This window comes from Pelodictyon clathratiforme (genome assembly GCF_982375515.1).
The window spans coordinates 2897630-2954557 of sequence record NZ_OZ455102.1; the positions used below are offsets into that span (position 1 = coordinate 2897630).

A 56928-nucleotide genomic window follows, 5' to 3' on the forward strand; every position below is an offset into this window, starting at 1 on the left:
GCAGGCACCAGCGCCCTGAGAGACGCAAAAAACCGCACGGAGGTGATCGACTCCATCGAGCGTGCCGCAGGAATAACCATCCAATGCATCTCAGGCAAAGAGGAAGCAGATCTCACCTTTGGTGGCGCTGTGGCTGGCATGAGCGACGTTCCTGAACTTTTCACCGTCATCGATATCGGCGGCGGCAGCACCGAAATCTCCATGGGGTCATCCGGCTTGGTCACGGAAAGTGTCAGCCTCGATATCGGTTCGGTAAGGCTCACTGAACGCTTTTTCACCACACTCCCCCCGCCACAGAGTGAGTTTGATGCGGCCAAATCCTGCATCGACCAGCTCCTCACCGCAAACATCATCCCCTTTTTTGCTGCACGGGAGCACGTCTACGGCGTAGCCGGAACCCTCACCACCATCGCTCAGGTGAGCCAGGGACTGAAACACTTTGACGCCGAGAAGGTGCACAACTACCCTCTGAAATACGAAGAGGTGCACGCCTTTCTCAGCCAACTCAAAACAAGCACCCTTGAGCAGATCATTGAGCTTGGCATCCCCGAAGGGAGGGCTGACGTCATCACTATGGGAACGCTCATCCTGCACCAATTCATGCGCCTGCTTGGCGCCCCGGAAATCCGTGTCAGCATCCAGGGGCTCCGCTTCGGCCTTGCACAGCGGGAGCTGCTGCGTCTCCGGGGAAACATCTGAGCGCGTAGATGCAGAGCGGATGGCCTGTAGCGTCTTTGGTAAAAAAGAGAAAGGCCCTCTCACTCTCAAGAAGCCGGTATTTTTTCCTAAGCTCTTCCGCCGAGAGGGGAAAATCGCGCCGCTGGATGCTTGCCCCTGTAATGGCATGTCGCTCCAGAAAAGCCCTGAAGCTTTTCGGCTTGTAAGGAACGCAATCAACCACGCGGAACGTTCTGCCGGGAAAGTCCTCAATTTTGCGATCAGCGGTGAGATAGTCAACGCTCCTGTTCACAAACTGGAGGCCAGAATCCCTCGCAAGCACCGCCGAAAGCCTCGCCTTGATAATGGCCGGATCAGGCTCATAGAGGTACTCCTTCACCGCCATTCCAACCACTCTCGGCGCCTCACCATTCCCTCCGAAAACTTCCGTTATCTCCTCCGAATCACGGTTCAGGCAGACCGCTTTTACCTGCACGGGCCCATCCGCAGGGTGCGCGCGCTCAAGCAGCAGCAGAATCTCCTTGCATTCACGATCAACCGACACCACAACAATCGTCTGCAAGGCGGGCAACAGCTTTTTCAGCCCGCTGATTTCGAGTGCCGGAGAGGCCTTGATGCAGACCCGCTGCGCATGACGAAGCAGCAGATCATGAGAGGCCACAACATCCGGACTCGCCGCATCCAGCGCTATGGAGCGACGCCCCTCCTCACGGCGAGCAGGGTCAACAAAAATCCAGTCAAAAGAGTTGTCCGGGTACTCCGCAAGCAGGCTGATGCTTTCGCCGTTCCTTACCTGAACATTGGCAATTCCGCTCACCTTCAGGTTATGCTCAACCACCGCACAAAGCTGCGAATCACGCTCGCAGTAAACCACATCCTGAAACGTCCGGGCCAGAAACATCGCATCAACGCCAAGTCCGCCACTCAAATCAATTGCCCTTTTGCCCGACATAAGCGAAGCCTTGTATGCAGCCGTGCGCTCCCCGGAAGATTGCTCAAGCGCCAACGGTGTATAAAGCAGTTTATGCTTTGAAAGTATGGGTAGTTTTTTAACCGCCTTCTGCTGGCAGGCAAGCTGTTCCGCCATTGCCCGTACCGGCAAATCACTGCGACCATGAAACTGCATGGCAAAAGCTGCCGGATCACCGGAATGGTGCAACGCAAGCAGGGCTTGAATATCCGGATGAAGGAGGTTTTGAAGTTCTGCGATAGTCATTCAGCTCTCTTCAAAATAATCCAAATCCAAGCCATGCGGTTTTTCTGAAATTAAAATTATTGATCTCCTTATTGATACGGTACTGCTGAACGGCTGACATGTACATACCCAAATCCATTACATCTTAAAAAATCTTCCACCACAGAAATCGGCGAGCGGTGTTTTGGGCCAAGAATAACCTCCTTGATGACAGGAGTGCACTGATCAAACTTTTTTAATTCATATTCCCTGTATGGTCTAAGGCTATTGGACTTTACGTCAAAACCTAACTTTTTTATCTCCCCCCGATTAATTAATGCAAGCAACCGCAGCTCATCCTCTTCTTTAAATGCTTCAGATTTAAGAACAAAAGCAAATGCGAGTGTAGCCATTAACGTAGAGAAACCAAGAGATGCCAGACACGATTTTTTTCTCTGAGTTTCAGTATCGTTACTCCATGAACGAAGGGGCGAATGCTTTTTGGCTTCAAGTAAATCCCCTTCATCAATGGCGTGTTTAATCTGTTGATACAGAGGCCGAACCTGCTTCTCATGATCTTCGGGATCATACATTACCTCTGCAATAGTAAATCCAAGAAACGGATCTCTTTGGCGAAGATATTCTTCTCGAAGCAATTCAAGATAATCACGTGAAAATCCGATGGCAACACCAGTTGCATCGGAAGCATATGCTCTCCACTGGCTGAGTAGCTCTCTCTTTTTGGACAGGCAAAAACCAAATCCATCAACATCTTTGAGATATACTTCAAACTGTGCCTGTAAAAGCGAAATTGTACCTTGATCACACTTATCGCATTCGGCGAGACGGGCGAGTGCTTCTTCTACCATTTTTCCTTCCATCGAGTCATTCGACAACGACATTGATGAAAGGCGAATCGAGTGCGTTGTCACAATGGAATGAAACGCCTCTGTTGAGCAGTAGTGATAAAGAATATCCTTTGGGTTGAACTTTACAGTCGCCATTGTCAAATTCGTTTTTCAATTACTTGCACTTGTCGAGAAACTCGCTGAACACAAAAATCCGGTAACGGGTTCGGCCAAGAATCTCCTTGAAAATGCCTTCGGCTTGAAACAGTTTAACGAGATCACTGGCCGATAGAATCCTTCCTAACTGCGATTATTCTCCAATCCGTTGTAAAATTGCTGTCACAAATCGAGGGCTATACCGGATTCCTCTTTGCATCATCTCATCAAGTAACGGTTTGACCGCAGAGATTTCACCCATCTGTTTTGCCTGAATCAAAATTCCGACAGAACCTGATACGGTCAGATGTAATGACTCTGCCACCTTGCGGCCAGTGAGCTCATCGATCAAAACTAATCCTGCTGCTCGTTCTAACGCTAACGCGATGACTTCGGCTTCACCACGATCAAGAGTCGGTAACAGTAAATGAACTTGAGCTTCAGATTGTAATGTTTGAACTGAAATCCATGGTTCTTGTGCCAAATCAATGAGGCCGTGCTGAATGTCACTATAAACAGAAATCTCTCTGGCCACAGCATTTGGAATGACAAGCGTTCCAACAACTTTTTGAAGCAACGCCAATTGACCAATACGGGCAAAGGCAATTAACGGGGTGGCATTGCAGATAATCATACTGCGCCTTTGGATAACTGCGCGACTCCTCGTAACTCACTGTCAACAATGGACTCGTCATAATCAAAAATGACAATCCCTTTTCGCGCCAGTAGATCCATGAAGTTGAGCCGATTACATCCTGCCAAATCAGCAGCTTTTCCCAGTGAAAGTTTCTTCTCCTGAAAATAGGTTATGGCCGCCATCAGACGAATCTCTTGTGCCAGATCCTGAATCCCAATCTTGAGTGATGCCAGCAAGTCCTGGGATACTTCAAACGTCATTGTTTCTGTCATAATCAAGTTCCTTCATAAAAATCGTTCACGCGACAGTACAATCATCTTGCTTCTTGTTTCAAAGATACTCACTGCTGTGTGCTCCATCAAGAGAAACTCAGAGTGTTTTTTGATGTTACCCATTTGGGGGGCGTTCCGTGAGTAAAAAAATCATCAACCACCTCAGGGACAAGGTGATGTAGGCGTTCAGTATGGCGTGACCACTGTTCTCTCAAGAAAAATGATGAGCAATCGTTGTTTTTATCAAAAGGTGTGGGTATGATAGAAGGTATGAAAACTTTTCAACGAGGTGGGCTGATGGGAAAAACAAAAGTTGCAATAACCATTGATGCTATCGCGATCACAAAAATTGACCGGCTTGTCGAAAAGAGGGTTTTTGCCAATCGAAGTCAGGCAATAGAGGAGGCGTTCCTGGAAAAAATTGAGCGCATTGAGCACCGCAGTCTGGCTGAAGAGTGCGCAAAACTTGATCCTGCAGAAGAGCGCCAACTGGCAGAAGAGGGTATGAACGGCGAGATTGAGACGTGGCCGGAATACTGCCGATCAGTCAGATCCAAACTCTGTCGGCAGAACGGATAGGCAGCAAAATCGGATCGCTTTCTGCCGACAGAGTTGATTCGGGTTATCGAGGGGCTTAATGAGATTGTCGGCAGATAACCGTCTTGCTCAACGACCCGTATTATTGATCAATCAAGTGATCGCCGAGAGTCCTTTCTGCTTCACAAAATAATTTTAAGTTTACTTTTATTGCGAAAAGTAAACTTGGTTTATTCTTAATTTACTTTCCGTAACAACTCGAGCCGCTCACACGAAGGCTTCGGTAGCAATGCGCGTCAACAAGCTAACGCCAAAGCACCTTGCCTGCGGTTGAACCATCCAGCTTCTTGAAAAACTGGTGCAGATTGAGCACGCTCTGGTAACAATCGAACGGCGGTTTTCATCTATCAAAACGGCTGATGATTTTCTTGATAGGGATCAAGGAATGGATATGCTTGATAGAATTGCAATGATAATCTCGACGACCTTCACGATGAAGTGAACAACATGATCAAGAATTTGAGATAATGTACAGTTGCTGTTTTTTCTGAATCAGTGTGTTTCGGCCAACCGCATACGCGTAAACCGATGCGGGAACAAAGGTAAGCTGCACGCCACTCTCCTCCTTTACTCCCTGCTTGTCAATTGTCGTTACCACCGCCTTCTGGAGCTGGTTTGTGGTACAAAAGGAGATGAGTGATTTGAGTTCCGCAGGATACTCAAAGTAGCGGTTGCTCCACTTGATTTCGACCGCCCAGAGGGGCTTGAACTTTTTTTCATCCAGGCAAATCAAGTCAACCTCTCCTTTGCTCCACCGGGCATACCAGGGCTCTATCCAGTCGCGATGCATCCACTGTGAAAAAACTGCGGTTTCAACCATTGCGCCGATGTGGTCATCGGTGGCATGAAGCGGCGAAAAGAGTGCGCTGCGAAGCGAGGGGTTGGTCAAATACATTTTAAACTGTGTTGACCGCCTGAAGTGCTTGACGTTATTATCGGTGCGTTTGACTGTTCTGACAAGAAACGCGGCTTCCAGATATTCGATGTATCGTTTAAGCGTGTTCTTGTCAACGCCCCCTGAAGAGGTACTGAGTGATTCGAGAGAAAATTCCTGACCGGAATTGTAGGCTATGGCCGTAAAGAGTGAGTTCAGCTCCGCAACATCCTTGATGCCGTACAACCCTGGCAGATCGCGCAACAAGACCTTGTCGATGATATCAGAGCGGATATATCGTCCAGGATCGGACTGTACCGCTTCAGAAAAAATAACTTCAGGGTATCCGCCGAAATTGATATAGTTGAGGAAATGCTCGTTCAGCTTTCTGATGTCAACAGCATCATAAAAATCAGTTATCCCGCCATCCCATGTAAAGGTTGATGGTCGAATCAGCGCATTGAGATTGAGCAGGTGAATGTACTCGTTGAAGGTCAGCGGGGGGAGCAGAAACTCGGTAAACCGCCCGGCTCCGCTCTCCCTGCTTTTCAGTTTCAGAGCTGCTGCTGCTGAACCGGAAACCACAAAACGGGTTTCAGGATAGCTGTCAACCAGCGATTTCAAATGAACTTCCCAATCTTTCAGGTATTGTATTTCATCAAAAAAGACAAACCATCCCTTGGCATCAATTTGACCGGTTGTTTTTGTGCATAACCGAAAAAGCTGCTCCAGCGGGATATTGTTGTAAATGGGGGTATCAATGGAGAGAAACGCAACCTTTTGCGGATTGTGCCCCTCCATAAGCAAATGCTGGATGGTATGATAGAGCATGACCGTTTTGCCTACCCGTCTTGGCCCCATGAGTATGACCGCTCTTCTTACCAATACGTTTGCCACCAGCGGCTCAAAGAGATCAAGATAGAGACGGGGTGTCATGTTTCCGTAATACTCTTCGACCTTACCGCTATGCCACCAGGGATTTTCAAAACGAATGCGGTCAGTGACCTGTTCTTCAGCAAAAGATTGAAACGCCATTGTATAGTTATTTCTGCATTTTTCTGTAAATTAAGATAATCGAATGAATCTTATTCATCAATAATGTTAAAAATAATATAAAAATAGCGATTTCATGGCTTTATTTTTCACACTACTCAGGAGCGATATCCGTCATGGCATTGTCTCTGAGCGGGCGCCACAGATCAACATCAAGCCACAGAACTACCGCTATTTCACCTCCAGCGAAGTCATAAAAGCGCGAAGGGTTGTCTTGAGGATGCAAACCACAATGCCAATCCGGAGATTATGCATCGGGCGCTGAAGCTTGTTACCAGTACGGGCAACTTTTTCTTTCCCCTCATTATTTGTATAAAAACAGCATCAATCAAATACTATGCAGTTTGAGTTTGACCATGAAAAGAGCAGACTGAACAGGATCAAGCACAGTATCGACTTTGTTGAAGCTCAGGCACTGTGAGTTGATTACAATCTTGTTGAAATTCCATCAAAAACAGCGGGAGAGCCTCGGTTTATTAAAGAAGATCCCGCTCCGAGGAGGTAAGAGTCTATGAAAACAGAGGAATTTGACAAAGCGTTTGATGACGGTTCAGATATCACCCCTTTCCTTGATCTGAACAAGGCGCGTCGGATAAAACAACAGCATAAAAGGGTGAATGTTGATTTTCCCCTCTGGATGATCGACTCGCTCGATAAAGAGGCGACCCGTCTTGGGGTGTCACGCCAGTCGGTAATAAAAGTCTGGCTTGGAGAGCGCATTCAACAGCATTTTCTGGAAAAAACAATATAATAGAATTTTAAATAACCAATTTCACCCATTTCGCGAGTACCTGCTGGTATATATCGGACCCAAGATTGGATTGAATTAAAGAATAGAAAATGAGAAGTTACGATAAGCTAATCAATACACTCAAACAGTGTTCCTGATTGTTCGGGCTAAACAGCAATATTTCGCGCCCCATCGAAAAACCCGAAACCAGCAGGATTTCTGTCAAAGTGATCAACCATCTTGGGGATGAGGTGATGAAGGTGTTCAAAATATTGTGATCATGCGAAAAAAAATCATAATGTTAAGCAACGTTGCCATGCAAAAATAAAGGAAAACTGCAAGACCATTATGATTACCCGCTTGACGCTGCAAAATTTCAAGAATGTCGGGGAACAGACCTACGATTTCACCCGCTTTGACCTGCTCGTCGGAAGAAACAACAGCGGTAAAAGCACGGTACTTCAGGCACTTGCCATCTGGCAGTACTGCGTGGACGAATTTCATCGCTCAGCCCGGCGTGGCTCGAAAGGAATACAGGTCGTGCTTCCCAACTTCACAGCACTACCGGTACCGGAGTTTAACCTTTTATGGAAGGATAGAACTGACCGTCGGTATCCTCTTGTCGAGGGAAAAAAGAAACAGGAATTTATCCTTATCAAAATAATGGTTAACTGGCAAGTCACACCTGAACAAACAGAAATGTTCGGAATTGACCTGCGCTACCACTCTCCGCAAACCATCTATGCCATTCCTGAAGGCGGATGGACAAAGTTCCGTGAACTGGAACAGCATGATGTGCTGCCAAGAATTGCTTATGTCCCTCCTTTTTCAGGACTTGAACCGACAGAAAAATGGTTGGACATTGCCCCGATTCGTCAACAGGTAGGCAAAGGACAACCCGGTAGTGTGTTACGTAATTTATTATTACGTGTCTGTCCTCCTCCTGAAAAAGGGGTTAATGGCCAAACCAAAAAAGGCTGTAGTCGCTCTGCAGAGTGGCAGGAATTAGCCGCAATTGTTGAACGCTGGTTTTCAGTAAAACTCTTAGAGCCAAAGTATGATTCGCAAAAAGATGTTTATATCAAGGTGGATTATCGCCAGAATGATAAAGAGTTTGATATTATAGCTGGCGGAAGCGGCTTCCATCAGACGCTGACACTGCTGGCGTTTCTTCACGGTTACAACCCTACAACCATCCTGCTTGATGAACCCGATGCACACCTGCACGTTAACCTGCAGCGGGAAATTCTTGATTTTTTCAAACAAAAATCATCGGAGAGAAACACACAGTTTCTGATTGCTACTCATGCTGAAGAGTTTGCCCGAGGTGTTGATGCCTCTCAGATTATATCCCTTATGAGCCAGCAACCAAAGCGGATAGAGTCTACCCCTGAAGTGTTGCAGGCAATGTCGGAAGTATCAAACGAAGAGATTGTCCGATTGCTTGCTTCACCATACATCCTTTACGTCGAGGGTGAAAGTGATGAGCGAATACTTCGGGCATGGGCCGCCAAATGCGGTGCGCAGGAGGCTATGGATAAACTCTGCTTCAAGCCTATGGGTGGTGGAAATAAAATCGCCATGAAAGAGTCTGCCGATGAACATTACTGCGCACTGCAACAAATTATTCCGACAGTTTCGCGACTGATGCTCTTTGATTTTGACAACAGCGAAAACGCATTTCACCCACCGTTGGACAATCCAACCCTTGTTGAGTGGAAACGAAAAAATATCGAAAACTATCTGCTTGTCCCGGATGCCTGGAAACGTGCTGCATTACAACAGATGGAGTGTTCCGAAGATAATCTTTTTGCTCAACCAGTTTTAAACTTGATTGATCAATTTTTTTCAGACGAAAATTTAACCCTGCCTCATGGAAAAAGCTGGCGGGATATTTCGTCAAATATTTTCACTGTTGTTGATGGTAAAAGGCTTTTGTTTGAGAACGATGATTCCCTCTTCCATCAGTTGAGAAAAGGTAATCCATCGTTACAGCTTTTGCGTCAACAGGTGGCGCTCGGTATGACTCCGGATGAAATTCATGATGATGTGCATCGTTTTATGAACAAACTGCTTGTTATGACGTCATAGGAAAACAAAGGAATTTGCAAAACTTGATCCTGTCGAAGAGCGCCAACTGGCGGCAGAGGGGTAGAGAGTAAATCATGCCGCAGCTTCTGCGAGGTGTGCCTCCACAAGTTTGCGACGGAGCACTTTGCCAACGGTTGATTTTGGCAGGGCGATAATAAATTCCACATGCTTCGGCACTTTGTAGGCCGCCAGGTCTTTGCGGCAGTGCTCCCGGAGTTCATCAACGGAAAGGAGATGGCCAGGGCGGAGGACAACCCATGCCTTGACCGCTTCTCCCTGATAGGGGTCTGGCACTCCGGCTACACCGACTTCGAGCACTGCGGGGTGAACCGCTATGGCCTCTTCAACGTCGCGGGGCCAGACCTGGAAGCCGCCGGGTTTGATGACATCTTTTTTGCGGTCAACAATGAAGAGGTAGCCATCCTCATCGAGATAGCCGAGATCGCCGGTATAAAGCCAGCCGTCACGTAAAACGAGCGCGGTTTCCATCGGGTTCTGCCAGTACTCTTTCATGAGCTGGGGAGCACGCATGATAATCTCCCCTATTTCCAGTTCAGGAAGCGTCTCAAAGCCTGTTTCAGGATCAACAATCCGTATCTCGACATCGGGAATGGGAATACCTACCGAACCATGCTTGTAGGTACCGAGGATCGGGGTAAAGACTGATGCAAGCGCTGATTCGGTCAGACTGTAGGCATCGATAATGCGGCCTCCGGTCAGCTCTTCAAAACGTCTTTTGGTTTCGAGCATGAGCGGCGCGGCGCCTGAGACACTGAGTTTGAGCGACTTCAGCATGGAGCTGTCACGCTTGACTTTCGGATGGTTGAGCAGTGCGGTAAAGAGGGTCGGCACTCCGGGAAGTACCGCTGTTTTCAGGCTTTTAATGGTATGGAGCAAGTCGTCTATATCACGGGGATTTGGCACGAGCGCCACAGGATAACGTTCAATCAATGCTGCGGTCAGAATGCCTACCTGGGCGTAGACGTGGAAGAGCGGCATGTTGAGCAGAATGATATCTTTTCCTTTTTCAAGAATGACACTGAACCAGCTTGCGATCTGCATGCCGGTCATCACCATCGCCTGATGGGAGATGACAACGCATTTGGGGTTGCCGGTTGTTCCTCCGGAAAAGAGAAAAATTGCCGGGTCATCAAATTTTATGGCAACCGGTGTAAATTTTACACCAGATTGGGCAGCAAGAAGAGCGGCCAGCCAATGGTCTCCCTTGTGCAGTTTCACCCTGTGCCCATCCTTTTTCTCTTTGACGAGTGTAAACAAAAGTTTGTTGATGGGTGAAAGATACTCCTTGATATTGGTTGCAATCACCCTCTTCAGGCGCGAAACGGTCTGGGCGGCCTTGATTTTTTCATAGAAGGGGGTGAGGACGATGACCGTCTCTGCGCCGCATTCATTCAGGGCATGTTCAAGCTCGTTGACGGTATAGAGTGGATTCATGGGCACCGCAATAGCGCCAGCTTTCCAGACTCCGAACTCGCTGATGAGCAGTTGCGGCGAGTTGGGCATGATAAGCGCCACCCGGTCGCCCTTGCCAATGCCAAGCAAGAGCAGAGCGCCAGCAAGCGCATCGCTTTGCCTTTCCATTTCAACGTATGAGAGCGCTGCCCCCTTGAAGTACAATGCGGGTTGCAGGGGTTGCTCAACTGCACTCCTGTGGAGAACATCGACCAGTGTCTCCTCCGGGTAGGGATGAAGTGTGTGGGGTACCCCCTTGTCGTAATGGCGAATCCAGGGTTTAGCACTCATAGCTGTTTTTGTCATTTAAATCTTGCAAGAATCGAATATAACGGGATGCTGATGCATCCAGAAAGAGTACGAAGCGGAAAGTTACGGCAAAGAGTCCACAATATCGCAAACTGCGGCGGTTAATCTGCCAAGCTCTTCGTCGCGTATGATAAACGGAGGCATCAGATAGACCAGGCGGCCAAAGGGGCGAACCCAAACTCCCCGGTCAACGAACTGTTTCTGGATGATGGCCATATCGACGGGCTTCCGGAGTTCGACCACCCCTATGGCGCCAAGCACACGAACATCCGCTACGCCACGTAAAACCCTGCAGGGTTCCAATCCGTTCCGAAGCCCGGCTTCAAGCCGCAAAACCGATGCCTGCCAGTCATAACTGCAGAGGAGACGGATATTTGCTGATGCGACCGCACAGGCAAGCGGGTTTGCCATAAAGGTGGGGCCATGCATAAAGAGTCCGGGATTGCCTGAGCAAATGGTATCGGCAACCCTCTCTGTGGTCAGGGTTGCAGCAAGGCTCATGTAGCCGCCAGTCAGCGCTTTGCCAATACAGAGAATATCCGGCACAACAGCAGCATGTTCGAGAGCAAACATTTTGCCTGTACGCCCGAAGCCGGTGGCTATTTCGTCGAAAATGAGCAGCACCTTGTAGTGATCACAAAGCTCCCGGAGGCGGCGGAGATAGTCCGGGGAGTAGAAGCGCATTCCTCCCGCGCCCTGCACGACAGGCTCGATGATTACGGCAGCAATTTCAGGATGATGCTGCTCCAGCTTCAGGCGCAGGTCAGCAATATCCTCGTCACTGCACGGCTCACCAAACCGGGGCGCCGGAGCTTCGGCAAAGTACTGCTCCGGAATTACCCCTTTGAAGAGGGAGTGCATACCGGTTACAGGATCGCAGACCGACATGGCGGCAAAGGTGTCGCCGTGGTAGCCGGAGCGAACCGTCAGCAGACGGTTTTTCGAGGTTTCACCCAAAGCGGCCCAATATTGGAATGCCATCTTGATAGCCACTTCAACGGCAACGGAGCCGGAGTCGCTGAAAAAGAGCTTCTGCAGTGGCTGAGGAGTAAGCTCGCTCAACTGTTTGGCAAGCATTACGGCTGGTTCATGGGTAAGACCTCCGAACATGACATGACTCATCCGCTGAAGCTGACTCACCACAGCTTCATTGAGCACGGGATGGTTGTAGCCGTGGATGGCGGCCCACCAGGAGGACATGCCGTCAACAAGCCTGCGCCCATCTTCAAGCTCAAGAAAAACTTCATAGGCACGGGAAACCGCATAGACCGGCAGGGGATTCGTTACCGAAGTGTAGGGATGCCAGATATGGTGGCGGTCAAAATCAAGATCAATGGTAGCGGATTGTATGGCCATATTGATAACCTAATTGGCAAGAACAGATTATGAGAGAGAGAGAAGCGCAACAGCATCCGGGTCAAGCTGCCCCTCACGCAGATCGATGATCGGTACGGTGAATCCCGCTTTGCTGAGATAGTGGCAGATAACCTTGCGGGTATCATCAGCGATCAGGTTGTCGAACCTCCCAAAACAATTGTAGATAACACCCCTGATGACGATCCCCCTGTTCACACAGGCCTCGATCGAGAGAAGGGTATGGTTGATGCTGCCAAGCCGTGGGCTCGTCACCAGAAGAAGGGGGTATCCTGCATTCCGGATATAGTCGGCAAAAAGCAGGTCAGGAGCAAGAGGGACAAGAAGGCCGCCAACCCCTTCAAGAAGCACCAGGTCGTACTGTTGCTGCAGGGCAAGGGTTGTGTTGCCGATATGGTGAAGATCGATCTGGGTGCCCTCCAGGGCGGCTGAGAGGCAGGGCGAAGCAGGATAGCGAAAAACAGAGGGAGAGGTGAGTCCTTCCCGGTCAACATCCTCCACTCCGATGCCCATCAGGCGACGGTGTTCGAGGATATCTTCCGCAATCCCTTCACAGCCGGTCTGAACCAATTTTTGTGTAATGACCTTTATGCCCTGCTGAAGCAGGGCTTTGGCAAGCAGACCGGTCGCATAGGTTTTTCCGATTCCGGTATCGATACCGGAGAGAGCAATAACGGTTCCGCTCATGAGGCTCTTTTTTTCAGACAGCAATAGAGTGGGTGATAGGTCAGGCTGACACCGTTTTCAGAAGAAAAGCGTCGCCGATACTCTTCAATAAAATGGAGGTAGCGACTTTTTGTCCAGGAACGGCGAAGGAGCCCGTTGACCCCGGTCTTGCGTATATGGTGGAGCATCGCCTCCGGTGAACTGAACTCCATCGGGATCTTCTCTTCGCGGCTGACAACCAGATCAAAATAGCGGCTGGCAAGAAGTTCAAGCTCCCGGAGGGTGTGATAGCTGAGACCGACACCCTCGATGCTTGCTATTTCACGCATGTTCGAAGGGCCGAAGGTGCTGAATGCGAGCATCCCTCCCGGCCTGAGATGATCGGAGATTTTTCCGAAAAATCGGTCAAGGTCATCAAGCCATTGCAGGGTAGCATTGGAGGCAACAAGGTCGAGCGAAAAAGGCAACAGCTCCAGTGTCTCGATATCGCCGGCAAGAAAGTGAAACTCCCCAACAGGAAAACGGTCAAGAACCCCCTGGAGAGAGATACGGCTCTCTTCAACAAGATCATTGGCATAATAGGCCTTTACGGAGCGGCGATGCAGCAGTTCTGCCATGAGGGCCCCTGAACCAGCCCCGACCTCAAGCACCCGCTCAAACGAAAAGCCCGGCTCCTGCTTGCAGATAAGTTCAGCAAGCTCTCCGGCCATTGCTTTCTGTACGACGGCATTGCTGCCATAGCTGCCAAGGGTGCGGCAAAATCGTTCACGAACCAGTTCTTTGTCGATTAACGGATACATGCGAGCACCTCCTGCAGGTTCCTGAAATGAAAAAAAGGAAAATGTGGCATATCGGCAATAACCGTTTGGGGAAGACCTTTCCATGCACGGTACTGCTGCTCGGCCGGAAAAACAAGATCGCGTCCGCCAATAATGGCATGATCGTAGCGCCATACTGCGCCACCTCTTGAACCCTGCAGAAGCAGGTGCTCCTGCAACCGCTCCAGCTCTTCCTGCTGATCGGCAGCGCTGCGATCGGGTGAGATGCCGGAAAAAAGGGAGAGAACTTCATCGGTGCCACACATCCTGCGATTGAAGCGGATGCGGCTTTTTTCCGACCAGGTGGCAAGGGTTGCCTGAAAAACCTTTGGGCTGATCCCTCTTTCTGCGTTTACCGGATGCAGGGTGCCGTTGATGGCAATCGCACTCTCTATCGGCGGCAGCGCCATCTGCTGTGCAGCCCAGACTCCGAATGACCAGGCAATAATCGTGATGCGTCTGTACCGGCTTGCCTCCCGCATGTCACCCGCATCATGTTCAAGGGTGCGATAATCGTGGCAAAGCAAAATATCGGCGTCAAAACCTTCGGAAAGCGACTCTGCGAGAAGATAATCAGCGATACGGCGATCCATCCCCCAGCCGTTGAAGAAAAGCAGAAGCTCTTCTGCACCCTCTTTTTTGAGCCATGTTGTTTTCATGCGCCCCATTCCCTCCCGATGAGTTCAGGAATCCTGGCGATATCGTCCCACTCCAGTGTTGAGCGGAGCGAAATGCGGATACGGGCGCTCTTTTCCGGAACAGTAGGTGGACGCACCGCCATACAGAAAAAGCCTGCATCCCGAAGGCGCAGAGAGAGGGCCACGGCAAGAGCGTTACTACCGGTAATCACCGGGACAATATGACTTTCGCCCGGAACATCGAGGGAGTGGCCGATCAGCTCACTGCGGAGCCTGGAGGCAAGCTGCAGAAGCCCTTGTCGCTCCCGGTTCATGGAGGCCTGCCGTTCAAGCGTGAGCAGGCTCCAGCCAAGAATGGCCGGCGGCAGCGCCGTGGTGAAAATGAAGGAGCGCATGGTATTGAGCAGGTACTCCCTGAAGAGTGTGCCCATAACGGCATAGGCTCCGGTTGAGGCGAGCGCCTTGCCGAATGTCCCCGTAATGATATCGATCTGCTGCACCACTCCTGCCTTTTCACAAAGACCGAGACCGCGTTCTCCAAAGACCCCGACACCATGCGCTTCATCGACCACAAGAAAAGCGCCATACTTCTCTTTCAGGGCAACAAGCCGGTTGAGATCGGCAAGGTCTCCGTCCATGCTGAAGACCGATTCGGTGACAATAAATATCTGGCGATAGCGGCCCTGGGCTCCGGCAAGCTGCTCTTCAAGATGATCGTAATCGAGGTGACGGTAACGCTGCCAGGGAGCTTCGGCAATTTTCATCCCGTCAATGATGCTGGCGTGGTTCTTCCTGTCACTGAGGACAAGATCGTGACGACCACTCAGCGCCGGAATGATGCCAATATTGGCATGATAGCCACTGTTGAAAACCAGCGCCGCTTCACGCCCGTAGAGCGTGGCAAGGGCTCCTTCCAACTGGTCGTAGAGCGGATGGTTGCCCGTCAGAAGACGGGAGGAGGAGCTGGTCATGGCATAGCGCTTCTCTCTGAGCGTTTCCACATAATCGGCAAGCATCTCCCGGTCATCTCCAAGGCCAAGATAATCGTTCGAGGAAAGGTTCAGGAGATGCTGGCCTTTCACAGCAATATCCTTGCCATCACGGGCCGTGATATCGGGAAGCACCCGGTAACGATCAAGGCGTCTGAGCTCTTCAAGCTCCAAACTGATCCGTTCCTGAAATTGCATAACTGCCGGCTCCCTCAGTTAAAACTTGCGATCTGACTGGCAAAACGACGATCATCGGCAATATCGCGTCCGCGTGTGGTCAGGTAACCACCGGTAAGAAAGCCATTTGCACCCGAAAGCATCAGCAACCCCTGAAAATCTTTCATAATGGTCTCCCGTCCGGCAGCAAACTTGATGATTTTATGGGGATGGGCCAGCCTGCAGATGGCAAAGGTTTTCACGATCTCAGCAACAGAGAGTGGCTCTTTTCCTGCAAGCGGAGTTCCTTCAATCGGCACCAGCACATTGAGCGGTATGACGGAAACGTCAAGCTCCTGAAGGGCAAAAATCATGGCAATCCGCTCCTGCATGGTTTCACCTACGCCCATAATGCCGCCGCAGCAGACCGATATATTGTTCTTTCTGAGCAGTTTGATGGTCTCAATGCGCTCTTCGACGCTATGCGTATCGGCAATGAGGTCATGGTATCGATCAGGCACTACCTGGATGTTGATATTGTAGTGGGCGATGCCGTGAGCCGCAAGGGCTTCCGCCGGTTCTTCGCCCAACATGCCCAGTGAAGCGCAGACACTCAGCTCCGGCAACTCCTCATGGAGGCGATCAATCATGTCGAGCACCCGTTGAAACTCCGGGTTTATCCTTTTATAGCCGTAACCGCTGGTGACGATTCCGAAATGGGAGACTCCCTCCGCAAAGCAGTTCCGCGCCTCAATAAGCACCGACTCTGCATCGACCAGATCATAGACCTCGATGTCAGCCCGATTGTGCCTCGACTGGGCGCAAAAGCGACAGTTTTCGCCACAGACCCCCGATTTGGCATTCATGATGGAACAGGCGTGCAATAATTCTGAGCCAGCAGAGCCAGTTCCATAACGGTTTTTGACTTTGTTGGCCAGCGAAGCCAAATCAAGCACAAGCTCTCCCGGCAGCTCTGCAAGCAGAAGGGCTTCGGCCTGGCTTATCGGGCTACCGGTTTCAAGAACACGGTATGCCGCTGCAATTTGAGGGTGAAGCGTTCTGTAATCCATAAAAAACAGTTTTTTATCATGTTATGCTGCTTCGCAGATGAGCCTCTCCCGACGAAACAAGGATGGTCTCTCCCTCTGCACTCTCCAGCTTCAGCTCTCCGAAGCGGGATATGCCTCGTACCGTTCCACGCACACTTCGTTTGAGCTGGTCGATGGTCACCTCTTTCGACTGCAGAAGTGCATGTTCTTCGAGATAGGGAAGTATAAAGCCAAGATCATCCTCAAGAAGCCATGCATCATAGAGCGGTTCGAAATGGTTCAGCACTGAGGCCAGAAGCTCCGGCCTCGAAAAGAGCTGCCCGCTCTCCAGAAAAAGGGATGTTGCGCTCTGCTGCAAATCAGGCGGAAACTCTGACTGGTTGACATTGATACCGATGCCAACGACGACAAAGTGTGTACAGTCAGGTTCTGACTGCATTTCACACAATACTCCACACAACTTTTTGCCATCGGCAAGAATATCGTTCGGCCACTTGATCATCGCTACCAGATCGGAAGAGTGGCGGCAGAGTGCCTGGTGAATAGCCGCCGCCACCAGCAACGTCAGTTGCGGCACGCGAACTGAAGGCACAGCGGGCCTCAGAATCAGGGAAAAATAGAGATTGACACCCGGAGGCGACACCCAGCTTCGCCCCATTCTCCCCCGGCCACCACTCTGGCAGTCGGCTGCGACCACGCTCCCTTCCGGTGCGCCTTCGGCAGCAAGAGCTTTAGCCTCGATATTGGTCGATGTGGTAAGCGGATGATAGAGGATGTTTCGTCCAAATCGGCGACAAGTCAGGAAGGGATGCACTTCAGCCTCTACCGGTCGGCCAGTCAGACCCGACAGCCGATATCCCCGGCCTGTTACAGCATCAATCTGATACCCTTCGCTCCGCAGCAGGCAAATATGCTTCCATACTGCGCTTCTGGTGATACCAAATGCACGGCAAAGCGCTTCACCCGACAAAAAATCCGGAACTGCGGTGAGGCGGCTTAAAATCTGTGCAGTAATATCGTTCATAAGCAGATAACCCATCGCGAGCGGTAATTCATAAAAATGTGAACCGGAATGTAGCGTGAGGTTTACAATTTTGCAATAAAAAAAAGCCACAGGCCTCGCTCCTCATCGTTTACGGCACAAAAGTATCAGCGACCCATTGAGGCCATACTCGATGTTTCATAATTTTTACGATAGGCCTGCAGGCCCTGGAAAATGGCATAGGCAATTTTCGTCTGCTCCTGACGATCCCGCAGAATTCGCTCCTCTCCGGGATTGGAAAGGTACCCCACTTCGACAAGAGCGCTCGGCATGGAAGGGGTCCATAACACCATAAAACCAGCCTGGCGCACTCCGTTTCTTTTATCGGGCGCCAGGCGATGACCGGGGTTAAGGATATGCTGTGCGAGGGATGTAGACTGCCGGGCAAAAGCGCTCTGCGCCATACTGCTCATGATGAGATACTCCTCGGAAAAACCCTTGTAGGCCTGGGTATAGTCGGCTTCCTGACGGATAACCGAGTTCTCCAGCATGGCAACATCAAGGCTTGCCCTGGTTTTATGGGCTCCGAGAATATAGACTTCAGAACCGCGGGCGCTGCGGCTTGAACTTGCATTGCAGTGCACGCTGATAAATAGTTTTCCCCCGTTCTGGTTTGCAATTTTTCCTCGTTCATGCAAAGGAATAAATTTGTCCTCTTTTCTCGTATACACCACCTTCACATCAGGCCAATTCAGTCTGATAAAGGTACCGAGATCTCGTACAATATTGAGTGCAACATGTTTCTCAACCGTACCGTTTGCGCCTATTGCTCCGGGATCCTTGCCTCCATGACCTGCGTCGAGCACAATGGTATCAAGCTTCCACTTTTCAATATCGCGGCTGAGAACCTGTGCAATCTGCTGCTCCTTTTCCTTTCTGCGAATCTCCTCTCCATCAGCCTTGCTGCGGACATAGAGCAGATAACGGTTATTTTTTTTATCGCGTTGAAATTCGACCGAACTGATGACAAATGAACGATTATCAAGTACAACAGTAAATTGTAACCCCGACCCGGGCAACTGCTTTGAAATAATTTCTTTGACCACACCTTTACCATACACTTGTGAGAGGGCGTTGCTGTCACCGGATGCTTTTTCAAGGGAGAAATAGGTATACCCTTCAGCATTGAGCGTGACAAGCGATGCTTGTGCAGCAAGGCCGGAAGCAGAAAAACTTATGATCGCCCCATTATCACGGTTTTTCACCTCAATACCGGTAATCACCGTTTTGGAGAGTTCAGCCTGTTTCGTGGAATTTGCACCAGCAAAAGACTCTTCGTTACTGACAATCCCGATGGTTTCTCTCGATTCTCCGAAATTTTTTTTCAGAAGCGCAACATGGATCTGACCCATCGACTGGTTATAAACGACCTCCCTGTCCAGCCAAACGGCAAAAAGCCGACAAGCCTGACTGACTGGCATCCAGATTCTTGATTGCTGTAGTGAGGGGGCCGACTGCATCTGAATAATTCTTGCCGGAATCTCCGGATCCCTTGAAACAATGCGGACAAAATTATTATTTGTCATGATCGTACAAATGGTACCGGGCATCCCGAAAGATTCCTCGACAACAAGTCCGCCCGGCTCCTTTCGATAGTTCAGTCGCAAACCCCTTGCCATAGATTCAAGATCAATCAACAACGTCTTTGCTGTTCTCAAAGCCATCACCTTAATGGTATAGCCCTGATCGTTTCCTGTGGTCACAACAAGCGGAAGAGCCGTCTGTCCGGAAAGTGAAGGTGACTCTGCAAAAAGGCTTCTGTATGAGAACATCAGCAGGGCAATCAGCACAAGAGCGGCCAGACGAGAACGAATACAAAGTAAAAAGTGGGGCATGATTATCGAATGCATTATGTTTTGCTGATACATTATGGCCGGAAAGAATAATAATAAAATATATTTCTTCTTACCCCTGCAGCCGGTTTTTATGGCCGGAAATAATCATTTTCAGGGATATCCTGACAGGAGAAGTCTCTTGGCTGAAAACGGTAAAATTTGTTTTTTGCTTGTCAACACCTATCTTTTTCAAAATTTTACTTGTAACGCTCTTACTACCGGGACTGATCAATGGCTTCAAAACCATCAACACCATCTGCCAGAAACAGGACCCTGATTGTCGTCGAATCCCCCTCAAAGGCAAAAACAATCAATAAATACCTTGGTGACAAGTATACCGTTTTCGCATCGGTAGGCCATATCAAGGATCTGCCAAAAAAGGAGATTGGTCTTGATTTTGACCATCATTACGAACCGAGATATGAAATTATTCCTGGAAAGGAAAAGGTCGTCCATCAGTTAAAAAAACTGGCCGCAGAAGCTGATTCCATCCTCATCGCGACTGACCCTGACCGCGAGGGTGAGGCTATCGCATGGCATATCTCCAAAGAAATCGGAGTAACCAGCAAACCGGTATCCCGCGTACTTTTTAATGAAATTACAAAAACCGCAATCATTGCGGCAATTCAGGCTCCGCGACAGATCGACGACCGCCTTGTGCGCTCCCAGCAAACCCGTCAGGGCCTTGACAAGATCGTGGGCTACAAAATCAGCCCTTTTTTGTGGAATGTAGTGCTGCGCGGCCTTTCGGCTGGCAGGGTACAGTCGGTCGCGCTGCGATTGATCTGCGAACGTGAAGCGGAGATCAGCCGCTTCCAGATACAGGAGTACTGGTCGATTGCGGCTGAGTTTGTAACGGCAGGCAAGGAGTCTTTCAAGGCAAGGCTGATACGCTTTGAGGGTGACAAGCCGGAGATAGCCAATCAAAAGCAGGCGGAAGCGTTGGCGGCTCTCATCAGAAAAGGCAATTTTGCAGTACGCGAAATCGCTCCACGCGTCCAGCAGCGTAAACAGCCTCTGCCTTTCACCACTTCGCTCCTCCAGCAGGCGGCCTCAAACCAGCTCGGATTTGGCTCCAAGAAAACCATGGGAGTGGCACAACAGCTCTATGAAGGCATTGACCTTGGCAAAGAAGGCACGACGGGTTTGATCACCTATATGAGAACCGATTCAACTCGCATCGGTGAGGAGGCGATTGCTGAGGCAAGAAGCTATATCAACCAGCAGTTCGGCAAGGAGTATATCGGTTTCGGTGGAGCGGCAAAGCCCGGAAAAAATGCCCAGGATGCACACGAAGCCATACGGCCAACATCGATTTTTAACAAACCCGACCAGGTCAAACCCTACCTTTCTGCCGATCAGTTTAAATTATACGAATTAATCTGGAAGCGTTTTCTCGCCTCCATGATGTCAGCGGCTAAAATCGAACAGACCAGGGTTGATGTTGAGGACAGCGCTTCAAAATTCCTCTTCAGGGCAACAGGCAGCAGAGTGCTTTTCCCCGGCTTCATGCGTGTCTATGACGACCAGAAGGAGCTTGACTACGAAGCCCAGACCTCAACGAAGGAGGAGGTTGAAAAAGAGCTGACCGTCAAGCTGCCCGAAAGGCTTGCTGTCAATGAGCCTCTTGCTTTGGATGATCTTGACCAGAAACAGAGCTTTACCCGCCCTCCTGCACGTTACAGTGAAGCCACACTGGTGAAGGATCTCGACCACTTTGGTATTGGACGCCCATCAACCTATGCATCCATTTTTTCAACACTGCAGGATCGCCGTTATGTGGAGCTGGAAAAGAAAAAAATTGTGCCCACTGAACTCGGCAAGGATGTCTCGCTGATCCTGGTTGCCAATTTTCCTGACCTCTTCAATGTCGACTTTACCGCCTTCATGGAGAATGAACTGGACAAGGTAGCAAGCGGAGAGGACGAATATGAAAAAGTGCTCGACAGCTTCTACAAACCACTTGAAGCGGTACTGCACCTTCGCAAAAGCAATCCAATTGTACCACAGAACAGTGAGCCCGTAACTTGTGAAAAGTGCGGTGAAGGGCTGATGGTTGTCAAATGGACGGCAAATGGGAAATTTTTTGGCTGTTCATGCTACCCCAAATGCAAGAACATCAAGGCGATAAGCAACAACAAGGCAAAACCTGTTGATTCAGCCATCCTCTGCCCCTCCTGCAAAGAAGGACACATGCTCTTGCGCAGCGGAAGATTTGGCACTTTTCTTGCCTGCTCCGGCTACCCCAAGTGCAATACGCTGCTCAATCTCAACAAACAGCGTCACATAGAACCCATGAAAACCCCTCCGGTACTGACCACTCTTCTCTGTCCAAAGTGTGGGTCACCGCTTTACCTCAGGAGCGGAAAAAGGGGATTATGGCTTGGTTGCTCAAAATTCCCCAAGTGCAAGGGGCGCCTCGCATGGAGTACTCTTGACGAAAAAGCTCAACACCACTGGGAAGCAATCATGGCTGAACACCAGAAGGCTCACCCCACAGTCCAGCTTACGATGATTGATGGGAAAGCAGTACCCATGACAATTCCCGTTGATGAGATCATTCTCAAGGCGGAAGAGGCCGGGCTGATTACCTCTCCCAGTGAAGAAATCGTCGAAATCACGCCATAAGCAGTGCGATGCGATAGACAATGAAAGAGAGTACCCACGCCACAGAGAGTGAGTAAACCGAATAGAGCAGCACCGGCCTCCAGCTCCCGACCTCTTTTTTCATCACCCCTATCGCCGCCACACAGGGAATGTAGAGCAACACAAAGACCATGAGGCTCAGCGCCGTGGCCCTGCTGAAAGAGGGATCGTGCTGCAGAATCGATTTCAGCTCTACCGGAGCGCCATCACTCTGCCCGATGGAGTAAATGGTTCCGAGGGTGGAAACAACGACCTCCTTGGCCGCAAGACCGGTTACCAGAGCAATACCAATCCTCCAGTCGAAGCCAAGGGGTTTGATAAGCGGTTCAAGCAGTTTGCCTGCCCTTCCAGCCAGAGAATACTCAAGCTGTTCTGTACTGATGCGCAAATCAAGCGCTCTCTGGCTGGCAATTTTTTCACTCTCGCCCATGTTGCTTTCGGCAATACGTGACGTTCCTGCCGACAGCTCTGGCCCAAGAGCCTCATTGCGCGGATAGTTGCTTACTGCCCAAATAACAATAACCGCACCAAGAATGAGCGTTCCTGCTTTTTTCAGATACATCAGCGCTTTTACCTTCGCCTGGAAGAGCACTGAAGCAAGCGTCGGCCAGCGGTATGGAGGCAACTCCATGACAAATGGCTCAGAATCACTTTTCAGAACCGTTGACTTCAGGAGCAGGGCGGTCCAGAGACCAACCACAATACCGAGAAGATAGATACCGAACATGACGTTTGCCGCCACATCAGGTGAAAAAAAAGCAGCGGTCAGCAACACATAGACCGGCAGTTTGGCACCGCAACTCATGAAAGGAATAATCATGATGGTTACAAGCCTGTCCGTTGGACTCTTGAGCGTCCGTGTTGCCATAATGGCCGGAATGGAGCAACCAAACCCGGTTACCATGGGAATGAAGGATTTACCGTGAAGACCAAAACGGTGCATCACCCGGTCAATAACAAATGCAGCTCGGGCCATATAGCCGGAAGCTTCAAGAAAAGAGAGACCGATAAACAGCAGGACAATATTGGGCAAAAAGACCAGAACCCCCCCAACGCCAGCAATAATGCCATCAATAACAATGGAGCGAAGCATCTCATTGGGCAGAAGTGGCCCGATCTCGGATGCCATGAGTGCAAAAAGAAATTCAAGGCCACTCATTATCGGTGCACCAAGAGTAAAGGTCAGTTGAAATATAGCCCATACCACCAATAAAAAAATTGGCAGCCCAAGCACCCTGTTGAGCACCACCATGTCGATATAGTCGGTGGGTGTTGCCTTTACTCCTCCCGGTTGACGGACACACTCCTGCATGGCGCCCCGGATAAAGGCATGACGATCTTCGGTAATGAGCATCTCAGGCTCTGAATCATGCAGCCGCTCAGCCTCCCGAAGGGCATCCTGAAGGGCAAGCTCAACCTTGAGCCAGACAGGGTACTGCTGAACCTCGTGATAAACTTCCCGGTCATTCTCCAGAAGCTTTATGGCAAGCCATCTGGCATTGAATTCGCCGAGTTCCTTCTGATGAGTGAGAAGAGTGGTAATTTTTTCAACCGATGCTTCAAGTTCCGGACGAAAAAACAGCTTGTTTTTATGAATCTCAATATCCTTCCGGGAGAGCCGGATAATGTGATCGAGCAACGAATCAAGTCCCCTGCCTTTTTTGGCAGAAGTCGGGACAATATGACAGCCGAGCAGCTTCTGTAACTGTTTGATCTCAATGGTAATGCCCTTCTCCTCGACCTCATCGATCATATTGAGGGCTACGAGAAAATCAACTTCAAGCTCCATGAGCTGCGTTGTCAGCAGAAGGTTCCTCTCCAGATTTGACCCCTCAAGAACATTCACAACAACATCAGGTCGTTCCTTGATAAGATACTCCCTTGTAACAATCTCCTCAGGAGAGTAAGGGGTAAGGGAATAAATTCCTGGCAGGTCAACCACGGTGATATGGTACCCCTTATACTCAAGATACCCCTCATATTTTTCAACAGTCACCCCCGAAAAATTCCCCACTTTCTGGTGAGATCCGGTCAACGCATTGAATAAAGAGGATTTACCGCAGTTTGGATTACCTGCAAGCGCAACCGTGATCGTTCTCTGCTCACTCATGTTTTGCTGCCTGACATGGGAAGGGCATCTCCAACCTCTCCTACTTTACAAACCATGACCCCATCTGCCTCGGTTTTTCTCATAGCAAAATACAGACCCTTGAAAAAAATCTCAATCGGATCACCGAGTGGAGCAACCCTCAGCACCTTGAATCTGGTACCCTTGATCAATCCCATATCCATAATCCTTCGACGGATGACATGCTCTGCCTTCAGTGCTGTTACTTCAGCTTTATCACCCACCTTCAATTCCGATAAACGCATACCTGCATCTCCTGCAAAACAATAAATAAAATCCGGACAATTCATATCCTATATAACGACCAGAGGCACGAAAAAATTGCATCTCTTCTTTCCAAAAATCAACTACCCATGTACCTCCGGCAATCCGGGAAAGGGGGGCCAACCCATCTGGTTTCCACCGATAAGGTGCCCGTGGATGTGGAAAACGCTCTGCAGGGCATCCTTGCCCGTATTAAAAACCAGCCTGTAGCCAGACTCCCGAATACCGATGATTTCTGCCACAATACCCGCAGCAAGAAGGATCTGGCCAGCGGCCGCTTCATCTTCCGGGGTGAGATCGCTCAGCGAAGCGATATGCCGAACAGGAATAATCAATACATGCTGAGGAGTTATGGGCGTGATATCCCGGAATGCAACAACATGATCATTACGATAAACAATACTGGCGGGAATCTCTCCTCGAACGATCCTGCAAAAGAGACAATCAGGCTCCTGATGTATCATATGGATTAACTTTTTGACTGCTTGATAGGGTTTTCAAGGCTCTTTGAACATGCATAACTTCCAACGAAACCGCACGTCGATAATGTACGTAAATGCGCATGAAGAGAAAAGAATCGGAACTCCCTGATAACCCGAAAAACGTCACGATACAGGATGGGAATCCGGAGGGTGCCCATCCTCCGGAGCCCTCTCTTCCTTCAACCTTGAAGCAAGCACCTTGTCGATCCTCTGACCATCCAGATCAACAATCTCCAGCGTCCAGTTTTCCCAAACCATAATATCACCAGTCCTTGGCATCCGCCCGAGCAGCCACATCATCAGGCCGCTGAGGGTATGATAGAGCCCCTTATCTTCTTCGGGTACACACTTCAGCTCAAGCGTATCTTTCAGTTCGGGCACAGGAATGAGTCCATCGAGCAACCAGGAGCCATCCTGACGTTCAACAGCCCATGAATCCTCAAGATTGCGGGGAACAAACTCCCCGGTCACCGCTTCAAGCATATCCTGAAGGGTAACAAGCCCCTGAATTTCGCCATACTCGTCAACCACAAAGACCATCTGCGAACCAGAAGTCCGGAAATGGTCGAGTAACTCCATGCCTGTAAGCGTTTCGGGAACATAGACACAGGGCTGGAGTTGCGAAGTAAACTCCGTAAGCCCCCCTTTCAGGGTTTTTGATAAAAGCTGTTTGGCATTGACCACGCCAAGCAGGGATTGCAACCCACCATTGCAAACAGGAAAACGGGAGTGCTCTGATTCTGTCACTCTGTTGATATTTTCTTCAAGAGGCCGTGAAACGTCAAGAGAGACAATATCGGCTCTCGGAACCATCAGCGATCCCAGTTGACGATCATCAAGACGAAAAACATTACGCACCATTTCGTGCTCATGCTGCTCAATCACCCCGGCTTCAGAGCCCTCCTCAAGCATGGCATGAATCTCTTCCTCGGTAACACTCGGGGTGGCTTGGGGGTAATTCCCCGTCAGACGGAGAATGGCATCGGTTGAGGCCGAAAGCAACCTCCCGAATGGACGGGTTATGGTCGAAAGGGTATACATGGGACGTGCGACCAGACGGGCTATTCCCTCAGGATTGAACTGGCCAAGACGTTTGGGAACAAGTTCCCCAACCACAATAGTGACATAGGTAATCGAAAGAACAACAACAACCGTTGCAATAACATGGCTTATTTCCGCATCCATGCCCAATGACTGCATCCTGATGGCCAACGGACCGGCAAGAGCACCCTCCCCCACGATACCGTTCAGGATACCAATAGAGGTGATACCGATCTGTATCGTCGAAAGAAATCTGGTCGGATCCTGACCAAGCTTCATGGCAACAGCAGCGGATTTGTCACCATCCTCGGCAAGTTTCGACAGGCGGGACCTTTTTGCCGTTATCAGGGCAATTTCCGACATCGCAAAAAGACCGTTACAAATAATCAGAAAAAAAAGAAAAAGTATTTCCATACATACGGGGTTGAACCTTTCGGGAATCCAGTGACCAACACCTGAAAACCGCAGCAGCATGCTCCGGCAGAATCCCTGAAGGCTCTGTTCTTAAGCCTCTTATAACATTTCTATGCTATCAACTACACTTTTATTCAGCAATTTCCAAACCAATGGCTTCACGACACCCCCAAAGGTAAGCAATATAGCCATGCAACCGTTAACAGGAAATGAGTGGAAAAGATTTCACATCAGCTCTATGGCGCTCTGCGAACCATGCTCTTGATGCATAGACTCTCTTCTTTGACAAAGAAAAGCCGGGATTTTCCCGGCTTTTTTTGAACGGTATCACTGACAAGAATTACCAACCGGAAACCCCGTTATTGTGAAGCCATTGTTGGGCTCCCAAACTACCAAGTTTGGCCGCTGCCGACAGATCCGCTATGACACCTTGCTTGTCTCCAAGATCAAGTTTGACTGCCGCCCGGTTGATGTAGGCCGGAAGAAATGCCGGATCAATCTCAATAGCCCTGGAGTAATCGGCAATGGCTCCCTGCTTGTCACCCATTTCAGCTTTGGTGCTCCCCCTGTTATTGCAAGCATCAGCATATTTCGGGTTAAGTTCCATGGCCATGGTATAGTCCGCCAGGGCGCCTGGCTTGTCGCCCATGCTGAATTTTACCGCCGCCCGGCTGTTATAGGCCTCCGCAAGTTTCGGATCGAGTTCAATGGCTTTTGTGTAGTCTGCCATGGCTCCCTGATTATCCCCCTTCCCGAATTTTGCTTCGGCGCTTGAAAAATAGCTTTTGGCGTCATCTGCCGGGCTGGCGCTGGCCACATGAGTTCCGGACAGTAACGCGATAACTGCTATGAAAAAAAATCGTTTCCTGTTTTTCATTGCTCACCTCGATTATCATGATTGAATAAAGTCCGACTCTTATCCTCAGGATGTCACAGAATGCAGAGCACTCCTTTTCAGGGCATCTTAAGCAATGAAAAGGAGTGATTGCAGCTCCATGCGGATCAGAAAGTCTGTGTTAAACCCACATTGAACGAACGACCCTGACCTGCCAGCGGCTCGAAATCTGCCGCCCTTTTCGTGGTTGGTGGCAGTTTGCTGTCCAGAAAGTTGTCGTAGTTGATTCCTCCAAGGGGAAGATAATAGAACTTGTCGAACAGGTTCGTAACGCCCAGATCGATCTGCAGGTTGTTCCATTTGTATGACGTACGCAGATTGACCAGCGCAAAGCCTGCCGTTTCCGGTTCAAAACGAAGGGGATCGGTCTCGGACTTTCTGCCAACAAGTTGCAACTCGACGGCATTGCTCCATCCTTTAACATTTTGTTCCAGCGTAAGATGCCCGTTCAGCGGCATCATGTGATAGAGACTGCTACCGGTATTGGGATCGGTTCCATGCACATATCCAAGACTTCCCCGAAGTTGTCCGGAACCAAGAGCGCTATTCTCCCACAAAGCAAGTTTACCGGAAATATCCAGACCGTAGATCCTTGCATCCTGATTGACAAACTTGAGTATTTTGCGGGTTTCACTTCCGCCTGGCCATGTCCAGGTCTGTGTATTATACACTTGCACGCCAATGTAATCATTGACATAGGTATAGTAGGGCGTTACCCTCAACTCCCAGCTCTTCCGCTCGCTGTCATGCCAGTCTGCCGAAATGCTCAGGGTATGGGCGACTTCCGGACTGAGATCCAAATTACCCACATAACCATTGCCATCACCAAACCAGTTCACCATCCCGCTTGCCATCCACATCGTTGACCATGCATAGCGCTCGTAGAGATTAGGAGAACGGGTCTTGCGGGCATAGCCAACTTCAACGGTACCCGTCGGAGTAATTTCATACCTGGCCAGTGCGGTCACATCCCAATTACTGTCGCTCCGGGCATGATCCTCGGCATTGAATGCCTCTGAGTCGCGTTTATAATTGGTCACAATCATACCCGCCATGTTCTGAGCATTATATCCCTGCACATCACCGGCATCCATCCTTACCTGTTCATTGCGAACACCGAAAATGGTCGTCACTTTACTATTCCACTTCGACTCCCATTCGGCAAAGAAAGCGTATCTGTCGCGAGAACCGTCATTGATGTTCAGGAAGGTATCCGGACCCATCGTGCCGAGGGTCGTAGAGATAGGAGGCCACCAGTCGTTAAGACTAAAACGATGGAATTCGTTGCCAAGCCGAAGGATATTCTTTTCTGCAAAGGGAATATCCGTCTTTAATGAATAGCCTGTGTCTATACCGCGAGTGGCCATAGGCATATCAGGCATCGTTACTGGTATCCTCAGATTAATTGGCAGTTTATCTTCACCTGAATTCATCCTGTGCCAGGTATTCTGCCAGTAAGCTGTAGCATCGAGCTTCCCCCATGCAAAGTCGCTCTTGTAGTGAAGATTGATAAATGAGGCGTTGTTCTCAAGCATGTCCATCCACTGATTCACAAATCCCTGATCAGGAATAAATTGATGCCCTGCCTTCAGGGTCAACAGGCTACTGTCACCCCTGAGCGCCAAAGTTGCCCCAAGATTACGCGATTCGTAATAAGTAGATGTCACCGTATTACCATGACCATCCTTGTAGTTGCTGGCATGATCAATAGCGCCTGTTACGCCAAAGCTGAGATTGCTGTTTGCAACCGTACCCGAGAACGCTCCACCAATCGCGCGATTATTGCTTCGGTAATAGCTGGAAACCGAACCACCTGCTGTAACCTGCTCCCCGGGATTGGCAAATAACGGCTGATCCGAGTCAACATGGATTATGCCTCCGATGTTGTCGCCACCGTAACTGACTGGCGTAACACCTGCGCTGACACCGATGCCGCTTACATTGGCCGCCGCGATATAGGATAACGGCGGGTTCATGTGGTTGGCACAGGCAGAGGTCAGACACATGCAATCGACATAGATCAGTACCCGATCGTCCGCCTGTCCGCGAACCACCGGCAGACTTGAAACGCCGCCACCTGTCGCAAAGGCAACACCCGGCTCACCGCTGAGCAATTCGGCGGTATCACTGCTTTTCAGCCGTTTAGAACTTAGTGATTGAACTTTTTTTTCTGCTGGTGCGGTAACAACCGTTTCCGGGCCTGACGCTTCCATTGAAAACGCCGGTAGCGGAACCGCCGCCATCAGCAGCATAAACAGAAGCTGCGGTGCTATAAACTTTTTTGATGACTTCGTCATATCGATAAGGAAATAAAATTGAAAGATACTCTCATAAAAAAAGCCCTGCCGATTGACATGGCTCTATCAATCAGGGAATTTGCGGAATAATGCCCATACTCGGGAAGCAACAAAGAGGCCACAGCATCTCCATTATCAAAAACAGAGGCTTATGACGCAAACGTAATACGAAATAGTCTTGACAACGAAATTACGCTTTGGGTGGATGGTCGATCTGGAATTTAACACCCTCAGGCAACAGAAGGGGCTGAGAGGAAGCAAACCTGTTGCCCGGTGCAACACTCAAAGGAGAGCGCTGACGATCATGCAACATGCCGGGCATGGCATTAAGCAGCTCTTCGAGGGCCTTGGTTGAGGCCTGCTTTTCGGATGGAGCTGAATGGGAATCGTGCGTTGTATTGGTTTGCTTCAGAAGAAAGCAGTGACCGCTGCACTCTCTCATCTTCCTTTCACAAAGAGTTTCAAAGATCGTTTTTTGATTGAGGTAAAAGAGCCCGTAACAGAGCAGAACGCTGTTTATCTGCATAAGCATTCCGACAAACATCAGAACTGCAATGGATCGGATAAGTGCACTCATAACTGAATCTTCTTTTTGGAAAGAAAACACGCGGAATACAATACAATCCTTTAACAATGGCAAACAAACGACACCGCTGACAAAGGGAGGTGCCGCTGACGGAAAGCCCGCGCCAAGAGGCGATTGAAAAAAAGCTCAACAAAAAAGAGGCCCGCAACAAAAAGCGCGAGCCCGTCATTTTGTTCCCGATTTACGAGTAAATCCGTCAAGGATACACAGAGCGACCTGCATCCTGAAGCCCCTGCTTACAGATAAAATGCTTTCACTTTGGCGACCAACTGATTTTCGGTCAAACGTCCGCAAGCTTCAACGACGGTTACTTTTTTGTGAAGTTCACTGACCTTTTCGATTGCTTTGGCAAACTCAATCTTCGACTCACCCGGTCCAAAAATGGCAATGGTTGACGAATCTGCAAGCAATTCCATCACCTTCAGATAAAAAGCCTGGTACTGATGTTTTCGACGTTCTTCGGCCGTGTGCTCATTAAAGACTGACTGCGCAACCACAGTCCCCCCCGCCTTCCATCCACCGGCAGGCTTGAGATTGCTTTCGGCACCAGACTCGACATACTGAACAACAAACTGATCGCCTTTAATCGAAACAAGAATGGCCTGCTTGTGGTCAATCCAGATCCCTGTGTTTTTTTTCATGGCTGCTGAGCTCCTTCTGTGATAATGTTTCTGCAACGACGACAGAGAGACTATCGCCCTGCATGGGAAACGGAACAGGTGAGGGTCAAACTCCGATCATTCAAACTCATCAGCCCGACCCGAGCGTAAACAACACACGCCAACTGCAAAAAGAACATCCGTTGATCTTCCTTCAACAATTGAGATCAAGAAACAATTCCTCTATCTCGCTATGTATGCACACATTATTACAGGTGACCATAAACAGATTGACAAGCAATACGGGGCACACTGACTATCCTGAATCAGAGATGGCAAAACGACGGGCATAAGAGCAATGCACGACGGGCAGGCAAGAGTGAGGGTTGCACTCCTCTATGAAGAGCAGTAACAAGGAGCCATCTCGCCTATAGTGACTCCTTGACCATCTTTTCCTTTTCGGCAAAGAGTTTCGCCACAAGAAATCCCCGGTTCATGCGGGCAATATTGATAACAGAAATGCCCTTGGGACATTCCGCCTCACAGGCATAGGTGTTGCTGCAACTACCGAAACCAAGCGCATCCATGGCAGCAACCATCTTCTGCACCCTTTTGGCAGCCTCAACCTTTCCCTGGGGAAGAAGTGCAAGGTGCGATACTTTTGCGCCAATAAACAACATGGCTGCAGCATTGGAACAGGCGGCTACACAGGCTCCGCAGCCGATACAGGTTGCGGCATCAAAAGCGGCATCCGACTTCTCCTTTGGAACAGGAATGGTATTGGCATCGGGCACCCCGCCGGTATTGACCGATACATAGCCTCCAGCCTGTATGATTTTATCAAAGGCACTGCGGTCAACAATAAGGTCGCGGATGACGGGAAAGGCCTTTGCTCTCCATGGCTCAATATTGATGGTAGCTCCATCGGTAAACGAGCGCATATGGAGCTGACAGGTTGTAACTCCTTTGACAGGTCCATGAGGACGTCCGTTGATATAAAGACTGCAGGTGCCACAAATACCCTCCCTGCAATCATGATCAAAAGCAACAGGATCGCCTCCAGTCATGATGAGTTTTTGATTCAGGGTATCAAGCATTTCAAAAAAAGAGCTGTCAGGCGAGATCCCGGAAACATCATAGGAAACCATCTCTCCTGTAGCCGTAGCGTTTTTCTGTCGCCAGATTTTCAGCGTAAAGTTCATAATAACCGGTTATTTATAGCTCCGCTGGGAGAGCTTGATCTCGTTGAATTGAAGTGCCTCACGGTGCAGTTCTGCTGAGGCATCACGACCCTTGTATTCCCACGCACCGACAAAGGCGAACTTCTCATCATTGCGCAATGCTTCGCCCTCACTGGTTTGATACTCCTCCCTGAAATGTCCCCCGCACGACTCTTTGCGCTGCTGGGCATCTCGCACCATAAGCTGGCCAAGTTCGATAAAATCAGCTACCCGACACGCCTTCTCCATTTCAGGATTATATTCGTCCAGTCCTCCGGGAATCCGCACTCCGCGTGCAAATTCGTGACGCAGTTCGGTAATCTGATAAAGGGCTTCGGTAAGGCCTGCATCATTTCGTGCCATACCGCAATACTCCCACATGATTTTTCCAAGACGACGATGGAAATGATCGACCGACTCTTTGCCTGAACTGTTTTTGATCCGCTTCAGGCGATCACTGACGGCATCGGCAGCAAGCTTGAATTCAGAAGAGTCTGTATCGAAGCGTGGCGTATGAATTTCAGCAGCAAGATAGTTCCCGATCGTATAGGGCAGTACGAAATAACCATCAGCAAGCCCCTGCATAAGCGCTGAAGCGCCGAGGCGGTTTGCTCCATGATCAGAAAAATTGCATTCACCAATAGCATAAAGACCTGGAATGGTCGTCATCAATTCATAATCAACCCAGAGACCTCCCATGGTATAGTGCACTGCCGGATAGATCATCATCGGCATTTCATAGGGGCTCTCCGCAACAATCTGCTCGTACATCTGAAAGAGGTTGCCATAAAGCGAGTCAATCGCATCATGGCCCTTGCGTTTGATCGCATCGGCAAAGTCAAGAAAAACGGCCATCCCCGTAGTACCAACGCCAAAACCGGCATCGCAACGCTCCTTGGCAGCCCGTGAAGCCACATCCCTCGGCACGAGATTGCCGAAAGCGGGATAGCGACGCTCCAGATAGTAATCGCGATCGGCTTCTGGAATATCAGAGGCCTTGATCTCTTTGTTCCTGAGCCTTTCAACATCCTTTATCTTGGCGGGAACCCATATCCTGCCATCGTTGCGCAAGCTCTCGCTCATCAACGTCAGCTTGGACTGCGCATCACCATGCACCGGAATACAGGTCGGGTGAATCTGGGTAAAGGCCGGATTGGCAAACATTGCCCCTTTTTTGTACGCGCTCCATGCAGGAGTCACATTGGAACCCATGGCATTGGTCGAAAGGAAAAAAACGTTCCCGTACCCACCACTTGCCAACACAACAGCGTGAGCTGCATGGCGTTCGATCTTGCCGGTAACCAGGTTTCGGGCAATGACCCCTCGAGCCTTTCCATCCACAAGTACCGTATCAAGAACATCACGACGATTGAAAAGCGTAACATTGCCAGCGGCAATCTGACGACTCAGGGCGCCGTAAGCGCCAATTAAAAGCTGCTGGCCAGTCTGGCCCCTTGCATAGAACGTTCTCGATACCTGTGCACCACCGAATGAACGGTTGGTCAGCAAGCCGCCATACTCTCTGGCAAATGGCACTCCCTGAGCCACACAGAGATCAATGATCTGATTACTGACTTCAGCCAGACGATAGACATTTGCTTCACGAGCCCGATAATCGCCACCTTTGATGGTGTCGTAAAAGAGTCGATAGGCGCTGTCGCCATCGTTTGGATAGTTTTTAGCGGCATTGATTCCACCCTGTGCAGCGATACTGTGTGCACGACGCGGCGTATCCTGATAGCAGAACACCTTGACATTGTAACCAAGCTGCCCAAGCGATGCAGCAGCCGAGGCTCCGGCAAGACCGGTACCGACGACAATGATATCAAGTTTGCGTTTGTTGTTGGGGTTTACCAGCTTGCAGCCCGATTTGTAGGCGGTCCATTTTTCAGCCACCGGCCCTTCAGGGATTCTGGCGTTGAGGCGTGTCATTGAAGAGTGTTGTGAGTGTTGTTTTCGGTAAAAAACACAGTCGTTATCGATTATTAACTTATTTCAAAAAATAGAGATAAATCGGCACTGCGCTGAACCCTGCGGCAATAAGAACCGAGTAGACTGAACCAATAATCTTTACGGCGCCCATATACTTGCTGTGGTTCAGGCCAAGGGTCTGAAAAGCAGACTGAATGGCATGATTGAGATGAATACCGAGAAAGATAAAGGAGATGATATAGAAGAGTGAATACCAGGAAGATGAAAACAAAAGAAGGGAACGATGATAGAAGTCGTGGATTGCTATTCCGGGAGGTGGCGATACAAGCCCAATCTTGATAAAGTAAAAATCAATAAAATGGAGACAAAGGAAGATAAAAACAATGATACCGGTGTGAAACATATACTTCGAAAAGAAGGAGGTTTCAGAACTGTTGCCGCAAACGTAGGCTTTTGGCCGTGCTGCACGATTCTGAACGGATACCACCAGACCGAAAAGGATATGGATAAGAAACCCGGCAAAAAGTACGATTTCGAAAACTTTGATCAGGGAATTGGTTCCCATGAAGGTTGCTGCCTCAGTGAACATAAGACCCCCGTCATCATTCAGAAGCATAAGATTAATGCCGAGATGCACACACAAAAATGTAACCAGAAAAAGCCCGGCAAGAGCCATGAGTACTTTTTTGGTAATAGACGAAAACATGAGCATGACGTTCATACTATGGTTTATATTCAATGGGAAAGAACTGCGGATTTTATCCTGTGTACTTCAAGGTAAGTTCCTCTTTTTAAACTTCCAATAAAAAAATGATACCCGACCTTCAGCACTCAACCAAAGCAACCGCTCTGACGGGTGATGCTTCAGCGCCGGCAATTCTCAAAGGAAAGCTGCAAAAGATGAAAGAAGAATGCAATAGCAAGGGTGGACATACAAGATTCTCAATAATGAGTATCCCGTTTTGCAGCAATTGTGTATGAACGGGAAAATCACAGGATACGGGAGAATCGACAGAAATCATGTCAACTCCGAGCCCTTTCAAGGGAAAATCGCTCAGCCAAAGAGCCGCATCAGAGGTGAGCAGAGGGTAACCCTCAAAATAAGCTGCCGAGCCCCAATACTTGCTCCACCCGGAACAGAGCAGCAGAAACTCACTCTCATAAATGAGATCCCGGAATGGATAAAGAGTCTCAACCGTAATCAACCCGTCTGTCAGGCTGCGAAGATCAATCGCCACTCCCTTTCCGGAAAACTGCTCAATAGTGAACGCATCAAGCGAACTGCCTGAGGGAAGAATATGTGACGGAAGATCAACATGTGTCCCGGTATGGGAAGAGATGGTTAAAAGCTGCTCGGCAAAACCATGCTCATCAATGGAAGAGAGCTGCTGAAACCGCGGTCCGGGAGTGCCAGGATAACAGGGCATCCCGGAGCTGATGACCTGACTCAGATCAATGACCCGCATCACCCGTGCACCCTCTGTCGGATTCTTGAAGCCACATAGTCCATAATCGCCTTGACGGCTTTTTCATTCTCACAATCACAAAAGATCTGGTGACCGGAATGCTCCAGCCAGATAATAGACTTGCCTGATGGCTCAGTAGCAATCCTGTTGTAAAGGATAAGGGCGCTTTCAGGACGAACCGTATTTTCCCTGCGGTTATGCACAATTAAAACGGGCACATTGACCCGCCCAAGCAGTTGCTGGCTTATTTTTATCAGCTCAAAAAAAGAGATGATGGCATCTGTTGGCACCCAGGAATAATGAGGAATGCAGGTTGCACAGCCCTGATCCGCAAAATCGCTCTTCAACTTCCAATTTTTGATAATTTTGCTCACAAATGGCGCGGCAAAATGAAGAGGACGACCTGGAGCAAGCACAGAAATGAGCTGAATCGCCGGAGCAACAAGCACCAGAGAATCAATCTTCTCCTTGTGCCTTGCTGCAAGATTGAGCGAGAGAAGCGCTCCCATACTATGGCCGATCACGATAACCTGCTCAACCTCAAGGCTCAGTTCGAAAAGCGCCTGCTCAGCATCCGCCATCCACGACTCCCATCGTACACCACGGAGCGCCTCAGGGGACAATGCACCATGCCCCGCCAGCAGAGGCTGCCTGACCGGAATACCAAGTTTTTCAATAGAGGTGTACAACGATTTCACACTATCAAGCGTCGCCGTAAAACCATGAATAATAAGGACTCCAAAAGGGCTTCGCTCTCTGTGTTGTAACTCCATAATCGACTCTGATACAATCTGGCTGTACAAATTATAAAACGGCTCTCGCTGAATATAATGGGGTATAGGGAAAATTCCCTTGAATTGGCTATTTTTCAGGAACTCATCCAGGTAAAAAACTGAACCGATGCAAAAGAGATACTTCATCCGGCTCCTTCTACTGCCCCTTGTGCTCAGTTCGTGTTCATCGACACGCACCACCGTATCAAGGGATGACGTCAAAGGTATTTCACCCGAAGAGGCATACCGACTGGGCAAAATCAAGAACACTCCCTATGTTATCAACGGAAAGGTCTATGTTCCAATGAGCTACGAAGAGGCTCTTTCTTACCAGGAGAGCGGGATTGCATCCTGGTACGGACAGGAAACGCTCGACCAGCATAACGGACAGTTAACCGCCTACGGGGAAGTTTTCGATCCATCAAAGCCAAGCGCTGCACACAAATACCTGCCTTTACCCTCCATTGTCAAAGTGACCAATCTTGAAACCCGTGCATCAATGGTCGTCCGGGTCAATGATCGAGGGCCATTTGTCGGTGACCGGGTTATCGATCTAAGCGCGGAAGCAGCCAAACGACTGGGATTTTACCAAAAAGGAAGCGCGAAGGTCAAAATTGAGGTTATCTCCCGCTGACACCTCACGCTGGGCTCAGCTTGCCGCCCTGCATAAGAACCAGCTCCCCCTTTGCTACACCGGAGAGTTTCGCCATCTGGTCACACTTTATTCTCAGAATAAAAAAGAGACGTTCATCAGCAACGTCGAGCAGCGTTTCAAAATTCCCCTGACCTTTCGATATGATCACGTCGGCATTATCGAACAACCGCCGGAATTCATCAGAAGTTTCATCCAGCAGAGTGCCCGGATAGACACTGCCTGAAGAGATGACCACAGCCACCTCTTGCAGTCCGGCCTCATACGCATCACTGAGGACGGCGTCATTGATGACCGGCATCGCCCTGACGGCACAGGTAACCGCCAGGCCTGGATTACTGCGCCTGATCTCCTCAATGAACAGCCTGTCGAAAACAATCTCTCCCGCATTGTCGCAAATATAGAGCAGTTTTCCGGCCAACATCAAACGCCTGGAGAGCTCCGCAAAATCAAAACACCCGAATGAGCGTTCACTGATGGTACTCAGCTCCTTTTCAATATCGAGCGATCCGTGTTGCTTGGCACCAAAATCAATGATGTTGCCCGCCGCCGCAATTTTAACCGCATCCTGCAGGGGTTCCGGAGAGTTCCGGATTTTATTCCTGAACTCATCAACGAACTGCAACGCTGTGACGTTCGACTGCTTTTTTATCGCTCCGAAAGGATCGTAATCCGCCCCCTTTCCCGACAAGGCGATGGCCCTGTCTGTAGCGCTTCTGATAATATGCTGCACAACAAGACCCTCGCCATGAGTATCGAGAAGTTGGCGCATCGAATGCTCAAACAGCATTTTTGCGCTCTTCCCGTCAAGTCCGGTAACCTTTACAAGCGATTGCAACTGCTCGAAAATACATGAATAACATCCCGCAGGTATCTGCATAGTACTGTTTATTAAAAGAGAAAAATCCCTTCACAATCAACGCTGGCGCATCTGACTTGCCGCCGATCTCGAAAGCCCTGTCTGCCAAACACTCCCTGTATCACTCCCATTCCATCTCATTATACACCTGCAAAGCGTTCCTGCCGGAGAGAGCATCATAATTTCCCAGATAACGAAACATCGTCTGATCAATCGAACGGATCCCTGTTGCATCTCCGCCGGAAGCCCGATAATCCGAGACCGCCTTGCGAATAAATGATAAATAGCGCCTCGTATCATACGACGCTTTTTCAAGACTTGCCGGATGTCCGTGCCCGGGAATCACTATCCGTGGATGTAACGCAGCCAGGGCATCAAACACCTCCAGCCAGCTCTTGCTGCGGGAATGTTCCTGCACGCCCGGAAGCCGCTCCATGTAAACGATATCCCCGCTGAATACAATCTTTTCGGAAGGCAGCCAGACAAACGAGTCGCCCGGGGTGTGAGCCCAGCCGTGATGCTGAAGCAGCAGCGTTTTTCCTCCGATGGTCAGCCGCAACTCATTGCTGAACACCTCATCAGCAAAAACCGGTTCCGTCCCCCTCATGCCTTCCGCACCAACAAGGTTCTGCAGCATGGAGAGTTGATCTGACGCACGAAATTTCTGATCTTTCACGGCCTCTTCGTGAGCAATGATTTTAGCACCATGCGACTTGAAATAACCGTTGCCAAGCCATCGATGATCTTGTCCGCCGGTATTGATGACATGCGTGACAGGCTTGCCCGTCACGCTCCTGACAAGCGAGTCAATGTGTTCCGCCCCTTTCCATGAAGCCCCGGAGTCAATCAGGATCACACCGCTGGAAGTTACCACAAAACCGAACGTCGCATTATTGCCCAGGTTTTCGGCTGTCCGGTTGTCGAGACCACCGATTATGGCATACACATCAGGTACAACCTTTTGCAGGGCAAGGCTTTCACCAGCGAAAAGAGAAGGGGGTTTCAGTAGTAACGCCGCTATAAACAGTACGATGAGATAACGCATAAACTTCATGGTTTCATGACTTGAAAAATCCCGAAGAGCACGACAGATACTTTCTGCAACCCCGAAGTCCTCCCCTCGATAAATGTTCATATCCGTTTGCTGTTCCCAGTGTAAAAACTGTTTTCATGACGAGGGAAACATTGACCTGTACGTTTTATGCATCGCCGTTCATACCGCCAAAATACTTCTCTTTGAACCACAAGGAAACATTCACCAGGCCGATAAGCGCCGGAACCTCCACAAGAGGCCCGATGACGGCGGCAAACGCCTCCCCGGAATCGATGCCAAAGACTGCTACGGCCACGGCAATGGCAAGCTCAAAGTTGTTACTCGCCGCCGTAAAGGAGAGCGTAGCGGTTTTGGAGTAATCCGCTCCGGCCTTTCTTCCCATGTAAAACGAGGCGAGAAACATGATGATGAAGTAGCAGAGCAACGGTATTGCGATGCGAACGACATCCATGGGAATTTTAACAATATACTCACCTTTCAGCGAGAACATCACCACAATGGTAAAGAGCAGCGCCACCAACGTGAGTGGGCTGATGCGCGGTACAAAAACGGTTTCGTACCACTCCCTGCTTTTGAGGCGGAGCATGACGAAGCGGGTAAGAAAACCTGCGATAAAAGGTATGCCGAGATAGATGAAAACCGACGAGGCGATTTCTGCGATGGTGATATCGACCCTGAACGACGAGAGGCCGAGCCAGCCGGGCAGCACCGTAAGGAAGAGCCATGCGTAAACGGAGAAAAAGAGCACCTGAAACACCGAGTTGAAGGCGACGAGACCTGCCGCGTACTCCGTATCGCCTTTCGCCAGCTCGTTCCAGACGATCACCATGGCGATACAACGGGCAAGGCCTATGAGGATAAGACCGGCCATGTAGTGCGGCATATCGGAAAGAAAAAGCACGGCAAGCACGAACATAAGCACCGGCCCGATCACCCAGTTCTGCAAAAGCGACAACCCAAGCACCCTGGTATTGCGGAACACATCGCCAAGCTCCTCGTACTTCACCTTGGCCAGAGGCGGATACATCATGACGATAAGCCCTATGGCGATGGGAATATTGGTGGTACCCGACTGAAAAGTGTTCCAGAACGCTGCCGTACCGGGAAGAAGATAGCCAGAAAGTACGCCGATACCCATAGCGAGGAAGATCCAGAGCGTGAGGTAGCGATCGAGAAAGGAGAGTTGTCTGGTTGACATGCCCATAATGCTATCCTCCCGTGCTGTTTAAACTGCCAGAAGGGCTGCCGCAGCAACATCCGCCACAGTTGCATTTCAATTCACCCTTCATGGGAAAGCCTGTTTCCGCCCAGCGGACAATCCCGTACTGCATATTGACAGCATTCCGGTAGCCATTGTGCATAAGAAAACGGGTAGCCTTGAGGCTCCTTTCGCCAAGATTACAGGCTATAATCACCTCACGATCCGAGGGAATCTCCCGAAACCGTTCATCGAACTCGCTGAAGGGAATCAGCATGACACCGGGGAGATCGAACGATGCTTCGGCAACCTCTTCACGCTCACGGACATCAACAAGCAATGCTCCCTCTCCAATCATCTTCAACGCTGTCTCAGGAGAGACTTCAACGGCACTATTCATTTGATACTCCTCTTTTATTTATCTGTTCAGTAAATCCTTCAACTCCTCAAGTCCAGTCACGTTACCCTTCGAGTGCATCTCCCCGTCGACTACGAGATCCCTGGCGACGGAGGCAAGTCGCTCGCCTTCATTGCTGTAACCAATTTCTGATACCATTCTTTGTATTTGTTAGTTCATCGCAAATATACGATCAATAATAAAAAAAACAAAGGGCGTAATAAACTTCATCTCTGCCATTTCGACCGATACGGTCGCAACATCACCTATGCCCGCATTGCTCTCATCAGCACATGCAACCTCCGTTGCTCCCGCTGCTGCAGCGGAAAAAGAGGGAGGAACCATGCGCTACCCGGCAGAACCCGGCATCAGAATGCCTCTATATCAAAACAGTCCAATCCACTCACGAAGCTTCTCCTGCAGCTCGTCCCTGACCACACGGAACATCGCAAGCTGTTCGTCAGCATTACCCTGCAACGCAGCCGGATCGTCGAGCGGCCAGTAATATCGGTTACCATCCATCAGGCCGGGCCAGATACGGGGGCAGGTCGCCTGCGCCCTGTTGCACACCACGATGAGATAGTGCACGGGCACCCTGCCAAGATAAAGTTCCACCGTTTTCGGTCTCTGTGCTCCAATATCTATGCCGATTTCACGCATGACCTCGATGGCAAGGGGATGCACCGCGTTTTTGGGCTCGAGTCCGGCGCTCATCACCTCAAAGCGGTCGCTGGCCATATGGCGGAGCAAGCCTTCGGCCATCTGGCTGCGAGCCGAATTACCGGTGCAGAGAAAGAGCACATTTTTTTTCTTTTCCATAACTTGTACATGGGTAAACATTGATGAACCTGAACCGACAATCGTGTAAAACCAGTCAATTCCGCAGCGACTCGAACAGTTTTTCGTAGGAACTGTCTTTCTGGCGGGGTGTTTCGCCGGTTACGAGATAGAGCGCTTCTCGTGCTGTTTTCGTAGCATGATCGGCAATACGCTCAAGGTAGCGCGAGACACTCAGTACCGCGATAAGCTGTTCGATCTCTCCTGGCAGGATTTTCATCGCAGCCATAACAGTTCTCACAATCATCCGATGCATGGAATCGATCTCCTCTTCGATGGCAAAGACCCTGGAGGCTTTTACGGTATCCTTTGCCGCAAACGCATCGATAGCGTATTGCAGCATTTCGGCCACCTTCGCCCCGACACTCTCCAGATCGTATTGCTGCTGCAGCTCCCTGTCGATATCCAGCGCCCGCTCGACGATATGCACCGATAGATCTCCGATACGCTCGATATCGTCATTAATTCTCATGATCGCCACGATAGTGCGCAGATCCTTTGCTACCGGCTGCTGCAGTGCAAGGAACGAGAGGCATTGCGATTCGAGGCGTTGTCCAGCCTCGTCTATATCGTAATCGGCTTGTTTTACCCTGCGGGCTTTATCGATGTCCATCTCCTTAAGGGCCTCGAGCGCAAGAAGCAGGTTCCGGCGGGCGCTGGAAGCGAGAAGAACAAGAGTATCGGTCAGCTCCCTGATATGTTCATGAACGGGACGTTCGGGCATGGCTTAGAGTCAGTTTGGAGTTCTATAAAAAAACAGGCAGTTTCAGCCGAATCCATCTGGATAGAACAGCATCACACGTCGCTTGGGTAAGAGGTGTAGCATAGCTGTTTAACAGGCAAAACCGGTATGCCAAAATAATCTGGAAGCACATATATCACTGTATAGTTATATGTAAATTCCAATGTATGGAACAGAGTAGTGAGGATTTGTTACGATACCGTTAAATCGCCATGCATATCAACTCCGGCGAGCTGCCGATGGCTTCCGGAACCTGCGATCCGCATTTTCTGCAGATGCCAAATCCCGGCTGATTGGTTCCTGAGAGGGGAGAATGGGCGCTGAAAGTGTTCTTCTTCTGACCCGGCAACATCCCGCTCACCTCGTGGCACGGGTGCACTGAAACGGAATGCGACGTAGAAATTTGCGAGATTGAAGCGGTCCGTTCCTCACCACATCCTATAGCCCTATTTGTTCAGAATGTTTTTTCGCCATAGCAAATACATCATCAACACTTTCATTTTGCCAAAGCGTTTGCTGCCATTCAGTATAATCAAATGACTCCCGGTTTATTAAAACGATAAATCGTTCGGCTTCAACAGGCCCCAAACGCTCCCGCAGGGCTTGTATCCCGTCATGACGAATTATGGTATCACTTCTCATCAGCTATTCTCCATAAGGATTGCAAAATCTATCGGATTGAGAGTTTTTATTTCTTGTAATGACTGAGCTTTTTTCAAAAACACACGATCAGTGGTGATGAAATAGTCACATTTTGCTTCAACTGCACAAGCCAGATGCAAAGCGTCTTTCGATTTGATGCCAGTTTTGATTGCGATAGTGGCCCCAAGCTCTCGAATGCTGTCCAAAGCGGATATGTAATGTTTTGACAATGTTTTCCACTCGACTATTGCCTCTCGGTGATCAGGATACGGATTGGCGCTGTTTTCGTAATCCAATATGAATGACCAAACAAGTATCAGTTTGCTATCAAGAACAGCATTTTGAATAAACAGTTTGGCTTCGGTTTCCAATTTGATCCGAGCGGCAGTTTGGATATCGTAAGGCCGATTAAAACAGCACATATCAAGATATATTTTCATCATCAATAATCTATTCGTTGCCGGATATCGTGAAAAGAGACGCATAACTAAAGAAACAGCCAGAGGTCACTTTGTGAAGCTGTGTGCTCGTGGAAAACAGCTTCCGATTGATTTAATATCGAGTGGCATTGTCATTTTTCAATACCTGACAACAAGTTATGCCATGCTAATCGCCTGCAACAGATGGGTAGGAGTTATTTGTAACTATCTTTCCGATGGAATATCCTGCCTATTTCAATCATATTTTTAATTTTGTCAATTCTGAAATTCCCGAACTAATTTTTTCCTTATTTTTGCCATCAATCTTTTTCAAATCTTTGATGGCACTTTTACGGATATAAATTTTCATTTTTCAGATACTCATCAAACGCAACAGATTCTTCACTTCTTGTGGCTCTCAATAATTTCAGATCATATGCATCTTCTTTTGATACAATTTCCAATCCTTCGTTTTTGAAATTTTCCAGAAGCCACCTGACTTTGTCTGCCAATACTATCATTATTGACATTAATGACTATTGTCTGCATTTTTTCCCCTTTCTCAAACAGATTATCGGCAGTTTCTATCAGATATTTGCTGATTCCAGACCAAGTACATTCAATGCGCCATCCAGAAACCCTCCTGCCGATACATTGCCTGTTGTAATTACTTTGAAGCACACAAAAGTTAATACTAAAATATGTCGATTCAAAATCGACCTCCTAACCCGCAGATATTTGCATTGCCATCCATATAAGATAGCAATTGAAAAACCGCTTCCCTTCCTTACGCTTTAACCGAACAGGGCGTGACTCACTGGAAAAACGCCAGATCATCCACAAGATCAATTAGTTACCTCATCATAGCAACGACCTTTTGGGTGTAAACCTTTTGCGACCTCCTGCGATGAGAAGCGCCACTACCCATGTCAAAAGCACAGCCAAAGCAAGAGGTCTGGTACTGCCAGCAGCTTCAGGGCTGATCTTCAAGACGCCAGACCAGGTATTGACGGCAGCATGAAAGAGCATGACCAGTAACAGGCTCTCTCCAGAGCCGTGATATACCCAAGTGATCAGGATGCACAGGGGCATTGTCAGCAAAGCAAAGAGCCAAAAAGGCAGACTATGCTGAGCCGAAGCCGAAATGAAAAAGAGCGGCAAATGCCACACCGTCCAGATGATACCCAGAATAAGGCTCTCCCATGGTGGGCTAAACCGTGCCTCAAGTGCCGGAAGAACAACTCCCCTCCAACCGAACTCTTCGCCCAACGGCCCGCCAATAAAAAAAACGAGTACGATGTTGACCGCTACAATTAACCAGCGAGGCCCAAATGGAACATAGTCGGGCACGGTGCCACCCAATACGATGTGCCCACCCATAGCCAGCAGCATCACCATCGCCGGTCCAAAAATGGCAAGCAGATACCAGATTGGAGAAACGCGCCATACCAATGCCCGAGCGAGCAACTGGCGCAGCTCAGTTCCGCCAGCATATCTCCAGGTTAACAACAGAGCAACCACGCTCGGCGCAAAGGATCCCAACGTGATAAAAACAACGGACGGTACCGGCAGCGAGAACCGCAGATACTCAGCAATCAGCAGAGGCAACCAAATAAGCCAAGCACCGCCAAAGGATACCAGCAAATATAAGGGGAGTGGAATACCATTTACCGAGTGTGAAGTGCGCGAATGTGCTGGTTGCATGGAACCTCGTTCATCGTTGACGGTCACCGTATGATTGTATAAGGTAACAATGCTGCCCAAAAACAGCATTTTAAATCAAGCTATTGCAGCAAGGGTTTGCCCAAAGCCGGAATTCATCGGCCTGAGCGGCCTTTCGCTCAGCATCCATGTCGACTGCCGGGTTGAGCGTTTTTAGCTGCCTCGCCAACTTGAAACCTATTTTTTCTGCTAATAATACAGGAACTGCGTTCCCAATTTGGCGCATAGCCTCACCCCAAGCACCTTTGATGACGAAATCATCAGGGAAAGTTTGAATTCGTTTTGCTTCAAAGGTCGTTAGGTATCGAACGCTTCCATCATTGAAGCGGATCATGTTTTCCCCACCTGGAACCCCGTGACCACCAGCTTTGATTGTTTTTGACGGCCAATCAAAATCACTACCTGTATGACCGGGATACGTACGTGCACCACCTCGAAATATGTGGTCGATTATTCCATGATCTGATTTTGGGTCTGGCATATCAAATAAAGCGTCCCGCATAGTTTGCCATGGCAATAATTCTGGCTCAAACATTCCGTATTTGTCTGTTAGTCGAGATATTCTTTCTCTCAGCAGTGCGTCTAAATCAGGTCGCAACAGTTTATGTACTTTATGGCGCTCCCAGTATTCACCCGTTACGTACATGTCCCAGAGAAGCCTATCTTCTGAGTGTGTTTCTATAGGGAATGACCAAGGCAATGAGATGTCTGCTCGTGTCCCAACAATCACAACACGCTCTCGTGTTTGAGGCACGCCATAATCTGCAGCATTTATTAGTTTAAACTGAACGTTGTATTTTTTCCCTGCATAGGAAAGCCTGCCAATATTACGAAGTTCATCGAGGTGGCTTTTCCAGTTGACGTTATTACCCGCCATAAAATCCGGGTAACTTAATCTGAGGATTATGTATTCAAAATACTCAGAGAATGTTTGACGTAGAAGTCCTTTTACGTTTTCAAATACAAATGCTTTTGGAGCTAGTTTTTCGATAGCACGTATGGCATATGGAAACATGTCTCGGTTGTCTTGCTCGGCTCTGTGCTTGCCACCAAGTGAAAATGGCTGGCATGGCGGACCTCCTGCAACAATGTCAATATCTTCAAGGCTGTCTAAATCAAAATCTTTGATGTCACCAAAGAAAACTCGCGCAGGATCGAAATTCTCAGAAAGTGACTCGCACGCATGCTTATTAAACTCAACAAAGGCTGTATGCTCAAATCCAGACAACTCCAAGCCTTTTGCCAAGCCGCCTGCACCTGAAAAAATTTCAAGGGTCTTCATTGCGTCACCCCCAACTTCTTGAGGTGAAGGAGAATATTAGACATTATCGCGTTTTTCTCGGCATGTTTCCCATTGCACTTATTCGCCCAAGCCCTGCCTTCGTGAATGACATCCCAATCTGATTTGGCTTGTGCATATCGCCCGCTTCCGGGGTCATGATTGCCAAATCCATCAACAGCAGTATTCCAGAGCGGTTTATTTAGTTTGATAAGGGCGGCTTCAATTGCACTGATCATGTCTGAACCCTCCACTTCAAAAATAACGAAGCGACACATGAAATCCTCAAGCGACAGTTGGGCTCCAAGGGAAATACTCCTTCCGTGCTCTCGCAGGCGACCAATGAGTTCGCGTGACTGATTTAGTGCGTTGTCAGAAGAGCGGGCTTGCCTCCACCCTTTGGGAACGGCCTTGCCCACGTAGATAGGGTAGCCATATGAAAGGCGATTTAGTTCGGCGTATCGTTTGTACAGAGGATTACTTCCTGTGTAGTAGAGCGCGTACACCCCCGTCCCAAAAAATGATTCTGGCGGGGGGAGCGTGTGGACAGGTGTGCCATTAAAGAATCTGATCGCATCTTTGACCAGTTCGGCAAAGGCATCGTTTCTATAAACATGCTCACTTCGATCAAATGCTTGCGGTTTCATACTGCGGCGCTATTTTCAGAATCAGGGAGGTGGATTTTATCATGGCACGACTGTTATGCCGAAGCTGACGCCCAACAATAATTAGATTTATTCGCCGAACCTACAGATTTTTGAATTGTAAGGCATACAAGACGCCATTAGAAAACTTCTTAAAACGCTATTAATTGCAAGAATATAAATCACTTGTACCTTGTCTTGCCTTTTGTTTCTACCTCTTATATGGATCAGCATAAAAACGCTTTCTACAGCCAGTCAACAGTACCGCGAGGTCCAGATGGGCCCCGGTTTAAAATATGGTTGTTCGTACATCATTACAGTCGATACGTTCCTGAACGCTTCAAATGTCATATCCGCGTTCCTGCATGTGCGCAGTAAATGAGCGATTGAGTGCGTGAAAAATTGCTCGTGTTTCGCAGCCCGCAACCGAACCTGTTCAAAATCATCAATCACCTGTATCAAGGTAATAAACGTAATCTCATGCCCAAAAACATAGTACGCCACAACAACAGTATAAATACAGGATCATAACGTCCCCGTAAATACCCCGTATCCGGTCAGTATCAGCAGAGCAACAAAACGCAGCACGCGACACGTACCTCCAGCGGCTTGATTCATTGAAAAAACGCCAGATCGTCCACGAGATCATTTATTTGCCTCCTCATAGCAACGGCCTTTTGGATGCAAACCTTTTGCGACCTCCTACGACGAGAAGCGCCACTACCCATGTCAAAAGCACGGCCAAAGCAAGAGGTCTGGTACTGCCAGCCGCTTCAGGGCTGATCTTCAAGACGCCTGACCAGGTATTGACAGCAGCATGAAAGAGCATGACCAGTAACAGGCTCTCTCCAGAGCCGTGATATACCCACGTGATCAGGATGCACAAAGGCATTGTCAGCAAAGCTCGGCGCAAAGGATCCCAACGTGATAAAAACAACAGATGGCACCAGCAGCGAAAGCTGCAGATACTCAGCAATCAGCAGAGGCAACCAAATAAGCCAGGCACCGCCAAAGGATACCAGCAAATATAAGGGGAGTGGAATACCATTTACCGAGTGTGTAGTGCGCGAATGTACTGGTTGCATGGAACCTCTTTCATCGTTGATGGTCATTATATGACTGTAGATGGGAACGATGATGCAAAATAGCACTATTTTAGAGTTATTACAGTAAGGGCTTGCTCGACATGCTGATCATCGGTTGCCGTAAAGCGTTAGCGGAAAGGAACACCGGTAAACTGGCTGGTTAGCAACCATATTGCTTTTATCGATATTTGTTTATGGATTCGAAAAATCGTTTCAGACTCTCATCGTTTTTGTCAAAAAATTCATACAGCGCACCAATTAAGTACTGTGAAACTGACTCAATTCCACTTCTCTTAGCATCGATAAGCCCTGTAACTGCAATCTTTCGCAAATCATCCTCATTTAAGTCCCCGAGCAGGTGATGGCAGCGAATAAGTTCAGACCAAGTATATGCCAGACCCATTGGATCTTGTTCTGCTTGATAGAGTTGGATAGCATTTTGATAGATTAAGGTCGCTTCTTCTGCTCGCTTTTCCGATAAGAGCAAATCACCTAAACTTTGATACACATTGGCAAGACCGAGCTTCGCCTGTTCCTTTTTGTAGAGCTCGATGGCGTTATCATAGTGGCCCCTTGCCAGATCGACGTTCCCGAGTCTCCTCTCCAGGTCGCCGAGGGCTTTCAGGGCATTGGCAAGACCGAGCTTCGCCTGTTCCTTTTTGTAGAGCTCGATGGCGTTATCATAGTGGCCCCTTGCCAGATCGACGTTCCCGAGTCGACTCTCCAGGTCGCCGAGGGCTTTCAGGGCATTGGCAAGACCGAGCTGATCCTGTTCCTTTTTGTAGAGCTCGATGGCGTTATCATAGTGGCCCCTTGCCAGATCGACGTTCCCGAGTCTCCTCTCCAGGTCGCCGAGTAGGTTTTCAAGCAACGCGCCACTCATCATCTGATTGGCACGTTTTAATAGTGCTAGTCCTGCCAAAACGTTAAATGAGTATACGTTTTGTAGTTGTCGGATGAGCTTACGCGCCAACTCTTCATTAGGATTGCCTAAAGCCATATCCGTTTTGCAGAGTTGTTCAATTGCCCATAACTGTTGACTGCTCTTGACGCGGGATTGAATGTTTATATCGCTGCTGACGGTATCAGAAGCATTGCGGGAGAGTTCAATAAAATAATCGTAGGCGTAGTTTCGAGCGCGCTCCCAGTTGAAACTGCAATTAGTGGAATTACTATCCGACACATGCCCTAAAGCATAGCGTGCGATAGGAGGCAGCATAGTGAAACATCCTTTTTCAAGAACAAGTATATTGAAGTCGGTCATGGTGACGCGAGCCTGGCAATGACCGCTTTGCTTTTCCCATAAACTTAGGGTTTCCTCATCAAAACCCTCTGGAAAAAGAGCGGCAAATTGCCAAAGATCCAACGCACCTGGATCCTGTATCAATAAATTTTCAGTAAGGGAGAAAGATATTTCCAGACTATCAAGACGATGACTTGGATTACGAGTCTGGGCCAAAGCCGTGCCCCATTCGTGCCACAGTTCTTGTAGCTTTTCCCAACTGTAGGCACGTCCCAGACGGGCCAACAGGGTGATGCTGAGTGCGTGGCCACCCAACTGTTGATCAACGAAGTTACGGAGTTCGCTTAGGTTAAGCTGAGAAGTTCCGTTCCAGCATTTGGTAAAAAGCGATACAGCACTATCGGTATCAAGCCGGTCGATGTAAATGCTATTACCAAGCACGCTATCCAGATTTACTCTCGATGAGGCAAGAAGGCGTATACCCGGTAGTTGGCTAAGTTCACTCAACAACTTTTTACCACCGGGGGTCTCGGCAATACTTTCCAAATTATCTAAGTAATAAAGTCCGCGAGGGAGAAATGGGCTCAATAGGGTAACATCTCTGATGTGAGCGGTTTCCTCTGGTTTTAAGCCAACTGCAGAGCCTATTTGCCAGAGTAAACGCAAAGTATCCGCATCATCACTTACCTGAATCCAAAACGAGCGTGTGGCGCTATCACCATTTAGCCAGCATTTGAGCGCAGCCTTACATACCTCAGTTTTACCGATTCCAGCACAACCGACAACATACCCGCAAACCGTAGCATGACAGTTGTCACCGGTCAAAAAGGCATTTACTTCTTCTATCTCATGTTTACGCCCAATAACATCCCCTTCGCGAGGCTGTAGTCTCGGGTCATTGCTACCCAACAATTCACCCGGCAGCAATCTTTGTATGGGACGTTTTGGTGTTGGAATTTTTACCTCGTCACATATCAGAGAAAGGATACGTTGATTACCCGTTGGAAATCGATGATTATTATTCCAGTCAGTAAGAAGACTCGGAACATGACTATTGTCGCCATCGTCAGGAAGGATTGGAAAAAAACGTTGATTGTTAAGGTGAGAATGATAGAGATCACTGGTAATAATGGCGCTTTCCCAGGTAACTCCAGCCCCCCCATTATCCTCTATGTCACGTTTTTCAAATAGTTTCTTGTACCGTTCAGAACATACAATTAATACCATACTCGCATCTTCGATGCTGTGCTGCATCCAAGCACGCCACCCTTTTCCAGGTGGATGATTTTGGTATGGGTGGTCGGTAATAACTTGAATCCCATTACATGTGAGCCATTCTGCAAGAGCGGCAACCTTCTCACCAAGAGATCCTTCGTGAGCATAGCTAATAAAAACAGTTGGAATTTCTATCGGTAGGTTTAATTGCATTGAGTCGCTTCCTGTAATTTGCTAAGAATAATTTATTTGATCCAGCTAACCGCTGTTACCTTATTCATATAAAAAAGCCGTCAACAAGGCTACGAACTTCGGATGGGCCCCGGTGTAGATCATGTCTGTTCGTACATCAACGACCAATACATTCCTGAACGGTTCGAATGTCACACACGCGTTCCTGCATGTGCGTAACAAAAGCGCGACGGCATGCATGGCAAGGAGATCATTTTTCGCTGCCCGTAACCTCTGTACCTGTTCGAAATCATCAACCACCTGTACCAAGGTAATAAACGTAATCTCAAGTCCAAAAACATATTACGCCACAACAACAGTGTAACTACAGGATCATGACACCCAAGGCAACGACCCTGCCAACCGGTATCAGCAAAGCAATATCAAATGCAGCAGGCAGTAAGTACCTGCGCTGCACGAAATCGTAGTGGCTACGGGAGCAGTATGCCACCAGTCTGTTGACGAATGCATCCTTTACACAGAAGAAAGAAAAAGCCGGATGTGCAACAACGCCTATCCGGCTCAAAGAGGAAGGTGAAAAGCGCTTAAAGCTGCTACTTCTTCATCACCGCCGCATCATCCATGAACTTCTTCAGTCCGGCATCGGTGAGCGGGTGGTTGGCAAGCTGCTTGATAACACTGTAGGGAATGGTGGCAATATCGGCTCCCATCATGGCTGCTGTGACGACGTGTTGCGGATGGCGGACACTGGCCACGATCACTTCGGTCGGGTATCCGTAATTGTTGTAGATGGTGACAATCTGCTTGACAAGCTCCATGCCGTCGGTGCTGATGTCGTCAAGACGACCGACAAAGGGGCTCACATAGTCCGCTCCGGCTTTGGCGGCAAGCAGCGCCTGGTTCGGGGAGAAGACGAGCGTGGCGTTGGTGCGGATGCCGTTTAATGAGAAGTGTTGGATGGCTTTCAGTCCGTCGATGGTGAGCGGACACTTCACCACCACGTTTTCGTGGATTGCGGCGAGATCTTCGCCTTCGGCAATCATCTCCTCGGCCGTGAGGCAGGTGACCTCGGCGCTGACCGGACCGTCAACGATTTCGCATATGCGGGCGATGTGCGCCTTAAAGTCGTTGTAGGTGAAGTTTGACGGATCACCAACGATTTTTGCGATGAGCGACGGGTTGGTGGTAACACCATCAAGCACGCCGAGTTCGGCGGCTGCAAGAATTTCGTCGAGATTAGCGGTATCAATAAAAAATTTCATTCTCTCTTCTTACACGGTTACTTGTTGACGATCCAGCAGGGCATTGAAATTTTTTGTCTGACGGCCTTCCCAGTTGCGTTTGTGCCAGGCATAACCGGCGATCAGTGGCAGAGCAATGGTTGCTTCGGCAAAGACCATCTGCTCGTGTACGGTATCAACCTTGCCCCATGAACTGGCCTCCTTGAGGGTTGAGCCGGAAAGCGCTCCGTCACGCTCATCGGCGACCGTGATCTGAACGGCATAGGTGTGCATGGAGACATCGTCATGGCCAAGCACTTCAGCAGCAACAACAATATCCTGGGTAAAGTTTTTCGGCACGCCTCCGCCGATCATGAAAATGCCGGTCTTGTCATTCTCGATCTTGATTCTGGTCAGTTCACGAAAATCCTTGACGGAATCGATTGAGACATGTTTTTCGGGGTTGTTCCACTGGTGGTGCACAAGGCCGAATCCGGCAGAACAGTCCGAGAATGCCGGACAGAAGATCGGTACGCCTTTTTCGTATGCCTTATAGACAATGGAATTTTTGTCGAGGTTATTTGCCTCGATATATTTGGCCATCTCCACAATAAATTCGCGGGAAGAGTAGGCTCCTGGCTCCATGGAGTTGGCGATTATTGCCGTTGTGTCATCGCAGACACGAAGGTCGTCCTCGTCAATGTAGGTGTCGTAAATGCGGTCGATGTGCAAATCCCTGAGAATGGCATCATCCATAAAGGGGCTTCCCTTGTAGTGACGGAATCCAAGGGCTTCAAAAAAGTCCTGATCAACAATGTTTGCGCCAGTGGAGACAATGGCATCAACCATATTGTTCTCGATCATATCAATAATGACCTGCTTCAACCCTGCGCTGATCAGTGAACCGGCAAGGGTGAGAATAACGGCGCACTCCTTGTCCTGCTGCATGAGATCGAGAATGGAGGCCGCTCTTGCAAGGTTACGTGCCTGAAAAGCGGTGTCGCTCATCTGGTCAATCAGGGGAACAATATTCAGTTGTTTGATATCAATATGGCGCACCGGCGCGCTCAGTAGCCCTTCTTTTGTGAATGCTGACTGCATAACTATCTCCCGACGTATTATAAATGGAAAATAAAAAAGAGAGTAAGCTTACTATATCACACACTCAAATTACCGGATGCTGCTTCCTTCCGGATCTGACATGGTTGGGCAACTGAGCGTTGTATAGGACTTACTCTCTAAATATAGGGGTTTTCGAATTCTCCTGTCTGTGACGAAATCGAAAAACAAGTTGGATAATATAGTCTATCGTCTCATGAAAACAAAAAACAAACAAAGGCCTTTTATCTTTCTGTCAACTGTTATAACTTCCGAAGCATTTGGAGCCTTACTGAACCACAACCCTGCCTGAAACAGCCGCACTCGCAGCCGGGTTACCGCGGCACTACTTATTTTTATGGGAACACAGCGAATTTTAAGCGGAATGCGCCCTACCGGCAAACTCCATCTCGGTCATTTTACCGGTGCCCTTGAAAGCTGGGTCGAGCAGCAGAATCAGCTTGACGAAACGGGTGCGAGAGTCTATGAGACCTGCTTTCTCATTGCTGATTATCACAACCTGACGACCTCGCTTGATACCAGCGAGATTTATGCCAACACGCTTGATATGCTGCTCGACTGGCTGGCGGCTGGCGTTGACCCTGAAAAAAGTCCCCTCTTCCGCCAGTCGCAGGTGAAGGAACATGCTGAACTCTTTTTGATTTTTTCCATGCTGATCACCTCTTCGCGTCTCGAAAGAAACCCGACACTGAAGGAGCAGATACGTGATCTGAATATGGAGTCACTGGTATACGGTCATCTCGGTTACCCCGTTCTGCAGGCGGCTGATATCCTCCTCTACAAGGGGAACGTTGTTCCGGTAGGCGAAGATCAGATCCCCCATGTAGAGATTACCCGTGAGGTCGCACGCAAATTCAACAATCACTTTCCTCACCCTCTTCTGGGAGAGGTCTTTGCTGAACCGGAACCAAAAATCACAAAATTTTCCCGTCTGGTTGGCCTCGATGGCAAAGCAAAGATGTCGAAGTCTCTTGGCAATACCATTCTGCTCTCGGACGGCCCCGAAGAGGTGCTGAAAAAAATGCGCACGGCGGTGACGGATACACAGAAAATCCGCAAAAACGATCCAGGGCATCCTGAAGTCTGCACCGTTTTCAGTTATCATAAAAAATTTACCCCGGAGGAACAACTCTGCAGCATAGAGAGTGATTGCCGGGCAGGATCGCTTGGCTGCGTTGACTGTAAAAAACTGTGTGCGGCAAATATTGCACAGGAGCTGGCTCCCCTGATTGAAAAACGCCGCTATTATGAAGCACACATGGAGCTGGTAAAAGAGATTCTTCTTGACGGCGAGGCCAGGGCAAAGGTGATTGCCGGCCAGACCATGCAGGAGGTGAGAGCAGCCATGAGGCTTGGCGAAACAACCTGCAGTAACCATCTGTAAAATCGAATGCTGAACAACAACAAACAGGCCTTTATTTTCGACATGGATGGCGTGCTGACCGATAATATGCGCTTCCATGCCGATTCATGGGTTGAACTCTTCAGCGATTTTGGCCTTCAGGGGCTTGACGCTGAACGCTACCTGGTGGAAACCGCAGGTATGAAAGGCCTTGACGTTCTCCGTTACTTCCTCGACCCGCAGATCAGTGAGAGGGAGGCTGAACGCTTGACCGAACTCAAGGACTTTCTCTACAGGGTGATGTCGCGAGAGCGCATCAAAGCGATGCCTGGCCTTGGAGGGTTTCTTGATGCCGCTGAAAAACGGGGAGTCCAGCTTGGAATCGGCACCGGTGCAGGCCCGAAAAACATTGAGTATGTCCTTGGCCTGCTGAACATGACCAATACCTTCCAAGCAATTGTTGATCCCTCACAGGTGCGCCACGGCAAACCGGAACCTGATATATTTTTGCGTGCAGCCTCCCTGCTCAACGCCGCACCTTCTGATTGCATTGTCTTTGAAGATGCTCTGCCGGGAGTTGAGGCTGCCCGGAAAGCGGGTATGCAGTGCGTTGCGGTGACAACAACCAACCAGGCCGATGCATTCAGCCAGTTCGACAATGTCCTGCAGATCATCGACGACTTTACCTCCCTTTGCCCTGATGATCTCTTGAGAAAACTCAATGAGAAGCAACCCATGACCCTCTTATAACGATATCAGATGAAAGAATTTTTTCGTCCGGTCATCAGCAATGCGCTCCATTCGGCAGGCATTACGACCGACAAACAAATCATTATTGAACAGCCCGCAGATAAAAAGTTTGGTGACTTTTCAACCAACATCGCCTTGCTTGCGGCCAAAGAGTGCAGGAGAAATCCCCGTGAACTGGCTCAGACTATTATAGAGCACCTGAGTTTTCCGCCTGATACCATTGCGAAAATTGAGGTGGCGGGAGCGGGCTTTATCAACTTTTATCTGACGCCGCTCTTTATCATGCAATCGGTTGAGCAGGTGCTGCTTGACGGGGATGAGTATGGAAAAGGGGAGTCTGGCAAGGGAGAGAAGGCTATCGTGGAATATGTCAGCGCCAATCCGACCGGGCCGCTGACCATAGGACGTGGCCGGGGCGGGGTGCTTGGAGACTGCATCGCCAACCTCTTTGCAACACAGGGTTACGCGGTTACCCGTGAATACTATTTCAATGATGCCGGACGGCAGATGCAGATTCTGGGTGAATCCGTGCGGTTCCGCTATCTGGAGCGCTGCGGTGAAACGATAGAGTTCCCTGCAACCCATTATCAGGGAGAGTACATCGGGGAGATTGCCGAAGAGCTGTTCAACGATCATGGAACGGCACTTGCCGATAGTACGGATGTGCAGATATTCAAAAAAAGAGCGGAAGAGATCATTTTTGCATCAATACGCAAGACCCTTGAACGCCTCGGCATACGGCACGACTCATTTTTCAATGAGCATACTCTTTACACGCCGGACGCAGGGGGAGTGACCGGGAACCAGAGAGTGATTGATGCTCTCAGGGAAAAAGAGTTCATTGCCGAATATGATGGCGCAACCTGGTTTTTGACAACAAAGCTTGGCCAGGAAAAGGACAAGGTGCTGATCAAGTCTTCAGGCGAACCGAGCTATAGGCTGCCGGATATTGCCTACCATATCACCAAGTATGAGCGGGGCTTCGGCATGATTGTCAATGTTTTTGGCGCTGATCATATCGATGAGTACCCTGACGTGCTTGAGGCTCTGAAGATTCTTGGTTACGATACCCGGCACATCAAGATTGCCATTAACCAGTTTGTGACAACAACGGTTGACGGACAAACGCTTAAAATGTCGACAAGAAAAGGCAATGCCGATCTGCTTGACGATCTGATTGACGATGTCGGAGCAGATGCTACCCGCCTCTTTTTTATCATGCGCAGCAAGGATTCGCACCTGAACTTCGACGTTGAGCTGGCAAAAAAACAGTCCAAGGATAATCCGGTCTTCTATCTGCAGTATGCCCATGCCCGAATCTGCAGCCTGTTGCGTATGGCTCAACAGGAGATTGGATTTGATGCCACTTCCAGCCCGGAGCTGCACCTGCTGCAACGGCTTACCTCTCCGGCAGAGCTTCAGCTTGGATCTGCCTTGCTTGATTATCCGGATATGATAAAAACAAGCCTGCGCCTGCTTGAACCTCAGAAAATGGTTGAATACCTGCACTCCCTGGCGGAATGTTTTCACCGTTTCTACCAGGAGTGCCCCATCCTCAAGGCGGAACCGGATATTGCGAGGGCAAGACTCTTTCTTTCAGTGGCAACACGACAGGTTTTGCGCAACGGATTCAGGATTCTCGGGGTTTCGGCTCCGGAATCGATGTAGCATGATGCTCCTCCCCGGCGTAGAGCCCATACTCCATGATGTAGCGATGCACTGAGGGGGGAACGAGAGTGGAGATGGAGCGTCCGCTGGCAACAACACTCCTGACAAGCGTTGAGGAGATATCGCAGGCGAAATTGACAAAGCTGATACACGCTTCACACGGGATGATTTCAGGTCGCGGTGTGCTCTCTGATTGTGTTGACACTCTTCTGAAAACCACCACATCAGAGAGGGAACAAAACGTTTCTGACTCTTTCCACTTTGAAAATTCCCTGAAACTGTCCTCCCCGACAAGCAGCGTCAGCTTGTCGGCAGGGTAGAGAGTACGAAGATAGCGCAGGAGATCAACGGTATAGGATGGCTGCTTTTTTTCAAGCTCCCATCCGCTGACCTCACTGAAAGCGCCGGTCAGATTGATTTCCTGAGTGAGAAGCTCAGCCATGCGCA

The 56928-nt window shown here is 49.2% G+C and carries 56 protein-coding genes and 1 other RNA gene (2 of these 57 only partly in view); 10 read left to right on the plus strand and 47 right to left on the minus strand.

Features of this window, described 5'->3' with window-relative positions; genetic code table 11:
• On the plus strand, positions 1–699 hold the 3' portion of the coding sequence (locus tag AC56AD_RS14210; protein ID WP_012509438.1) for a Ppx/GppA phosphatase family protein. 240 nt of this gene lie to the left of the window's left edge; the window shows 699 of its 939 coding nt (coding positions 241–939); the start codon falls outside the window, past its left edge; it ends in the stop codon at positions 697–699.
• On the opposite strand, the gene AC56AD_RS14215 is transcribed toward AC56AD_RS14210, so the two are convergent.
• From AC56AD_RS14215 to AC56AD_RS14230, 4 genes are all read right to left on the minus strand, one after another.
• Positions 632–1894, minus strand: coding sequence for a THUMP-like domain-containing protein (locus tag AC56AD_RS14215; protein ID WP_012509439.1), 1263 nt, complete (start codon positions 1892–1894; stop codon positions 632–634). The genes AC56AD_RS14210 and AC56AD_RS14215 overlap by 68 nt on opposite strands.
• Positions 1895–1962: 68 nt before the next feature.
• Positions 1963–2856 (minus strand): DUF2971 domain-containing protein, encoded by an 894-nt coding sequence (locus tag AC56AD_RS14220; RefSeq protein ID WP_012509440.1) that lies wholly within the window; start codon positions 2854–2856, stop codon positions 1963–1965.
• A gap of 154 nt (positions 2857–3010) precedes the next feature.
• Positions 3011–3490 carry a PIN domain-containing protein gene (locus AC56AD_RS14225; protein WP_012509441.1) on the minus strand — a complete coding sequence of 160 codons (480 nt, stop codon included), beginning with the start codon at positions 3488–3490 and terminating at the stop codon, positions 3011–3013.
• Positions 3487–3765: a UPF0175 family protein gene (locus tag AC56AD_RS14230; protein ID WP_012509442.1), complete on the minus strand. Its 279-nt coding sequence runs from the start codon at positions 3763–3765 to the stop codon at positions 3487–3489. The genes AC56AD_RS14225 and AC56AD_RS14230 overlap by 4 nt, the downstream gene beginning before the upstream one ends.
• A gap of 297 nt (positions 3766–4062) precedes the next feature.
• Between AC56AD_RS14230 and AC56AD_RS14235 the strand changes: the two genes are divergently transcribed.
• Positions 4063–4344, plus strand: a complete 282-nt coding sequence (locus tag AC56AD_RS14235) for a ribbon-helix-helix domain-containing protein (protein ID WP_012509443.1) — start codon at positions 4063–4065, stop codon at positions 4342–4344.
• 469 nt (positions 4345–4813) lie between these two features.
• Here the strand turns inward: AC56AD_RS14235 and AC56AD_RS14240 are convergent, their stop codons facing one another.
• The gene (locus tag AC56AD_RS14240) at positions 4814–6271 is read right to left on the minus strand and encodes an ATP-binding protein (protein ID WP_012509444.1); all 1458 of its coding nucleotides are present in this window, start codon (positions 6269–6271) and stop codon (positions 4814–4816) included.
• Between the two features lie 94 nt (positions 6272–6365).
• Between AC56AD_RS14240 and AC56AD_RS14245 the strand changes: the two genes are divergently transcribed.
• The 3 genes from AC56AD_RS14245 to AC56AD_RS14255 all read left to right on the plus strand — a co-directional run bounded on the left by AC56AD_RS14245 (position 6366) and on the right by AC56AD_RS14255 (position 9110).
• A complete protein-coding gene (locus AC56AD_RS14245; RefSeq protein WP_150085728.1) occupies positions 6366–6554 on the plus strand; it encodes a hypothetical protein in 189 nt (62 codons plus the stop codon).
• 246 nt (positions 6555–6800) lie between these two features.
• Positions 6801–7040 (plus strand): type II toxin-antitoxin system BrnA family antitoxin, encoded by a 240-nt coding sequence (gene brnA / locus AC56AD_RS14250; RefSeq protein WP_012509445.1) that lies wholly within the window; start codon positions 6801–6803, stop codon positions 7038–7040.
• Positions 7041–7367: 327 nt separating this feature from the next.
• Positions 7368–9110, plus strand: coding sequence for an ATP-dependent nuclease (locus AC56AD_RS14255; RefSeq protein WP_012509446.1), 1743 nt, complete (start codon positions 7368–7370; stop codon positions 9108–9110).
• 72 nt (positions 9111–9182) lie between these two features.
• Here AC56AD_RS14255 and AC56AD_RS14260 read toward each other — a convergent pair whose 3' ends face one another.
• The 9 genes from AC56AD_RS14260 to AC56AD_RS14300 form a co-directional block, all read right to left on the minus strand.
• Positions 9183–10874, minus strand: a complete 1692-nt coding sequence (locus tag AC56AD_RS14260) for an AMP-binding protein (RefSeq protein ID WP_041526922.1) — start codon at positions 10872–10874, stop codon at positions 9183–9185.
• A gap of 81 nt (positions 10875–10955) precedes the next feature.
• On the minus strand, positions 10956–12248 hold the full coding sequence (gene bioA / locus AC56AD_RS14265) for an adenosylmethionine--8-amino-7-oxononanoate transaminase (protein ID WP_012509448.1): 1293 nt from the start codon (positions 12246–12248) through the stop codon (positions 10956–10958).
• Between the two features lie 27 nt (positions 12249–12275).
• Positions 12276–12953 carry a dethiobiotin synthase gene (gene bioD / locus AC56AD_RS14270; RefSeq protein WP_012509449.1) on the minus strand — a complete coding sequence of 226 codons (678 nt, stop codon included), beginning with the start codon at positions 12951–12953 and terminating at the stop codon, positions 12276–12278.
• A complete protein-coding gene (gene bioC, locus AC56AD_RS14275) occupies positions 12950–13732 on the minus strand; it encodes a malonyl-ACP O-methyltransferase BioC (protein WP_012509450.1) in 783 nt (260 codons plus the stop codon). The genes bioD and bioC overlap by 4 nt, the downstream gene beginning before the upstream one ends.
• Positions 13720–14409, minus strand: coding sequence for a DUF452 family protein (locus AC56AD_RS14280; RefSeq protein WP_012509451.1), 690 nt, complete (start codon positions 14407–14409; stop codon positions 13720–13722). The genes bioC and AC56AD_RS14280 overlap by 13 nt, the downstream gene beginning before the upstream one ends.
• Positions 14406–15575: an aminotransferase class I/II-fold pyridoxal phosphate-dependent enzyme gene (locus tag AC56AD_RS14285; protein WP_012509452.1), complete on the minus strand. Its 1170-nt coding sequence runs from the start codon at positions 15573–15575 to the stop codon at positions 14406–14408. The genes AC56AD_RS14280 and AC56AD_RS14285 overlap by 4 nt, the downstream gene beginning before the upstream one ends.
• 14 nt (positions 15576–15589) lie before the next feature.
• Positions 15590–16603, minus strand: a complete 1014-nt coding sequence (bioB, locus tag AC56AD_RS14290; protein ID WP_012509453.1) for a biotin synthase BioB — start codon at positions 16601–16603, stop codon at positions 15590–15592.
• Between the two features lie 16 nt (positions 16604–16619).
• A complete protein-coding gene (locus AC56AD_RS14295; protein WP_012509454.1) occupies positions 16620–17606 on the minus strand; it encodes a biotin--[acetyl-CoA-carboxylase] ligase in 987 nt (328 codons plus the stop codon).
• 125 nt (positions 17607–17731) lie between these two features.
• Positions 17732–19459, minus strand: a complete 1728-nt coding sequence (locus AC56AD_RS14300; protein WP_012509455.1) for an N-acetylmuramoyl-L-alanine amidase family protein — start codon at positions 19457–19459, stop codon at positions 17732–17734.
• Positions 19460–19690: 231 nt separating this feature from the next.
• Between AC56AD_RS14300 and topA the strand changes: the two genes are divergently transcribed.
• Positions 19691–22087 carry a type I DNA topoisomerase gene (gene topA / locus AC56AD_RS14305; RefSeq protein WP_012509456.1) on the plus strand — a complete coding sequence of 799 codons (2397 nt, stop codon included), beginning with the start codon at positions 19691–19693 and terminating at the stop codon, positions 22085–22087.
• On the opposite strand, the gene feoB is transcribed toward topA, so the two are convergent.
• From feoB to AC56AD_RS14370, 13 genes are all read right to left on the minus strand, one after another.
• Positions 22077–24215: a ferrous iron transport protein B gene (gene feoB / locus AC56AD_RS14310; RefSeq protein WP_012509457.1), complete on the minus strand. Its 2139-nt coding sequence runs from the start codon at positions 24213–24215 to the stop codon at positions 22077–22079. The genes topA and feoB overlap by 11 nt on opposite strands.
• Positions 24212–24478, minus strand: coding sequence for a FeoA family protein (locus AC56AD_RS14315; protein ID WP_012509458.1), 267 nt, complete (start codon positions 24476–24478; stop codon positions 24212–24214). The genes feoB and AC56AD_RS14315 overlap by 4 nt, the downstream gene beginning before the upstream one ends.
• 102 nt (positions 24479–24580) lie before the next feature.
• Positions 24581–24961, minus strand: coding sequence for a histidine triad nucleotide-binding protein (locus AC56AD_RS14320; RefSeq protein ID WP_012509459.1), 381 nt, complete (start codon positions 24959–24961; stop codon positions 24581–24583).
• Positions 24962–25102: 141 nt separating this feature from the next.
• Positions 25103–26434, minus strand: coding sequence for a hemolysin family protein (locus AC56AD_RS14325; protein WP_012509460.1), 1332 nt, complete (start codon positions 26432–26434; stop codon positions 25103–25105).
• Between the two features lie 340 nt (positions 26435–26774).
• Positions 26775–27311, minus strand: coding sequence for a tetratricopeptide repeat protein (locus tag AC56AD_RS14330; protein ID WP_012509461.1), 537 nt, complete (start codon positions 27309–27311; stop codon positions 26775–26777).
• Positions 27312–27436: 125 nt separating this feature from the next.
• Entirely contained in the window at positions 27437–29626 is a 2190-nt protein-coding gene (locus AC56AD_RS14335) for a TonB-dependent receptor (protein WP_012509462.1), read from the minus strand.
• Between the two features lie 190 nt (positions 29627–29816).
• A complete protein-coding gene (locus tag AC56AD_RS14340; protein ID WP_012509463.1) occupies positions 29817–30203 on the minus strand; it encodes a hypothetical protein in 387 nt (128 codons plus the stop codon).
• Between the two features lie 245 nt (positions 30204–30448).
• A complete protein-coding gene (locus AC56AD_RS14345; RefSeq protein WP_012509464.1) occupies positions 30449–30853 on the minus strand; it encodes a hypothetical protein in 405 nt (134 codons plus the stop codon).
• A 386-nt stretch (positions 30854–31239) separates the two neighbouring features.
• On the minus strand, positions 31240–32013 hold the full coding sequence (locus AC56AD_RS14350; protein WP_012509465.1) for a succinate dehydrogenase/fumarate reductase iron-sulfur subunit: 774 nt from the start codon (positions 32011–32013) through the stop codon (positions 31240–31242).
• A gap of 9 nt (positions 32014–32022) precedes the next feature.
• On the minus strand, positions 32023–33963 hold the full coding sequence (locus tag AC56AD_RS14355; protein ID WP_012509466.1) for a fumarate reductase/succinate dehydrogenase flavoprotein subunit: 1941 nt from the start codon (positions 33961–33963) through the stop codon (positions 32023–32025).
• A 58-nt stretch (positions 33964–34021) separates the two neighbouring features.
• The gene (locus tag AC56AD_RS14360) at positions 34022–34675 is read right to left on the minus strand and encodes a succinate dehydrogenase cytochrome b subunit (protein WP_049759963.1); all 654 of its coding nucleotides are present in this window, start codon (positions 34673–34675) and stop codon (positions 34022–34024) included.
• Between the two features lie 112 nt (positions 34676–34787).
• Positions 34788–35429: a cyclase family protein gene (locus tag AC56AD_RS14365; protein ID WP_012509468.1), complete on the minus strand. Its 642-nt coding sequence runs from the start codon at positions 35427–35429 to the stop codon at positions 34788–34790.
• Complete coding sequence (locus AC56AD_RS14370; RefSeq protein ID WP_041526925.1) at positions 35429–36202, minus strand: alpha/beta hydrolase; 774 nt, start codon at positions 36200–36202, stop codon at positions 35429–35431. Before AC56AD_RS14370 ends, AC56AD_RS14365 begins: the two co-directional genes overlap by 1 nt.
• Positions 36203–36329: 127 nt before the next feature.
• Here AC56AD_RS14370 and AC56AD_RS14375 point away from each other — a divergent pair, with 127 nt between their 5' ends.
• On the plus strand, positions 36330–36836 hold the full coding sequence (locus AC56AD_RS14375; protein ID WP_041526575.1) for a septal ring lytic transglycosylase RlpA family protein: 507 nt from the start codon (positions 36330–36332) through the stop codon (positions 36834–36836).
• A 4-nt stretch (positions 36837–36840) separates the two neighbouring features.
• On the opposite strand, the gene AC56AD_RS14380 is transcribed toward AC56AD_RS14375, so the two are convergent.
• The 19 genes from AC56AD_RS14380 to ffs form a co-directional block, all read right to left on the minus strand.
• Positions 36841–37734 carry a damage-control phosphatase ARMT1 family protein gene (locus AC56AD_RS14380; protein WP_012509471.1) on the minus strand — a complete coding sequence of 298 codons (894 nt, stop codon included), beginning with the start codon at positions 37732–37734 and terminating at the stop codon, positions 36841–36843.
• 100 nt (positions 37735–37834) lie between these two features.
• On the minus strand, positions 37835–38848 hold the full coding sequence (locus AC56AD_RS14385; RefSeq protein WP_012509472.1) for an MBL fold metallo-hydrolase: 1014 nt from the start codon (positions 38846–38848) through the stop codon (positions 37835–37837).
• 64 nt (positions 38849–38912) lie between these two features.
• Positions 38913–39971 (minus strand): ACR3 family arsenite efflux transporter, encoded by a 1059-nt coding sequence (gene arsB, locus AC56AD_RS14390; RefSeq protein WP_012509473.1) that lies wholly within the window; start codon positions 39969–39971, stop codon positions 38913–38915.
• A 4-nt stretch (positions 39972–39975) separates the two neighbouring features.
• Positions 39976–40365 (minus strand): rhodanese-like domain-containing protein, encoded by a 390-nt coding sequence (locus tag AC56AD_RS14395; protein WP_012509474.1) that lies wholly within the window; start codon positions 40363–40365, stop codon positions 39976–39978.
• A gap of 18 nt (positions 40366–40383) precedes the next feature.
• Positions 40384–40521, minus strand: coding sequence for a hypothetical protein (locus tag AC56AD_RS14400; RefSeq protein WP_012509475.1), 138 nt, complete (start codon positions 40519–40521; stop codon positions 40384–40386).
• A gap of 12 nt (positions 40522–40533) precedes the next feature.
• Positions 40534–40707, minus strand: a complete 174-nt coding sequence (locus AC56AD_RS14405) for a hypothetical protein (protein ID WP_012509476.1) — start codon at positions 40705–40707, stop codon at positions 40534–40536.
• Between the two features lie 39 nt (positions 40708–40746).
• Positions 40747–41181 carry an arsenate reductase ArsC gene (locus AC56AD_RS14410; protein WP_041526576.1) on the minus strand — a complete coding sequence of 145 codons (435 nt, stop codon included), beginning with the start codon at positions 41179–41181 and terminating at the stop codon, positions 40747–40749.
• Between the two features lie 55 nt (positions 41182–41236).
• Entirely contained in the window at positions 41237–41923 is a 687-nt protein-coding gene (phoU, locus tag AC56AD_RS14415) for a phosphate signaling complex protein PhoU (RefSeq protein WP_012509478.1), read from the minus strand.
• A gap of 456 nt (positions 41924–42379) precedes the next feature.
• The gene (locus tag AC56AD_RS14420; protein ID WP_012509479.1) at positions 42380–42583 is read right to left on the minus strand and encodes a hypothetical protein; all 204 of its coding nucleotides are present in this window, start codon (positions 42581–42583) and stop codon (positions 42380–42382) included.
• Entirely contained in the window at positions 42583–43026 is a 444-nt protein-coding gene (locus AC56AD_RS14425) for a PIN domain-containing protein (protein WP_012509480.1), read from the minus strand. The genes AC56AD_RS14420 and AC56AD_RS14425 overlap by 1 nt, the downstream gene beginning before the upstream one ends.
• 326 nt (positions 43027–43352) lie before the next feature.
• Complete coding sequence (locus tag AC56AD_RS14430; protein WP_012509481.1) at positions 43353–43532, minus strand: hypothetical protein; 180 nt, start codon at positions 43530–43532, stop codon at positions 43353–43355.
• A 331-nt stretch (positions 43533–43863) separates the two neighbouring features.
• Entirely contained in the window at positions 43864–44766 is a 903-nt protein-coding gene (locus AC56AD_RS14435; protein ID WP_273278131.1) for a CPBP family intramembrane glutamic endopeptidase, read from the minus strand.
• A gap of 10 nt (positions 44767–44776) precedes the next feature.
• The gene (locus AC56AD_RS14440) at positions 44777–46006 is read right to left on the minus strand and encodes a DNA cytosine methyltransferase (RefSeq protein ID WP_012509483.1); all 1230 of its coding nucleotides are present in this window, start codon (positions 46004–46006) and stop codon (positions 44777–44779) included.
• The gene (locus AC56AD_RS14445; RefSeq protein ID WP_012509484.1) at positions 46003–46650 is read right to left on the minus strand and encodes an Eco29kI family restriction endonuclease; all 648 of its coding nucleotides are present in this window, start codon (positions 46648–46650) and stop codon (positions 46003–46005) included. Before AC56AD_RS14445 ends, AC56AD_RS14440 begins: the two co-directional genes overlap by 4 nt.
• A gap of 770 nt (positions 46651–47420) precedes the next feature.
• Complete coding sequence (locus AC56AD_RS14450; RefSeq protein WP_150085732.1) at positions 47421–47732, minus strand: hypothetical protein; 312 nt, start codon at positions 47730–47732, stop codon at positions 47421–47423.
• Between the two features lie 178 nt (positions 47733–47910).
• On the minus strand, positions 47911–50403 hold the full coding sequence (locus AC56AD_RS14455) for a tetratricopeptide repeat protein (protein WP_012509485.1): 2493 nt from the start codon (positions 50401–50403) through the stop codon (positions 47911–47913).
• A gap of 572 nt (positions 50404–50975) precedes the next feature.
• A complete protein-coding gene (fsa, locus tag AC56AD_RS14460) occupies positions 50976–51644 on the minus strand; it encodes a fructose-6-phosphate aldolase (RefSeq protein WP_012509486.1) in 669 nt (222 codons plus the stop codon).
• Between the two features lie 9 nt (positions 51645–51653).
• Positions 51654–52703 carry a 1,9-bis(guanidino)-5-aza-nonane synthase gene (locus tag AC56AD_RS14465; RefSeq protein ID WP_012509487.1) on the minus strand — a complete coding sequence of 350 codons (1050 nt, stop codon included), beginning with the start codon at positions 52701–52703 and terminating at the stop codon, positions 51654–51656.
• Between the two features lie 37 nt (positions 52704–52740).
• Positions 52741–52839: signal recognition particle sRNA small type (ffs, locus tag AC56AD_RS14470), an RNA gene on the minus strand.
• Positions 52840–53058: 219 nt separating this feature from the next.
• On the opposite strand from ffs, the gene trpS reads away from it, so the two are divergent.
• Genes trpS through argS form a run of 3 tightly spaced genes read left to right on the plus strand, consistent with a single transcriptional unit; the run spans position 53059 to position 56481 of the window.
• On the plus strand, positions 53059–54105 hold the full coding sequence (gene trpS, locus AC56AD_RS14475) for a tryptophan--tRNA ligase (protein ID WP_012509488.1): 1047 nt from the start codon (positions 53059–53061) through the stop codon (positions 54103–54105).
• A gap of 6 nt (positions 54106–54111) precedes the next feature.
• Positions 54112–54813, plus strand: coding sequence for a beta-phosphoglucomutase family hydrolase (locus AC56AD_RS14480; RefSeq protein ID WP_012509489.1), 702 nt, complete (start codon positions 54112–54114; stop codon positions 54811–54813).
• A gap of 9 nt (positions 54814–54822) precedes the next feature.
• Positions 54823–56481, plus strand: a complete 1659-nt coding sequence (gene argS / locus AC56AD_RS14485) for an arginine--tRNA ligase (protein ID WP_012509490.1) — start codon at positions 54823–54825, stop codon at positions 56479–56481.
• Here argS and nadD read toward each other — a convergent pair.
• On the minus strand, positions 56444–56928 hold the 3' portion of the coding sequence (gene nadD, locus AC56AD_RS14490) for a nicotinate (nicotinamide) nucleotide adenylyltransferase (protein WP_012509491.1). Its footprint extends 160 nt past the window's final position; only the last 485 of its 645 coding nucleotides appear in the window; the start codon falls outside the window, past its right edge; its stop codon occupies positions 56444–56446. The genes argS and nadD overlap by 38 nt on opposite strands.

Excerpts from the sequence above, each read along its gene's own strand:
- AC56AD_RS14385 (WP_012509472.1), bottom strand. The coding sequence starts at position 38,848 with ATGAACATTTATCGAGGGGAGGACTTCGGGGTTGCAGAAAGTATCTGT.
- feoB (WP_012509457.1), bottom strand. The coding sequence starts at position 24,215 with ATGAGTGAGCAGAGAACGATCACGGTTGCGCTTGCAGGTAATCCAAAC.
- AC56AD_RS14360 (WP_049759963.1), bottom strand. The coding sequence starts at position 34,675 with ATGCTCATGTTTTCGTCTATTACCAAAAAAGTACTCATGGCTCTTGCC.
- bioA (WP_012509448.1), bottom strand. The coding sequence starts at position 12,248 with ATGGCCATACAATCCGCTACCATTGATCTTGATTTTGACCGCCACCAT.
- AC56AD_RS14300 (WP_012509455.1), bottom strand. The coding sequence starts at position 19,459 with ATGCCCCACTTTTTACTTTGTATTCGTTCTCGTCTGGCCGCTCTTGTG.
- AC56AD_RS14445 (WP_012509484.1), bottom strand. The coding sequence starts at position 46,650 with ATGAAACCGCAAGCATTTGATCGAAGTGAGCATGTTTATAGAAACGAT.
- AC56AD_RS14245 (WP_150085728.1), top strand. The coding sequence starts at position 6,366 with ATGGCTTTATTTTTCACACTACTCAGGAGCGATATCCGTCATGGCATT.
- AC56AD_RS14230 (WP_012509442.1), bottom strand. The coding sequence starts at position 3,765 with ATGACAGAAACAATGACGTTTGAAGTATCCCAGGACTTGCTGGCATCA.
- AC56AD_RS14455 (WP_012509485.1), bottom strand. The coding sequence starts at position 50,403 with ATGCAATTAAACCTACCGATAGAAATTCCAACTGTTTTTATTAGCTAT.
- AC56AD_RS14420 (WP_012509479.1), bottom strand. The coding sequence starts at position 42,583 with ATGAGAAGTGATACCATAATTCGTCATGACGGGATACAAGCCCTGCGG.
- AC56AD_RS14240 (WP_012509444.1), bottom strand. The coding sequence starts at position 6,271 with ATGGCGTTTCAATCTTTTGCTGAAGAACAGGTCACTGACCGCATTCGT.
- AC56AD_RS14215 (WP_012509439.1), bottom strand. The coding sequence starts at position 1,894 with ATGACTATCGCAGAACTTCAAAACCTCCTTCATCCGGATATTCAAGCC.
- fsa (WP_012509486.1), bottom strand. The coding sequence starts at position 51,644 with ATGAAATTTTTTATTGATACCGCTAATCTCGACGAAATTCTTGCAGCC.
- phoU (WP_012509478.1), bottom strand. The coding sequence starts at position 41,923 with ATGCCCGAACGTCCCGTTCATGAACATATCAGGGAGCTGACCGATACT.
- AC56AD_RS14330 (WP_012509461.1), bottom strand. The coding sequence starts at position 27,311 with ATGAAAAACAGGAAACGATTTTTTTTCATAGCAGTTATCGCGTTACTG.
- AC56AD_RS14345 (WP_012509464.1), bottom strand. The coding sequence starts at position 30,853 with ATGAAAAAAAACACAGGGATCTGGATTGACCACAAGCAGGCCATTCTT.
- AC56AD_RS14325 (WP_012509460.1), bottom strand. The coding sequence starts at position 26,434 with ATGGAAATACTTTTTCTTTTTTTTCTGATTATTTGTAACGGTCTTTTT.
- AC56AD_RS14255 (WP_012509446.1), top strand. The coding sequence starts at position 7,368 with ATGATTACCCGCTTGACGCTGCAAAATTTCAAGAATGTCGGGGAACAG.
- argS (WP_012509490.1), top strand. The coding sequence starts at position 54,823 with ATGAAAGAATTTTTTCGTCCGGTCATCAGCAATGCGCTCCATTCGGCA.
- AC56AD_RS14380 (WP_012509471.1), bottom strand. The coding sequence starts at position 37,734 with ATGCAGATACCTGCGGGATGTTATTCATGTATTTTCGAGCAGTTGCAA.
- AC56AD_RS14425 (WP_012509480.1), bottom strand. The coding sequence starts at position 43,026 with ATGATGAAAATATATCTTGATATGTGCTGTTTTAATCGGCCTTACGAT.
- AC56AD_RS14295 (WP_012509454.1), bottom strand. The coding sequence starts at position 17,606 with ATGAACGATATTACTGCACAGATTTTAAGCCGCCTCACCGCAGTTCCG.
- AC56AD_RS14220 (WP_012509440.1), bottom strand. The coding sequence starts at position 2,856 with ATGGCGACTGTAAAGTTCAACCCAAAGGATATTCTTTATCACTACTGC.
- AC56AD_RS14280 (WP_012509451.1), bottom strand. The coding sequence starts at position 14,409 with ATGAAAACAACATGGCTCAAAAAAGAGGGTGCAGAAGAGCTTCTGCTT.
- AC56AD_RS14355 (WP_012509466.1), bottom strand. The coding sequence starts at position 33,963 with ATGACACGCCTCAACGCCAGAATCCCTGAAGGGCCGGTGGCTGAAAAA.
- trpS (WP_012509488.1), top strand. The coding sequence starts at position 53,059 with ATGGGAACACAGCGAATTTTAAGCGGAATGCGCCCTACCGGCAAACTC.
- AC56AD_RS14285 (WP_012509452.1), bottom strand. The coding sequence starts at position 15,575 with ATGCAATTTCAGGAACGGATCAGTTTGGAGCTTGAAGAGCTCAGACGC.
- AC56AD_RS14260 (WP_041526922.1), bottom strand. The coding sequence starts at position 10,874 with ATGAGTGCTAAACCCTGGATTCGCCATTACGACAAGGGGGTACCCCAC.
- AC56AD_RS14370 (WP_041526925.1), bottom strand. The coding sequence starts at position 36,202 with ATGGAGTTACAACACAGAGAGCGAAGCCCTTTTGGAGTCCTTATTATT.
- AC56AD_RS14400 (WP_012509475.1), bottom strand. The coding sequence starts at position 40,521 with ATGGTATCAGAAATTGGTTACAGCAATGAAGGCGAGCGACTTGCCTCC.
- AC56AD_RS14340 (WP_012509463.1), bottom strand. The coding sequence starts at position 30,203 with ATGAGTGCACTTATCCGATCCATTGCAGTTCTGATGTTTGTCGGAATG.
- topA (WP_012509456.1), top strand. The coding sequence starts at position 19,691 with ATGGCTTCAAAACCATCAACACCATCTGCCAGAAACAGGACCCTGATT.
- AC56AD_RS14350 (WP_012509465.1), bottom strand. The coding sequence starts at position 32,013 with ATGAACTTTACGCTGAAAATCTGGCGACAGAAAAACGCTACGGCTACA.
- AC56AD_RS14405 (WP_012509476.1), bottom strand. The coding sequence starts at position 40,707 with ATGGTTCCTCCCTCTTTTTCCGCTGCAGCAGCGGGAGCAACGGAGGTT.
- AC56AD_RS14440 (WP_012509483.1), bottom strand. The coding sequence starts at position 46,006 with ATGAAGACCCTTGAAATTTTTTCAGGTGCAGGCGGCTTGGCAAAAGGC.
- brnA (WP_012509445.1), top strand. The coding sequence starts at position 6,801 with ATGAAAACAGAGGAATTTGACAAAGCGTTTGATGACGGTTCAGATATC.
- AC56AD_RS14320 (WP_012509459.1), bottom strand. The coding sequence starts at position 24,961 with ATGATACATCAGGAGCCTGATTGTCTCTTTTGCAGGATCGTTCGAGGA.
- AC56AD_RS14335 (WP_012509462.1), bottom strand. The coding sequence starts at position 29,626 with ATGACGAAGTCATCAAAAAAGTTTATAGCACCGCAGCTTCTGTTTATG.
- AC56AD_RS14375 (WP_041526575.1), top strand. The coding sequence starts at position 36,330 with ATGCAAAAGAGATACTTCATCCGGCTCCTTCTACTGCCCCTTGTGCTC.
- AC56AD_RS14480 (WP_012509489.1), top strand. The coding sequence starts at position 54,112 with ATGCTGAACAACAACAAACAGGCCTTTATTTTCGACATGGATGGCGTG.
- AC56AD_RS14225 (WP_012509441.1), bottom strand. The coding sequence starts at position 3,490 with ATGATTATCTGCAATGCCACCCCGTTAATTGCCTTTGCCCGTATTGGT.
- arsB (WP_012509473.1), bottom strand. The coding sequence starts at position 39,971 with ATGGGCATGTCAACCAGACAACTCTCCTTTCTCGATCGCTACCTCACG.
- AC56AD_RS14450 (WP_150085732.1), bottom strand. The coding sequence starts at position 47,732 with ATGCAACCAGTACATTCGCGCACTACACACTCGGTAAATGGTATTCCA.
- AC56AD_RS14235 (WP_012509443.1), top strand. The coding sequence starts at position 4,063 with ATGGGAAAAACAAAAGTTGCAATAACCATTGATGCTATCGCGATCACA.
- AC56AD_RS14395 (WP_012509474.1), bottom strand. The coding sequence starts at position 40,365 with ATGAATAGTGCCGTTGAAGTCTCTCCTGAGACAGCGTTGAAGATGATT.
- AC56AD_RS14410 (WP_041526576.1), bottom strand. The coding sequence starts at position 41,181 with ATGGAAAAGAAAAAAAATGTGCTCTTTCTCTGCACCGGTAATTCGGCT.
- AC56AD_RS14315 (WP_012509458.1), bottom strand. The coding sequence starts at position 24,478 with ATGCGTTTATCGGAATTGAAGGTGGGTGATAAAGCTGAAGTAACAGCA.
- AC56AD_RS14465 (WP_012509487.1), bottom strand. The coding sequence starts at position 52,703 with ATGCAGTCAGCATTCACAAAAGAAGGGCTACTGAGCGCGCCGGTGCGC.
- AC56AD_RS14430 (WP_012509481.1), bottom strand. The coding sequence starts at position 43,532 with ATGTCAATAATGATAGTATTGGCAGACAAAGTCAGGTGGCTTCTGGAA.
- AC56AD_RS14365 (WP_012509468.1), bottom strand. The coding sequence starts at position 35,429 with ATGCGGGTCATTGATCTGAGTCAGGTCATCAGCTCCGGGATGCCCTGT.
- bioD (WP_012509449.1), bottom strand. The coding sequence starts at position 12,953 with ATGAGCGGAACCGTTATTGCTCTCTCCGGTATCGATACCGGAATCGGA.
- bioB (WP_012509453.1), bottom strand. The coding sequence starts at position 16,603 with ATGGATTACAGAACGCTTCACCCTCAAATTGCAGCGGCATACCGTGTT.
- bioC (WP_012509450.1), bottom strand. The coding sequence starts at position 13,732 with ATGTATCCGTTAATCGACAAAGAACTGGTTCGTGAACGATTTTGCCGC.